The sequence below is a fragment of the Macrococcus sp. 19Msa1099 genome (assembly GCA_019357535.2).
Classification (GTDB): domain Bacteria; phylum Bacillota; class Bacilli; order Staphylococcales; family Staphylococcaceae; genus Macrococcoides; species Macrococcoides psychrotolerans.
Genome location: CP079955.1, coordinates 1,842,105 through 1,899,775, shown reverse-complemented (window position 1 = coordinate 1,899,775; position 57,671 = coordinate 1,842,105). Strand labels below are relative to the sequence as shown.

Sequence of the window (57,671 nt, the reverse complement as noted above, 5' to 3'; positions counted from 1 at the left end):
GGAGGATATTATCCATGCCATTAGTTTCAATGAAAGAAATGTTAATTAAAGCTAAAGAAGGTGGTTATGCAGTTGGTCAATACAACCTTAACAACCTTGAGTTCACTCAAGCAATTCTAGGGGCTTCACAAGAAGAGAATGCACCAGTTATCTTAGGTGTATCTGAAGGTGCAGCAAAATACATGGGTGGTTTCTATACGGTAGTTAAGATGGTTGAAGGATTAATGCACGATATGAACATCACTGTTCCAGTTGCAATTCATTTAGACCACGGTTCAAGCTTTGAAAACTGTAAAGCAGCAATCGATGCTGGATTCACTTCAGTAATGATCGATGCTTCTCATCATTCTTTCGAAGAGAACGTTGAAATCACTAAGAAAGTTGTAGAATATGCGCATTCTAAAGGTGTATCTGTTGAAGCGGAATTAGGTCGTGTTGGCGGTCAGGAAGACGATGTCGTATCTGATGGTGTTGTATATGCTGATGCTAAAGAATGTCAGGAATTAGTTGAGAAAACTGGTATTGATTGCCTAGCTCCTGCATTAGGTTCAGTTCACGGACCTTACAAAGGTGAACCGAATTTAGGATTTAAAGAAATGGAAGAAATAGGTAATGCTACTGGTTTACCATTAGTATTACACGGTGGTACTGGTATCCCAACGAAAGATATCGAGCGTTCAATTTCGTTAGGAACTGCTAAGATTAACGTAAATACTGAAAACCAAATTGCTTCAGCGAAAGCAGTTCGTGATACATTAAACAATGACCCAGATGTATATGACCCTCGTAAATATTTAGGGCCAGCACGTGAAGCAATTAAAGCAACTGTGATTGGTAAAATTAAAGAATTTGGAACTTCTAATAAAGCATAGTTATATATGTTGATAGAAAGAGCACTCTGAAATTTCGGAGTGCTCTTTTTCTTGACTTTACTTTGTAATCTATCTTATATTAAATTTCTATGGCTTTGCTTTGCATAGAAATGTTAAATTAGTTTATAATAATATAAAATATTGAAATAAGTTAAAGATAAATAATTTGTGATTACAATTAAAGGAGTCCCGAATATGTCACAGGAAGTAATTAAAATCAGAGGCGGTAAACCGTTAAATGGCTCTGTTCAGATAAGTGGTGCAAAAAATAGTGCAGTTGCACTTATTCCAGCTACATTAATGGCGAATGATATTGTGAAATTAGAAGGATTACCTGAAATTTCAGATGTTGTTACATTGATGAGCTTACTAGAAGATCTAAATATAAAGACGGATTTAGATGGAGATACTTTAACGATTGATCCTTCAGAAGCGATTAATATGCCTTTACCGAACCATAAAGTACAGTCTTTACGTGCGTCTTATTATATGATGGGTGCAATGTTAGGGAAATTTAAGAAGTGCATCATTGGACTGCCAGGTGGATGTCCTTTAGGGCCACGTCCTATTGACCAGCATATTAAAGGATTTGAAGCGCTAGGTGCTAAGATTACGAATCAAGCAGGTGGCATGTATCTTGAAGCTGACGAGTTGAAGGGTGCTAAAATTTTCATGGATGTAGTATCGGTAGGTGCTACAATAAATATTATGCTAGCAGCTTCAATGGCAAAGGGTAAAACAGTGATTGAAAATGCTGCAAAAGAGCCTGAAATTGTAGATGTTGCGACGCTCCTTAATAATATGGGTGCTAAAATTCGTGGCGCGGGAACGGATACATTGAAAATTGAAGGTGTTGAAGCGCTTAATGGTACAACACATACGATCATCCCGGATAGAATAGAAGCAGGTACATATATGTGTGCAGCTGCTATGATGGGTGAGGATGTACTTGTAGAAAATATCATTCCACTACATATGGAGCCTTTAACTGCTAAGTTGAGGGAGATGGGCATTACCGTAGAAATTGGTGAAGATTCCGCGCGTATTAAGAAACCAGATACGTACAAACCGGTAACGATTACTACAAATGTGTATCCTGGATTTGCTACGGATCTACAGCAGCCATTTACGCCGTTATTATTTAGAGCGGATGGTCAAAGTATTGTTACTGATACGATATATCCAGCACGCTTTAAACATGTTGAAGAATTAATGAGAATGAATGGCAATATTAAAGAATCTGACGGGACAGCCGCTGTACAAAAATCAAAACTTTCTGGAGCTGAGGTTGCAGCGAGTGATTTACGTGCTGGCGCATGCCTTGTAATCGCAGGCTTATATGCTGATGGTGTAACTACAGTATATAATGTTCGCCATATTGATAGAGGCTATAGTGGTATTGTAGAAAAACTGAAAAAATTAGGTGCGGATATCTGGAGAGAATCTATTGAAGATTAAGACGGTCAGCTGACCGTCTTTATTGTACATTATTGATATAAAAAATATACCTTGGTATAAAATTGTACTTTTTATACTAGATATATTTTTTATATCGTGTTATAATCGAGAGATAAAGAGGTGATATTATGGAAGTTTGTCCATATTTAGAAGAGACGTTTAAAATCCTCGGCAGAAGTTGGAATGGATTATTAATCAATTATTTATCGCGTTCTGAGAATAATGCAGCACATTTCTCGGATATTAAACGTGATTTAAAAACCATTACACCGAGAGCGTTGAGTTTGAAACTTACAGAACTATCTGAGTGGGGCCTTGTAGAGAAGAAAGTCATTTCAACAACGCCTTTATCTATTAAATACGTTTTAACTGACAAAGGTATCTCGTTGTCTGAAGCAATGCATCCTATAGAATCCTGGGCGCAGGAACATCTGGAATTAGAAATTCCGAAAAAAGGCGAGGCTTAAGCCTCGCTTTTTTTGTTGGACTTATCACCTGTATATAATTACAAACTAATAGTATGTAAAATGACGAATTATGTTATACTAATTAAGAAAATTATTGGTGATAGGAGAATGATGATGGAACGTAGTTTATCGATGGAATTAGTCAGAGTAACTGAAGCGGCAGCTTTGAAGAGTGCGAAATGGGTAGGTAAGGGCCTTAAGAATGAAGCGGATGATGCAGCAACAACGGCAATGCGAGAAGTATTTGATACAATTCCGATGGACGGAGTTGTAGTAATCGGGGAAGGTGAAATGGATGAAGCGCCGATGCTTTACATCGGGGAAGAGCTAGGAACAAAAGAAGGGCCGGCGATTGATATTGCGGTAGATCCTTTAGAAGGTACTACTTTAGTAGCTGAAGGTAGCTGGAATGCGATGACGGTACTTGCTGTAGGTGATCGTGGTACATTACTGCATGCTCCTGATATGTATATGGAGAAGATTGCGGTTGGACCCGAGTGTAAAGGTGTTGTTGATATCTCTAAATCAGTAACAGAAAACTTACAGGCGGTAGCAAAAGCTAAAGGCAAAGATGTCTCAGAAGTTACAGCGACATTATTGAATCGTAAGCGTCATGAAGATATTATTAAAGAAATTCGTGAAGCTGGTGCGCGTATTAAATTAATCGAACACGGTGATGTAGCTGGCGCAATCAATACAGCATTTGACTTTACAGGTGTGGATGTATTGTTCGGTTCTGGTGGTGCGCCAGAAGGTGTTATCGCTGCTGTAGGGATTAAAGCGTTAGGCGGGGATTTCCAAGGAATATTATTACCGGAAGACGAAGAACAAGAAGCGCGTTGTCGTGCGATGGGTATCGAACCGAATACTGTACTGAAGCTTGATGATATGGTTAAAGGTGACGATGCAATCTTTGCAGCAACTGCTGTGACGGACGGTGAACTGATGAAGGGAGTACAATTTAAAGGTGGGTTTGCTGAAACATACTCACTTGTTATGCGTGCGAAATCAGGAACGGTCCGCTTTATTCAAGGACGACACAGCTTAGAGAAGAAACCGGGATTAGTAATTAAAGATAGCGATAGAATATAATAGAATGACAGAAGTCAAGTAAAGCCCGAATATTGCAGGAGAAGTTTTTCGTTTTCTGTGATATTCGGGTTTTTACATTCTTTACTGTATATGAGTTGTTATATAACAATAAGTAATATTTCTTTGTGATAAACAGAAATCGTGTTAAAATTAATTTGTTTGCCCCTATAAACTCCTTCAATTCCGCTAAATAAATTCTTATAAATATATAAAACAATTTTTAATAGAAATGGGTGTCATTATGCCAGAAAAAATTAGAACAAGTCCGCAATATGAATCTTTTCATGAACTCTACAAAAATCAGACAACGAAAGCTCTAACACAACGTGCAAAAGAATTAGGTCTTGTAAATTACAGTAAACTTAATAAAAAGGAACTCGTGCTTGCCATTATGGAAAAACAGATGGAAAAAGACGGCAATTATTATATGGAAGGTATTCTTGATGATATTCAGCCTGACGGATATGGTTTCTTAAGAACCGTCAATTATTCTAAGGGTGAAAAGGATATTTATATCAGCGCAAGTCAGATTCGTCGTTTTGAAATAAAAAAAGGGGATAAAGTTACTGGAAAAGTGCGTAGACCTAAGGAAAATGAGAAGTATTATGGTTTGCTGCAGGTAGACTTTGTTAATGACCAAAACGCTGAAGAGGTTAAGAAACGTCCGCATTTCCAGGCGTTAACACCACTCTATCCCGATGAGCGCATTCGCCTGGAGACAACGAAAACGGCTTATTCTACGCGTATAATGGACTTAGTTACACCTATTGGGTTCGGCCAGCGTGGAATGATTGTAGCGCCACCTAAAGCAGGTAAGACATCGCTACTTAAAGAAATTGCGAATGCTATTTCAGTTAACCATCCAGATGCAAAACTTTTTATACTATTAATTGGGGAACGTCCTGAAGAAGTTACAGACCTCGAACGTTCAGTTGAAGCTGCCGAAGTAGTGCACTCAACGTTTGACGAGCCTCCTGAACATCATGTGAAAGTTGCTGAGTTACTCCTTGAACGTGCAAAGCGCCTTGTTGAGATTGGTGAAAATGTTATTATTCTTATGGACTCTATAACGCGTCTTGCGCGTGCGTACAACCTTGTTATCCCACCGAGCGGTAGAACGTTGTCAGGTGGTCTTGATCCTGCGAGCCTTCATAAACCAAAAGCATTCTTCGGCGCGGCGCGTAATATCGAAGCTGGGGGAAGTTTGACAATATTATCAACAGCGCTTGTAGAAACAGGGAGCCGCATGGATGATATGATCTATGAAGAATTTAAAGGAACTGGTAACATGGAGTTGATGCTTGATAGAAAGCTAGCTGAAAAACGTGTATATCCAGCGATTGATATTCGACGCAGTTCAACACGTAAGGAAGAGTTGTTACTCGATAAAAATGAGCTTGATATGATATGGCAACTCCGTAATTTGTTTACTGAGAGTCCGGACTTCACCGAACGTTTCTTAAGACGCCTAAAACAAAGTGAATCTAATGAAGATTTCTTTAAGCAATTGGGAGAACGTATGGTTGAAAGTGCGAAGACAGGTAAGCCGATTATATAAATTTATAGTTGCATTCTACACACAATCCATATATAATATGTAAGTATTGACGTGAAAATTATTCACGAATAAACTCTGTTCCGGATGGTTCAGGGCAAAGGAGCTGAAAAATAATGAAACAAGGAATTCATCCTGATTATCACAAAGTAATTTTCTTAGATTCTACTACAGATTTTAAATTCTTAAGTGGGTCTACACGTACTTCAAGTGAAACAATGACATGGGAAGATGGAAACGAATATCCAGTTATCCGTTTAGATATCTCATCTGATTCACACCCATTCTACACAGGACGTCAAAAATTCGCATCTGCGGATGGTCGTGTGGAACGTTTCAACAAAAAGTTCGGATTCAAATCAAGCAACCAATAATTCAAATGATCCCATGGCCAGTTTTGGTTGTGGGATTTTTTATTTTTTATAAACAATTTATGATATAATTAATCGATTATTGTTTATAAAGGTGGCATTTAAATGTATGAGCATTACCATTCAGGTTGGATAGAATGTGTTACAGGAAGTATGTTTAGTGGGAAAAGTGAAGAGTTAATTCGCCGCGTGCGACGTGGACTTTTCGCAAAACAAAAAGTGATTGTATTTAAACCGTCTATAGACGATAGATATAGTGAACTGGAAGTTGTATCACACAACGGCAATAAAGTAGAAGCTGTAAATGTGCATCATTCATCAGAAATATTAGAACATGTAAAAGAGACGCATGATATTATAGCGATAGATGAAGTGCAGTTCTTTGATAATGATATCGTAGGTGTTGCAACACAGCTTGCAGAAGAAGGATATAGAGTGATTGTTGCCGGACTAGATATGGACTTTAGGGGTGTTCCGTTTGAGCCGGTGCCAGAACTCATGGCGGTTAGCGAACATGTGACGAAACTTCAGGCTGTTTGCAGTGTATGTGGAGCACCTAGCTCCCGTACGCAGCGATTAATAGATGGTGTGCCCGCCAAGTTCGATGATCCGATTATACTTGTTGGTGCAAAGGAAAGTTATGAACCAAGATGTAGGGAACATCATGTTGTACCTAAATAAAATTTAAAGGAGAATGTTATGTTTGATCAGTTAGAAATTGTAGAACAGCGTTACGAACAATTAAATGAATTATTAAGTGATCCAGATATCGTAAGTGATACCGATAAATTAAGAGAATACTCAAAAGAACAGGCTGACCTTCAGGAAACGGTTGAAGTGTATAGAGGATACAAAGAAGTAAAACAGCAACTTGAAGAAGCATTAGAAATGATGGGTGAAGCCAGTGATGCTGATGAGCAAGAAATGATTAAAGAGGAAATCAATACGTTAAAACCTCAAATTCCTGAACTAGAAGAAAGGATGAAACTATTATTAATCCCTAAAGACCCGATGGATGACAAAAACGTGGTTATGGAGATTCGTGGTGCAGCTGGTGGGGATGAAGCAAATATCTTTGCTGGAGACTTATTCCGTATGTATTCAAGATTTTCAGAAGAACAGGGCTGGAAGATTGAAGTGATGGAAACGAATGAAGCTGATCATGGTGGGTTTAAAGAAATCAGTTTCACAATCATCGGTAAAGGTGCATACAGTAAGTTGAAATTCGAAAATGGAGCACACCGTGTACAACGTATTCCAACAACTGAAAGTGGTGGACGAATACATACGTCTACAGCAACGGTTGCTGTATTACCTGAAGTAGAAGATGTGGAAATTGAGATTCGTCAAGAAGATTTACGTATTGAAACGTACCGTTCATCAGGTTCTGGCGGTCAGCACGTAAATACGACTGACTCAGCAGTACGTATTACGCATATTCCAACAGGGATTGTGGCGACATCTTCTGAGAAATCTCAAATTAAAAACCGTGAAAAAGCATTGAAATTACTTAAAACACGTGTATTTGATGCGAAATTACAAGAAGAACAAGCGAAGTATTCTGAACAACGTAAATCAGCGGTAGGAACAGGTGATCGCTCTGAACGTATTAGAACATATAACTATCCTCAAAATCGTGTAACTGATCATCGTATCGGTTTGACGATTCAAAAATTAGATCAAATTGTTGAGGGTAAATTAGGAGAAATCATCGATGCATTAACAATTGCAGAACAAACGTCTAAGTTAGAAGCATTAAATGATGGCGTACTCTAATTTAAGAAATCTTATTAAAGAAGGAGAAGTAGCGCTTATTAATGCACAAGAGCCAGCTATTGGAGCGACTTTTCTAATGATGGATCTGTTTGCTCTCTCGAGAACAGATATTATGCTAGGTGAACGTCAGTTGAGTGATGAAGAATGTGCGCAATATAAAGAGGGGATTGCGCGGCTTGTTCGGCATGAGCCGCTTGCTCATATTACTGGTTTTCAGATGTTTTATGACCGCAAATTTATGGTGGATGAACGCGTACTCGTTCCTAGACCTGAAACAGAAGAGCTTGTAGCGCTTGCTTTAGCGCATGTATCTCAATCAGACGTTGTTGCAGATATAGGAACTGGAAGTGGTGCGATTGCAGCAACGGTTCAACTAGAAAGTGGATGTACGATGTATGCTTCAGATATTAGTCGGAAAGCGTTGCAAGTAGCGCTGCATAATATTGCGCTCTTAGATGCACGAGTGACATGTTTTGAAGGTGATCTACTTCAACCTATTATTGAAAGAGGGATAAAGCTAGATGCACTGCTATCCAATCCCCCTTATATTAGTAGAGATGAAGTGACAGAGATGAACTTGACCGCGCTCTTTGATCCTGAACTTGCGCTATTTGCAGAAGATGCAGGGCTTGTACTTTATAAACGTATGATTAAAAGTCTCCCGGAAGTTATGAATCAAGGTGCCTTTATTGCGTTTGAAATCGGGTACCGTCAGGCGGATGCACTCACACATTATATTCACGAACATTTTAGTCATTTACACGTCAATATACATAAAGATATTAATGGTAATGATCGAGTGCTATGGTTTAAATGGTGTTAATAAGTTATGCACAATTCTAAAAAGTTATCCACATTTTGTGCATAACTTTTTATTTTTACATGAAAGACCTTTAAATAAAGGAGTGAACGAAGTGAGAACAAATGTTTGGGATGTGTGTAACTATGTGGAAGATTTGTCCACATATCCACACGTACAGGAAATCATTACAGGTTTCAAAGCAGGAGAAACAATCGCAATTCCCACTGAAACAGTATATGGTTTAGCAGCTGATGCTACAAATAGAGAGGCAGTAGCAGCGATATTCAAAGCGAAAGGCAGACCACAAGATAATCCGTTAATTGTACATATTCATCATCTGTCACAGCTTGAATGGTTTACTCATGATATTCATGCGGCGGCTTATAAGTTGATGGATTATTTCTGGCCAGGGCCTATATCATTTATCGTTCCAGTAAAACAAGGTATCCTTGCGGAAAGTGTTACTGCGGGACTAAATACGGTGGCAGTACGTATGCCTGCACATAAGGTTGCGCATCAACTCATCGAGATGACTGATTTGTTGCTCGCTGCACCGTCCGCTAATACGAGCGGCAAACCGTCACCTACAAAAGCAGAACACGTGATTCATGATATGGAAGGGAAGATATTTGGCATTGTTCAAAGCGAACAAGTAGAGGTCGGAATAGAAAGCACGGTTGTTGATTGTAGTCAGTATCCATTTAGAATTGCAAGGCCAGGAGCGATTACACACAATGACCTGGAAATGGTGGTGCCTGGATGTATGAGCGATGAACGTATTGAGGGAGACAAACCAATTGCTCCAGGTATGAAATATCGACATTATGCGCCGAACAGCCCATTAGAATTAGTGGAGCGATTTGAAAGTTTGGAACTGGCTGCAAATGAAGCGATTATTGCACCACTAAGTGAAAAGGATAAAGTGAATGGTGGATGGTTCTTTAAACTTGGTGCTACGTTTGAAGATAGTGGGGGTGCAATGTATGATTTATATGATGCGCTGCGCAGTGCAGATGATATAGAGGAAATTGAAAAGATATATATTACTGACTTTACGTCTTATAATGGTAGTGATGCGTTAATGAATCGTATCAATAAAGCAGTTACAAGAAAGTAGGTGGCATATGGAAATCGTATTCGTTTGTACAGGGAATACTTGTCGTAGTCCAATGGCAGAAAGTATCGCAAAATCACTTAATTCTAACCATTTATTTTCTTCAGCTGGGCTGTATGCACAAGAAGGACAGCCTATTTCAAAGCATGCAGCATCAATCATTGAGCAGGAAAACTTGGTGCCTGTAACAGAGAGTCATCAGTTCGATGCTATAGATAGTGAAAAGGATTTAATATTGACGATGACAAATAGTCATAAAATGCAAATTAAGTTAATGTATCCAGGAAGTAATGTATATACTTTAAAAGAGTATGCGATGGATGAGAAGGGAGATATATCAGACCCTTACGGAGGGGATTTCTCAGTGTATTTAGATACTTATAACGAACTCTCCTATTATATTCGTGAAATGCTTCGAAAGCTCGACCGATAATTGATTTACTCATACATGAAATACGGTATAATATAGAGTGATATAGATTTAAGGGAGGTTGTTTATTTGAAAATTGCAATCGCAAGTGATCATGGTGGATTTCAGTATAAAGAGAAAATCATTGAATTATTACAGTCCCAAAATATTGAATATGTTGATTTTGGCCCACCAGATGAAACATCTGTTGATTATCCTGATTATGCTAAGCCAGTTGCTAAGAATGTAGTGAATGGAGAATGTGACCGTGGAATCTTGATTTGTGGCACAGGTATTGGAATGAGCATCGCAGCGAATAAAGTGCCAGGTATTCGCTGTGCATTAGTGCACGATGTATTTACAGCGCAAGTGACGCGTGAGCATAACAACTCTAATATATTAGCAATGGGACAACGTGTGATAGGCGAAGGGCTAATGCTGTTAATTGTTCAGACATGGCTGGACGCTGAATTTGAAGGGGGTCGCCACCAGAAGAGGATTGATAAATTAGCAGCGCTGGAGTCTTGCAATGAATAGTCTTAAACAGTTGATGACAGAGCTAGAAGCAAAAGATTTCTTTAAAGAGGGCCAATTATGTGTAATCGGCTGTTCTACATCTGAGGTCATCGGTGAAAAAATCGGAACACATAGTTCTGATGAAGTTGCTGCACAGTTTATTGAAATATTTGATGATGTTCATAATAGAACGGGTGTGGATTTTTGTTTTCAAGGATGTGAACATATTAACCGAGCATTAACGATGGAACGAGAAGTTATGCTCAACTATCAGCTAAATGAAGTTACGGTTGTTCCTGCAAAACAAGCAGGGGGCAGTATGTCAGCAGCAGCTTATCGTCACTTTAAGGATCCTGTCGTAGTTGAACATGTCCAGGCAGACTGTGGTATTGATATTGGTCAGACGCTTATAGGAATGCATATTAAGCATGTACAGATTCCGGTAAGAACCACAACGAAAAAAGTGGGCGGGGCAGTAGTCACGATAGCAACACATCGTCCGAAATTAATTGGTGGGCCACGCGCTCAATATAAATAGGAGGGTATTATGTCAGAAATTAAACAGCAAGATAATCAAGTATTTGAAGCAATCACGAAAGAATTTGAGAGACAAGACCATCATATTGAATTAATTGCGTCTGAGAATTTTGTATCAAAAGCCGTGATGGAAGCACAAGGATCGGTTCTGACAAATAAATACGCTGAAGGCTACCCGCATCGTCGTTATTATGGTGGGTGTGAGTTTGTAGATATCGTTGAGGATTTAGCACGCAATCGTATTAAAGAGCTCTTTGGAGCGGAACATGTCAATGTACAACCGCATTCAGGTTCGCAGGCTAATATGGCCGTTTACCGTGTCGCTTTAAAACCTGGAGACACAGTTCTAGGAATGAATTTAAGCCATGGAGGTCACCTCACGCATGGTTCGCCAGTGAACTTTAGTGGTGTAGATTATAATTTTGTTGCTTATGGTGTAGATGAGAAAACAGAAAGAATTGATTATGATGTTGTTCGCGAACTTGCACGAGAACATAAACCTGCACTTATCGTTGCAGGCACATCAGCATATTCACGAACTATTGATTTTGAAGCGTTTAAAATGATTGCAGATGAAGTCGGTGCAAAACTGATGGTCGACATGGCACATATCGCAGGGCTTGTAGCTGCTGGTCTTCATCCGAATCCAGTATCTCATGCAGACTTTGTTACGACGACGACACATAAGACATTACGTGGACCTCGTGGTGGTATGATCATTTGTAAGGAAGAGTATGCAAAAGCGATCGATAAGATGATATTTCCTGGAATTCAAGGCGGACCATTGATGCATGTTATCGCAGCCAAAGCTGTCGCATTTGGTGAAGCGTTGACAGAAGACTTTAAAGCATATCAACAGCAAGTGGTACTTAATGCGAAGACATTAGCGGATGCTTTAACTGAAAAAGGATTACGCATTGTTTCTGGCGGCACAGACAATCACTTGATGAGTATAGATGTAACGAGCTGTAACATTACGGGTAAAGTCGCAGAGCGTGCACTTGACGATGTCGGCATTACTACAAATAAAAATACGATTCCATTTGATAAAGAAAGTCCATTCGTTACAAGTGGTATTAGAATTGGGACACCGGCTGTGACAACACGTGGATTTAATGAAGAAGACATGAAAGATATTGCATCGATTATTGCGGACGTGCTCGCTCATACAGAAGATGAAACAGTGAAGCATAATGCAAAGGCGCGTGTACGTGCAATAACAGAAAAATATCCATTATATAAATAATTATTAGGAAAGAGGTATAGTATGGCGAAAGTCCATGTATTTGATCACCCCCTTATTCAACACAAATTAAGTTATATTCGAGAGGAGTCAACGGGTACGAAAGAGTTTCGTGAGCTTGTTGATGAAGTTGGTATGTTAATGGCATACGAAGTAACACGTGACCTTGAGCTAGATGACGTACAGATTAAGACACCAGTTACTGAGATGACAGCAAAACGCCTGTCAGGAAAAAAGATTGCAGTTGTCCCAATATTACGTGCCGGACTAGGCATGACTGAAGGTGTGCTGAAGATGATTCCTGCAGCGCGTGTCGGTCATATTGGTCTATATCGTGATCCTGAGACGCTTCAACCTGTAGAATATTTTGCAAAGATGCCACAAGACATTGAAGAGCGCGACTTTATTGTAGTGGATCCAATGCTTGCAACAGGTGGATCGGCAATAGAAGCAATTAACTCATTGAAGAAACGCGGTGCTGTAAAGATTAGATTTATGTGTCTCGTTGCTGCTCCAGAAGGTGTAGAAGCATTACAAAAAGAACATCCAGATGTAGATATTTATATTGCAGGACTAGATGAAAAACTCAATGATCATGGCTACATTGTTCCAGGATTGGGTGATGCAGGCGATCGATTGTTCGGGACTAAATAATTAGGAGAATTGATATGAAGAAGATAATGACAATCTTTGGTACACGACCAGAAGCAATTAAGATGGCTCCCCTTGTATTGGCTTTAAAGAATGATCCAGAATTAGAACCGATCGTTGTTGTGACTGCACAACATCGTGAAATGCTGGATCAAGTACTTGAGATATTTGGAATTACTCCGGATTATGATTTGAACATTATGAAGGCAGGTCAAACACTGTCTGAAGTGACAAGCCGTGTTATCTTAGGATTAGAAGAAGTCATCAAAGAAGCGCGCCCTGATATGATTCTTGTACATGGAGACACAACAACGACATTTGCTGGAAGTCTTGCTGCTTTTTATAATGAAGTAGCGATTGGACATGTTGAAGCGGGGCTTAGAACTTGGCAGAAATACTCTCCATTCCCAGAAGAAATGAATAGACAAATGACAGGCACATTGGCAGACCTTCATTTTGCACCGACTGATGATGCAGCACAGAATCTTCGTAATGAAAATAAGCCTGAAGATAGAATTGTTATCACAGGTAATACTGCGATTGACGCTTTAAAGACGACGGTAAAGTCGGATTATCGTTCTGATATCTTAGACAGTGCAGGTGAGCGTAGAGTGATTCTATTAACTGCACATCGAAGAGAAAATATTGGTCAGCCAATGCATAATATCTTCAGTGCAATCAGAAGAATCGTGGACGAGTTTGAAGATGTTGAAATTGTCTACCCGATGCATAAAAATCCAAAAGTGCGTGAAATTGCTGCAGAACATTTAAATAATCATGACCGTATTCAATTGATTGAACCTTTAGATGTTATCGACTTCCATAATTTCGCAAGTCGCAGTCATTTTATTCTTACAGATTCGGGTGGCGTGCAAGAAGAAGCACCATCGTTAGGTAAGCCAGTGCTTGTGCTACGTGACACAACCGAACGTCCTGAAGGTGTTAAAGCTGGGACATTAAAGTTAGCGGGCGTTGAAGAAGAAGATATTTATCAATTAACAAAATCTTTGTTAACTGATGAGACATTATATCAATCCATGTCTAAAGCGAGCAATCCTTATGGCGATGGTGAAACTTCACAACGTATTTGTGAACATATTAAATATTATTTCAGCTTGACAGAAGAAAAACCTGCGCCATTTAAAGTTGGAAGCAAGTAATTACGTTTGCAATTATCAGACTTTTTATTAAACGCTTAAATGTGTCTAATTTGTGAACATTTAGTGAAACTTTAATTTTTAAGTTTTTCACATAGCATTGACACATATTTTGCCCTATATTATCATAAATTAGGAATGAAACTGTTTTCATTCATGTGAAAACTTTTTCTAAGGAGTTTATCCTGATATGTCAGAATTTAAGACATTTTTCAACTTGTATCTAAAGTATTTTTTGTGCTTGATAATTCTACTTGCTATTATTTATATTTTCTATAGAAATAGCTTCATATTAGGATTGATCATTGGTACAATTGCTTCGGCAATCAGTAGTTTTGTCTGGCATCACAATTTATTGCGAGCAATCAATAGTGATGTGCTCTATGTTTCGAGTGGTATGGGGATTCGCTTTTTAATAGCGGTCATGGCATGCCTCTTCTGGGTAAGATTTCCGCAAAGCATTAATTTGCTTGGAATCGCACTCGGCCTGATGTTAACGTATGTTATGATTATCGTACATTCTGTTAACAGTTTGAAAAAATAATACATATATGGAAGAGGTGAAGTAATGGGACACGTATCACCCCTCTATAGTCTTGATTTATTCGGTCATGAAATGATATTTGATCTTTCATCGATGTTGATGCTTACGGTGACAGCAGCAATCGTTTTTTTAATAGCGATGTTCTTTACACGAAATTTAAGTGTAAGACCTCACGGTAAACAGAACTTTATTGAATGGATTTTTGACTTTACAAGAGGAATTATCAACAGTAACATGGCGTGGAATAAAGGTGGGCGTTTTCATTTCCTGGCTGTAACATTGTTATTATTTATCTTTGTTGCAAATATGCTGGGGTTACCATTTGCAATTATTAATGGTCACACATTATGGTGGAAATCTCCAACAGCAGACCCGACAGTTACATTAACACTTTCTACACTGATGGTGCTATTAACACATTTCTATGGTGTTAAGATGCGCGGTACTGGTAATTACTTAAAGAGTTTTGCTCAACCAGTATGGTTTATGGTGCCATTTAAAATCATCGAAGAATTTTCATCAACTTTAACGCTTGGTCTGCGTCTTTATGGTAACATTTTCGCAGGTGAAGTATTGCTCGGATTACTTGCAACGCTAGGTACAGCTGGAGCAGCTGGCATGCTAGGTGCAGCAATTCCAACTCTTATCTGGCAAGGTTTCTCAATTTTTGTAGGTTCAATTCAAGCCTATATCTTTGTAATGTTATCAATGGTTTATATGTCACATAAAGTGTCAGACGACCATTAATATAAAAATTTAAAAAACTATCATATTTCTTTAGGAGGAAATTATTAATGAATTTATTAGCAGCAGCAATCGCAATTGGTTTAGCAGCATTAGGAGCAGGTATTGGTAACGGATTAATCGTATCTCGTACAGTTGAAGGTGTAGCACGTCAACCAGAAGCACGTGGTCCATTAATGACTATCATGTTCATCGGTGTAGGTTTAGTTGAGGCCCTTCCTATCATCGCAGTAGTAGTAGCATTCATGGTAATGAACCGTTAATTATAAAATATAACTCGTTAAAGGCGAAGTCGTTCTGATTTCGCCATTCATTTATGAAAAGTGCGATGAAAGGAGCGTTATACTTGGATTTCTTATTATTAGGTCAAGCAGCTGAGCACACTGGCGTACAGTGGGGAACAGCGGCATATACATTAGTATTATTTGCACTATTGCTATTCTTATTAAGCAAATTCGCATGGGGACCATTAAAGAACATTATGGACGAACGTCAAGCAGGGATTACAGCTGACCTTGACAATGCGAAACGTCAAAACGAAGAAGCTAAGCATTACGCTGAAGAAAATAAAGCGTTATTAGCTAAAACACAACAAGAAGTATCTGTCATTATGGAAGATGCTAAGAAACAAGCGAAAACACAGCAAGAAGAAATTGTTCATGAAGCAAATATGCGTGCAAACAAAATTGTTAGCGATGCACAAGTAGAAATTGAAAACGAAAAACAACGTGCGATTGCAGACATCAATGATCGTGTTGCTGAATTATCAGTACTAATTGCTCAAAAAGTGATTAACAAAGAAATCAATGAACAAGATCAAAAACAATTAGTAAGAGAGTTTATCGAAGAGGCAGGCGATAAATAATGGCTATCGTCCAGGATAAATATGCACAAAGTCTTTTTGAAGTAGCACAAGCACAAGGTGTACATGAAAGTGTACGTCAAGATCTTGGTGAAATTAAAAAAGCTGTAACAGGAAGCAAAGCATTCTTTTTATTTGCTGAAGATCCTAAAGTATCAAGTGAGAAGAGAAATGCATTCGTAGAGGCAACATTTAAAGGTGTGGACAAGCCATTACAAAACTTATTAAGCATTCTTGCAGATAAGCAGCAGCTTGCACTATTACCTGAAATTGCAGATTATTACACAGAACACTATAACAAGTTTAATAATCAGCAATACATGAAAGTTGAATCAGTATATGCATTATCAAGTGAAGAGCTTGATAAAATCGGAAAAGCGTTCATTAAACGTACAGGCTACAAAAAGTTATTAATTGAAAACGTAGTAAACAGCACTCTAATCGGTGGTATACGTGCAACAATTGGTACGACTGTTTATGATGGCTCTGTTGCAAATGAACTAACACAACTTGAAAAATCGTTTCACAAACAATAATTTCTTAAGAGGAGTGACATAAATGGCCATCAAAGCTGAAGAAATCAGTGCGTTACTTAAATCACAGATTGAAAATTACGAGTCTGGTATGACAGTAACGGATGTAGGTACAGTTATCCAGGTCGGTGACGGTATCGCATTAGTACATGGTTTAAACAACGTTATGGCTGGAGAACTTGTTGAGTTCCATAACGGTGTATTAGGTCTTGCACAAAATTTAGAAGAGAACAACGTAGGGGTCGTAATTTTAGGACCTTTCACAGATATTAAAGAAGGCGACGAAGTTAAACGTACAGGTCGTATCATGGAAGTACCTGTAGGTGAAGAATTAATCGGTCGCGTTGTAAACCCATTAGGTCAACCAATCGATGGTCGCGGACCACTTAACACAACAAAAACACGTCCAATTGAATCACCAGCAACTGGTGTAATGGATCGTAAATCAGTAGATGAACCTTTACAAACAGGTATTAAAGCGATTGATGCATTAGTACCAATCGGTCGTGGTCAACGTGAGTTAATTATCGGTGACCGTCAAACAGGTAAAACTACAGTAGCAATCGATACAATCCTTAACCAAAAGGACGAAGATATGATCTGTGTGTACGTTGCAATTGGTCAAAAAGAATCTACAGTACGTACTGCTGTTGAAACATTACGTGCACATGGTGCATTAGATTATACAATCGTTGTATCTGCATCTGCATCACAACCAGCACCATTATTATACATCTCACCATATGCGGGTGTAGCAATGGCTGAAGAATTTATGTTTAACGGTAAACACGTATTAATCGTATATGATGATTTAACGAAACAAGCAGCAGCTTACCGTGAATTATCTTTATTATTACGTCGTCCGCCAGGTCGTGAAGCATATCCAGGGGATGTATTCTACTTACATAGCCGTCTGTTAGAGCGTGCTGCGAAATTAAACGATAGTTTAGGTGGCGGTTCTATTACTGCATTACCATTCGTTGAAACACAAGCAGGGGATATCTCAGCCTACGTACCAACAAACGTAATCTCAATCACTGACGGACAAATCTTCTTACAATCAGATTTATTCTTCTCAGGTGTTCGTCCTGCAATCAATGCTGGACTTTCAGTTTCACGTGTTGGTGGATCAGCACAAATTAAAGCGATGAAGAAAGTAGCGGGGACACTACGTCTTGACTTAGCTTCTTACCGTGAACTAGAGTCATTCGCACAATTTGGTTCTGACTTAGACCCAGCAACGAAAGCGAAATTAGAACGTGGTAAACGTACGGTTGAAGTTTTAAAACAAGACCAGAACAAACCATTAACAGTAGATAAGCAAGTTACGATTCTGTATGCATTAACTAAAGGTCACTTAGATGATATTCCGGTTCAGGATATTACACGCTTTGAAGATGAATTCCTAGGCTGGGTGGGTTCAAACGCACCACATATTTACCAGGAAATTCGCGAAACGAAAGGCTTACCGGCTGATGAAGTATTCGTAGAGGCAATTAATGCATTCAAGAAAATCTTCAACAAGTCTGAAGTATAGAACGGGAAATTAATCATAAGGTGGTGACAAAATGGCTTCATTAAGAGACATAAAAGGCCGTATTAATTCGACTAAGAAAACAAGTCAAATCACTAAGGCAATGCACATGGTTTCAAACTCTAAATTACGTCGCGCTGAAGAGAATGCAAAAAGCTTCTATCCATATATGGAGAAGATGCAGGATGCAGTTACCTCTATTGGCGGAAGTAACTCAGATGCAAACCATCCAATGCTTCAAAAACGTCCGGTGAAAAAGACAGGTTACTTAGTCATAACTTGTGATAAAGGCCTTGCAGGTCCATACAATGCAAACATTTTAAAAAGTGTAACGCAAAAAATTCAGGAACGTCATAATAATAATCCAGCTGAATACGGCATATTAGTTATCGGCCGAGTAGGGTATGATTTCTTACGTGCTAGAGACTATAACGTTGAAGGCCAAATTATTGGATTATCAGATCAACCATCTTTCAAATCTATTAAAGATATTACTCACACAGCAGTATCTCGTTTTGAAACTGGAGAATATGACGAACTTTATATGCATTATAGTCATTTTATCAGCGTACTTGAGCAAGAAGTTCATGAACGTAAGATCTTACCAATATCTAAGGAAGAGGTTTCAGGAGAATCGAAACTCTCTAACTATGAATTTGAACCAGACAAAGATGCAATTTTAGAAGTCATTCTTCCACAATATGCAGAAAGTCTGATTTACGGTGCTATCTTAGACGGTAAAGCAAGTGAACATGCTTCACGTATGACTGCAATGAAGAATGCAACAGATAACGCAAAAGAACTAATCGATGATTTATCATTACAATATAACCGTGCGAGACAAGCCGCGATTACTCAGCAAATTACTGAAATTGTTGGTGGAGCAGCCGCATTAGAATAACACTTAGGAGGAATAAACATGGCAGTAGGTCACGTAATCCAAGTTATGGGTCCGGTTATTGACGTTCGCTTTGAACATGGTCAATTACCAGCGTTAAACAATGCCTTAACTTTAGATATCGAACGTGGAGAAGGTAACACTACAAAGTTAACATTAGAAGTTGCCCTTCATTTAGGTGATGATGCAGTACGTACAATCGCAATGAGCTCTACTGACGGTGTACAACGTGGAGCGCAAGTCACTGATACTGGCGCACCGATTTCTGTACCAGTTGGTGACGCAACATTAGGTCGCGTATTTAACGTATTAGGAGAAAAGATTGACTTAGAACCTGAATTAGATGGTACTGTACGTCGTGATCCAATTCATAGACAAGCACCTAAATTCGAAGAGTTATCAACGAAAGTTGAAATTTTGGAAACTGGTATTAAAGTAGTAGACTTATTAGCACCATATATCAAAGGTGGTAAAATCGGTCTATTCGGTGGTGCCGGTGTAGGTAAAACAGTATTAATTCAAGAATTAATCAACAACATCGCTCAGGAACACGGTGGTATTTCAGTATTCGCTGGAGTTGGTGAGAGAACACGTGAAGGGAACGACTTATTCCACGAAATGAGCGATTCAGGTGTTATTAAGAAAACAGCCATGGTATTCGGACAAATGAACGAGCCACCAGGTGCACGTATGCGTGTAGCATTATCTGGTTTAACAATGGCTGAATATTTCCGTGACGAACAAGGTCAGGACGTATTATTATTCATCGATAACATTTTCCGTTTTACGCAAGCAGGTTCAGAGGTATCTGCCCTTTTAGGACGTATGCCATCAGCCGTTGGATACCAACCAACACTTGCAACTGAAATGGGACAATTACAAGAGCGTATCACTTCAACAAACGTAGGATCAGTTACATCGATTCAAGCGGTATTCGTACCAGCCGATGACTATACTGACCCGGCGCCAGCGACTGCATTCGCTCACTTAGATGCAACAACGAACTTAGAACGTAAATTAACTGAGATGGGTATCTACCCAGCGGTTGACCCATTAGCGTCAACATCTCGTGCATTAACGCCTGCCGTTGTTGGTGAAGAGCATTACGAAGTTGCACGTCAAGTACAAGCAACATTACAGAAGTATCGTGAGCTACAAGATATCATTGCAATCTTAGGTATGGATGAATTATCTGACGAAGATAAAAAGACTGTTTCACGTGCACGTCGTATACAGTTCTTCTTATCACAAAACTTCCACGTTGCTGAACAGTTTACAGGTCAAAAAGGATCTTACGTACCAGTTAAACAAACGGTTCAGGACTTCAAAGCAATTCTAGAAGGTAAATATGACCATATTCCTGAAGATGCTTTCCGTTTAGTAGGTGGCATTGAAGCAGTTTTAGAGCAAGCTAAAGGCATGGGTGTAGAAGTATAAACATAGGAGGAAGAAACTATGAATAAATTAGCAATTGAAATAGTCACTCCTAATGGATCAATATACTCAGAAACTGAAGCTGAATTAATTGTTCTACAGACTGAGTCAGGTGAAATGGGTGTGATGGCTGGACATATTCCTACAGTCGCACCACTTAAGATTGGTGCTGTTCGTGTGACGAAGTCAGGCAATGATAAAGACTACATTGCTGTAACTGAAGGATTTGCTGAAATTCGTCCACAACAAGTATCGGTGTTAGTACAAGCTGCAGAACAAGCAGAGGGAATTGATATTGAGCGTGCAAAGGAATCATTAAAGCGTGCAGAAGCACGTCTTAATGAAGATAAAGCAGCACATGTTGATTTCCATCGTGCAGAACGTGCATTGCACCGCGCGATTAACCGTATTGAAGTCGCGAAGTTTAGATAATAAATAAAGGAGTGAGACAATTGTCTTGCTCCTTTTTTACATAGGAGTAGCTTATGAATGTTTATGCTTTAACATATATAGTACTTTATATTGGGATTACGGGAGTTGTATTTAATAGTTTGCAGGCAGTAAGAACAGAGCAGTGGTTTAAAGAGAACCGTACTAAAGAGATTCAGATGCTCTTTATCGGTTTAAGTATGTCTTTAGGTTATCTTATCACTAATTTTCTCATTGACTTGATTAAATATACAAATCAGATATTTATATTATTTTAATGTATAAATGATGTAATTGTAGGGTAAATGGTATAAAATACTTGTATAGATAAGTTAAGAAATTCGGAGGAAATAATGGATACAATTATAGTAAAAGGCGGACACAGATTATCAGGGCGCGTAAAAGTCGAAGGAGCAAAAAATGCTGTATTGCCTATCATGACAGCATCATTGTTAGCGTCTGAAGGCGTTAGTGAATTTATGAATGTACCTGCTTTGTCTGATGTAGATACAATCTCAGCAGTATTAGAAGGGTTAAATGCAAAAGTAGAAAAAAATATTGAACAAAATAAAGTAGTAGTTGATGCACGTGGTGAACTTTCAACACAAGCTGCATATGAATTTGTAAGTAAGATGCGTGCCAGTGTACTTGTACTTGGACCATTGCTTGCAAGGTTTGGGTATGCGGAAGTTGCGATGCCTGGAGGATGTGCGATTGGTTCAAGACCTATTGAGTTACATCTTAAAGGGTTAGAAGCATTAGGAGCAATTATTGAGCAGAAAAATGGTTATTTAGTTGGTACTGTTAAAGACAGACTGAAAGGTGCCGATATTTACCTGGATTTTCCGAGTGTCGGAGCGACGCAAAATATCTTAATGGCTGCTGTTTTAGCAGAAGGAAAGACTGTTATTGGTAATGTCGCGCGTGAACCAGAGATTGTAGATCTCGCAAACTATTTAAATCAGATGGGTGCTAACGTTCAAGGTGCTGGTACAGATACGATTACCGTATATGGTGTAGAGACATTGACGGGAGCGAAGCATGAGATTATTCCTGACCGCATTGAGGCGGGAACTTTCCTAGTAGCTGCAGCAATCACACGTGGTGATGTGTATGTTGAAGGTGCAATATATGAGCATATGCATGCACTTATTGCAAAGCTGAAAGAAGCTGGATGCCATATTGAGATTGATACGAGAGGAATTCATCTGTCTGTAGAACAGAATCTTAAAGAAATTGATATCAAGACAATGCCGCACCCTGGCTTTCCCACGGATATGCAGGCTCAGATGATGGCGCTCATGTTATCACTAGAAGGTAATAGTAGTGTTAACGAGACTGTGTTTGAAAATCGCTTTATGCATGCGACAGAGTTCCAGAAAATGAATGCTCAAATTAAAGTGGATAAGCGAATTGCTTATATTAGCAATAGTACATTACAAGGAGCCGATGTTGCTGCTACGGATTTACGAAGTGGCGCCGCACTTGTTCTTGCAGGTCTTATTGCAAAAGGCTATACTAAAGTAACTGCACTGCATCACCTGGACCGAGGCTATGTTGATTTCCATAAGAAGCTTCGCAATCTTGGCGCAGAAATCGAACGCACAGGTGATACAAAACAATTAATCAAAGCCTAGGAGCGTATGCATTATGAAGTTTAAACAGCCTATTTATAAACAAAAGGTCAGTAAAATCGGAGAAACAGAAGTTGTTCACCGTACTGTTCCAATTTATATTACACTATCCATTATATTTGCATTAATGATTGTACTATTTATAGTTGGAATGATGATTGGATATGGCATTCTCCACTCACCGATTGATATATTTAAACCTTCTACATGGCAACATCTTAAAGAACTTACTGGGAGTGACAGCTAATGGAAACTTTATTGTCTTTTGATGAAATTAAGAAGATTATTCCACATCGTTATCCATTTTTATTAATCGATCGTATTACCGAACTGGAAGAGGGTAAACGTTGTACGGGAATTAAACAAGTAAGCGGTAATGAACCTTTCTTTCAAGGACATTTTCCTGAATACGCAGTAATGCCTGGTGTTCTTATAGTAGAAGCACTGGCACAAGTCGGTGCAGTTGCAATGTTGAAACTAGAAGAGAATCAAGGAAAACTTGCAATGTTTACAGGGATTGATAAGTGTCGTTTTAAATCTCAAGTCACGCCTGGAGATACGTTAACGTTATCCGTTGAGATGACACGTGTTAAAGGTCCTATTGGTAAAGGTACCGCTACGGCGAAAGTCGGAGATAAGCTCGCTTGTAGCTGTGAAATCAGCTTTGCGATTATCGACAAGTAGGTTAGTTAGAACAGTAAAATAAAAACACCCGAGCGATGGTATTTCTGTATCGTTCGGGTGTTTATTTATTATTCATTTTCATCTTTTAATTTTGGTTTTGACTGCATCTTTCTATTAAATGCTTTAATTAGAGCCTGGCCAGATAAACCTTCGTTTACCAATTGCTCTAATAGCTTTTCTGCATATGTCTGTCTCAACGTGTAAATATGGCATTCGAAAATTACAGAAATCTTATCATTCAACTTCTGAATGTCCTTAATTGTAGATTCAAACATTGCAGGGTCATTGGAGGCACGGGTAATAACTATACGTGTATCAAGAATAGTTTCGTTGTGCATATAGGTTTCCATCGTCTCCAGATGAATTTCATCGATCAATATTTCAAGTAGCCAACCTGTCCCGCTATTTTCTTTGTTTATTATTACCCCATCATACAACGTGTATTCCTTAATCGCTTCATCTTCAACGAGCTGAAATCGAATTGCTTTGAACGTTTTCATGTATATCCCTCCATTATCTATTATAATTCTTTGAATAAATTTTTCAAATTACAATATTTAAAAAATTAAGTTAATTTTAAGATGTTTTTTAATATATTTGCTCAGTTTTTAAAAAATTATATAGATTTCTATACAATTTTTAAATTACTGCAGTTTTTAAAAGTTTAATTTTTGCTCTATAGTTTATGGGAAAGGAGGTGAAGATGTGATAAACAAAGCGATTGTAGCTGGACGCTTAGTAAAGGATCCATCGTTACGACAAGTAGCAAATAATACGACTATCGCTACTTTTTCTTTAGCAGTTGATCGAGGAGTTTCTAAAAATGGTGAGCGTTCGACGGATTTTTTGATGTGCAAAGCATTTAACAAGACCGCTGTAAATATAGGAAGATATTGTAGTAAAGGAAGTTTTGTTTGTATAACAGGTCAATTCCATAGCAATCGTTACGAGAAAGAAGGAAAGACGCATTATTCTACTGAAATTTTAGTTGAAAATATTAAGTTTCTACCAAATATCGGAGCAAATAAAGCAGAGAAGAATGAATCAAGGTCGGATGCTGTATGGAACAGCTTACCGGATGAAATTAAAGATAAAGTAGCTCAGAATCTTATTGTGAAAGGTACAGAGCAGCTTATTCAGTCTACTGCAGAAGAACGATGGAATAGTAAACTTTTTGGTATAGAAGGTGGAGAAGAAAAGACACCGAGTGAGTATGCTGCTCAGGCAGATGAGATTATTAAAGTTGCAACAAACAATGAAGATCAAAAAGATGTGTCAGCTGAAAGTGAAGAAGAGCTTCAAGAAGACGGCAATCAAACAGAAAATACATCTGTATCAGATGTGACAGACTCCAGTACACCATTTTAACACCATTTCATTACTCACATTTAACCCTCATTCAAATACACCCCATACCCCCCAGTAGCGCTGTGCTGAATGCTACTGGGGGGTTCGATGTTAAATTGATATGCTTTTGTAATATATTTGTAATTATAAATCATCTTCCTGTAACCAAAGAAATATCAATACGTGTTAAATTTATATCATTCAATAAAAGACAAATATAATTATTAATATAAATTAAGAAAATTATCGGAGGCAACACTCACAATGAAAAAAATTACTGCACTTACAGGAATGGCAATTTTAGCTACAGGAATTTCAGCACAGGCAGATGCAAAAGAACATACAGTAACTTATGGGGAGTCACTTTGGTCAATCGCAGATAAATATGACACTACAGTTGAAAGAATTAAAAAAATTAACAAAATAGAATCAGATATCATCTTACCGAATCAAAAATTAGAAGTGTTAGTTAAAGGTAAATATGAAGTCCAAAAAGGAGACACTTTAGAGAAGATCGCTAAAAAGTTTGATACTAAAGTTGCAGATTTAAAGAGATGGAACAATATTGAAACAAATAAAAATCTTAAAGTAGGGAAACTGATTGTTGTTGATAAAGAGGAAAAAAGACAAATCGTTACGCAAACAGCTGCTCAGCAAGCACCAGTAACTGTACAACAACCAGTGGCGTATCAAGCACCGGTCGTCAAAGCCCCAGAGCAAACAGCTAAACCAGCAGCACAACAACCAGTCCAACAAGTAGCACAAAAACCAGTAGCACAAAAACCAGTAGCGCAAGTAGAGAAACCAGTGGCACAACAACCAGTGCAACAAGCACCAGTAGAGCAACCAGTGCAACAAGCAGCACAAAAGCCAGTACAGCAAGCAGCTCCTGCTGGAAACTCATCAATGGATGCACATTTACGCGTTATCGCACAACGTGAATCAGGTGGCAACCCTAATGCTGTTAATGCATCTGGATACTACGGATTATTCCAATTTTCACCATCAACATGGGCATCTGTAGGTGGAACAGGAAATCCTGCAAATGCTTCAGTTGAAGAACAATGGAAACGTGCAAGAATATTATATCAAACTGCTGGAGCTTCTCAGTGGTCAACGGCGTATTAATTACTCAGAAATTTAACATAACACTTAATCTTTTATATTGTTGTAACCTATGAAATATGAAATTTTAATGTAGTTAACGTATTAAAAATTGTAGATAATCTTTAGGAGGACTTTTCCAGATGAAAAAACTTTTAGCGGTAACGACAGTATTTGCAGTAGGTGGAACATTCGCAGCGACTCAAGCGGATGCAGCACAATATAGAGTAAAAAGTGGGGATTCTTTATGGAAAATCTCTCAAATCTATGGGACGTCAGTTCAAGCATTAAAGAATGAGAATGGATTGAGATCTAACTTAATTCATGTGAATCAAGTATTAAATATTAATGAGAATACAACAAAACGAAATACTTATAAATCAACATATAAATCTGCATACACAGCACCTGTAACTACAGGTTCATATTACCGCATCGTTCCTGGAGATACTCTGGGCAAGGTTGCATCACGTTACGGTGTATCTGTTGCGCAGCTTAAAGCATGGAATGGTTTGCATTCAGATTTAATTATTGCTGGACGTACATTGAAGGTTAATGGACCGGCTGTAGCAGCTGCACCCGTTACAAGAACAGCATATCAAGCACCAGTTAAACGTGCTGTTGCTAAGTCAGCATACCAAGCACCAGTAAGACAGACTGTTTATAAAGCATCGACGATAAAGCGTGTGACTACGACAAGGACACAAGCACCGGCTGTTCGTGTGAACAACGGATTAAACTGGGCAGCATTAGCAAGATGTGAATCTGGTGGCAATCCATCAATTAATACAGGAAATGGATACTATGGAATGTATCAGTTCAATTTACAGACATGGCGTGGTGTCGGTGGAAGTGGTTATCCACACCAAGCTTCTGCAGCAGAGCAAACGAAACGTGCTCAAATTTTATACAATATGCGCGGTGCGCAGCCATGGCCAGTATGTGGGGCACGTTTATAGTAACGATATTAGAACTCTAAGGTGTATTCACTTTAAAGTTCTTTTTTTGCATTAATCCATTAACTTCGTTACACTAATATTAATATACACACTAGGGGTGCCTTGCGCTGAGACGGCTTTTGCCGAACCCTTTACCTGATCCGGATAATGCCGGCGTAGGAAAGTCGTGCTAAGTACCCGTTATGTGTATTTAACCTATTTCCTATCAGGAGATAGGTTTTTATTTTTAGGAGGGATAACGTGTTTACGAGACAGTTGAAAAAAGAAGTAGAACCGATTATTGAATCGATTTATAATGATCCTTTTATTCAAGGTATTATTCATGGGGATCTAAAGAAAGAAGCAGTAAAACATTACTTAAAGGCAGATAGTTTATATTTAAACGAGTTTGCAAAGATATATAGCCTACTTATTCCGAAACTTAATGATAGAGAAGGAATTCAGTTCTTACTCGGCCAAATCGATTTTGTTATGAATGGTGAAGTGGATGCGCACTATACATTAGCAGACTATGCAGGTGTTGATTATAAGACAGTGATTGAAGAAGGAGAATGGTATCCATCAAGTGATCATTATATTAAGCATATGTATTACAATGCCTACCGCTATAGTGATGCGAGCTTTACGATATGTGCGATGGCACCTTGTCCATATGTCTATCAGCAGCTGGCACTAAAGATTGCTGAACGTAATGACCTGGAAGGTAATCCGCTAAAACCTTGGGTCGACTTTTATTGTACAAATATGGATGAGCTTATCGGTCATTTAGATCGCTGGGTAGATGAGTTCAGTGAAACAGCTTCTGATGAAGAACTAAATATATTAAGAAAGAACTTTGTTGAAAGCTGTATTCATGAGAAGCGCTTCTTTAATATGTCCTATAACATTGAAACATGGGAGGGTTATTGATGAAAACAGCATTATCGATTGCCGGAACCGATCCTACAGGAGGTGCTGGGACGACAGTCGACTTGAAAGTCTTTCAGTCACGCGGCGTATACGGGATGAGTGTAGTAACAAGTCTTGTTGCACAGAATACATTAGGTGTGCAGGATGTCTTTAACCAGCCTGTGGACATTATACAGAAACAACTTGAAAGTGTATATTCAGACATTGTTCCGGATGCAGTAAAGACAGGGATGTTAGCAACAAGTGCAGTGATGGACGTGGTGAGACCGTATATAGAACGTTATAACGTCCCGTATGTCATCGATCCTGTGATGGTGGCTAAAAGTGGAGATTTGTTGCTCGATGAGAACGGACAGAACGCCGTACGCACGAAGTTACTGGATATTGCGACGGTGGTGACACCAAATATACCTGAGCTAGAGAAAATTGTTGAAATGAAGGTGGAATCGGAAGAAGATATCTTACGTGCAGGAAAAATATTTATCGATGAAATTGGTTCTCGAAGCGTGCTTATCAAAGGTGGACACTTAAAGGGAGATGCGACTGACTATCTCTTCACAAAGACGGGATTAATTACTTTGCCTGGAGAACGTTATAATACGAAGCACACACATGGCACGGGCTGTACTTATTCAGCTGTCATCACAGCAGAATTTGCCAAAGGGAAGAGTATAGAAGATGCTGTGCGATTAGCGAAGCGCTATATGGATATGGCCATTAAGTACACTCCTGGAATTGGTCATGGCCAGGGCCCAGTAAATCACTTTAAGTTTCAGGAGGTTGAATAATGACAAAACTCACTCAACTTCGTAAAGACAACCCGTTGATCATCTGTATTACGAATGATGTCGTCAAAAACTTTACAGCGAACGGTCTGCTCGCACTTGGTGCAAGCCCTGCGATGGCGACAGAACGTCAAGAAATGGATGAGTTTTTAGCGTATGCTGGTGCGTTACTGATCAATATAGGGTCAATTGAAGAAGGGGATAAGGAAAACATGTTACAAGCGGCTGCATTTGCAAATAAACATCATGTACCTATCGTACTTGATCCTGTCGCTTGTGGTGCATCTAAGTTTCGTAAAGACTTCTGCTTAAAATTGCTGAACGAGCATCATATTAGTGTCATTCGTGGGAATGCGTCAGAGCTTGCAGCATTAACAGAAGATGCCACAATGAAAGGGACAGATGCAGATCAATCGCTATCGACTGAAAGCGTTGCGCGAAGAGCATATGATAAGTTCAATACTGCGATTATCGTAACCGGTGCGGTTGATGCAATCTGTCAGGATGGACAAATCGCTTTAGTGGAAAATGGGACACCGCTCCTGACGAAAGTCACAGGAGGAGGATGTTTATTAGGAGCAGTTGTTGCAAGTTTCATATATAATGAAACTAAACCTTCATTAGCATTATTAACAGAAGCAATTGCGACTTATACGATTGCGGCAGAACGTGCTGAGCACAGTGCTAATGGGACCTTGCCAGGACATTTTGCTGTGAATTTAATAGATCAGCTCTATTTAATTCAACAAGATGATATAGCAAAGGAATCACGTGTGAAAGAAGTGTAGCTTATGTTTAAAAGAGAGATGCTTCATGTATATTTCATTGCAGGGACTTCTGACGTTCCTGACGGTGACTTAGAACGTGTGCTAAAGGAAGCGCTTGAAGCAGGAATTACAATGTTTCAGTTTAGAGAGAAAGGTCCGAAAGCAAAGATGGGGCAAGAGAAACAACTACTTGCTGAACGTTTATTTAAGCTATGTAAAGACTATAAAGTTTCATTTATCGTCAATGACGATGTTGCACTTGCTAAAGCAATTGATGCAGACGGTATTCATCTTGGACAGGGTGATGAAAAGATAGAAAATATCATCGATGACTTCCACGGAAAAATCATAGGATTGTCTGTCGGTAATTTTGAAGAGTATGATCAGTCAGATTTAACACATGTGGACTATATAGGTGTCGGTCCTGTATATGAAACAAGTAGTAAGAGTGATGCGAAAAAGCCCGGTGGTATTGAACTGATACGTAAGATGCGTCTACATGATGAAGACATTCCAATTGTAGCAATTGGTGGAATAACAAGTAGCAACTGTGAAATGATTATCGCTTCAGGAGCAGATGGTATCTCTACCATTTCATCTATTACAAGAAGCAGTGATATTAAGCAAGTTGTTACAGATTACTTACAGTATTATAAGTAAAAAGTAAAATATCATGGTTTTTGTTTATGTATACCTAGATTTATGATAAAATAACCTCTATGTGAATAATATTATGAGGTGAAAAAATGAAAAAGAAGTCGATATGGCTCCTAGTATTTACTGCAGCGATAATTTTATCTGGCTGTGACTATTCAAAAGAATCAAACCGTAATGGATTTTTCTATGATACATTTGTGCATCCTTTAGACCAGTTAATTCACTGGTTAGGGGCGCATATGGGACATAACTACGGACTTGCGATTATTGCGATTACATTAATCGTACGTTTAGCGCTCTTCCCATTTATGATGAAAACATATAAGAACCAAAGCGTTATGCGTGAGAAAATGGCTTTAATCAAGCCGCAGATGACAGAGATTCAAGAACGAGTAAAGCGTGCGCGCACGCAAGAAGAGAAGATGGAAGCAAACCAGGAAATGATGGCATTATACAAAGAAAATGGTATTAACCCATTAAACATGGGATGTTTACCATTATTAATTCAATTGCCAATCGTCACTGGATTATTCTATGTATTGAAGTATCCAACTGAAGGTGGCATCACACAGTATCCGAATTTCTTATGGTTTGAGTTAACGAAGACGGATATCGCGATGACAGTTATCGCAGGTATTGTATACGCATTACAAGCTTACGTTTCTATGCAGAACATACCAGAAGAACAAAAAGCACAGATGCGTATGATGATGTTTATCTCGCCAATTATGATTGTCTGGATGTCAGCCATTTCTCCTGCAGCATTACCATTATATTGGGCTGTAGGTGGAGCATTCTTAGTGTTACAGACTTGGTTAGGAAACAAGTTCTACAAGAAGAAAGTGCACGAAGAAATTGCACCATTAATCGAAGCGCACGAAGAGAATGAGCGTACGAAACAACCAAAGAATACACAAGTTGTATCTTCAAAAAAGAAGAAAAGAAGATAATGTAATATAACTTAAATAAAAATACCGGACCGTACTGATTATCAGTATTGTCCGGTATTTCTTTATAATTTCTCTCCGTACCATTCCTGTAAAAATATATCGATAAACTGCTGCATGTAATCATTACGTGACTGTGCAATCTGCCTTCCAGTTTCAGTATTCATAAGATGGATGAGTTTAAAAAGTTTTTCATAAAAATGATTGATGGCAGTACCAGGTGTTCTATAATTGCTTAAATCTTCACGTGGCTTAGTCTCTGGATCATACATTGCTTCTCCAAATTTACCTGCAAACATAAATGTGCGTGCGATACCGATTGCACCGAGTGCATCAATACGGTCAGCATCCTGTACGACAAATCCTTCAAGTGACTTCAGTTTACCTTCATTAGCGCCACCTTTAAAACTCATATAGCACAAAATATGATTGATTTGTGCTATATGTGCATCACTCAATCCAATTGTTGTATAAAAGTGATCAAGTCTTTCCCAGGAAGATTGTTCATTGAACAGTTTCTCGTCAACGGTATCATGCAAAAGTGCAGCCATTTCTACGATAAATAGATCTGCGCCTTCTCGCTTTCCAATATACAGTGCAAGCTTTCTTACACGATTGATATGCGCGAAGTCATGGCCTGATGAATCATGTTTGTGTATACCTTTCACAAATTCTTCGGTAATTTCAATTATATTGCTTTTCATATTGTGAAAAATCCTTTCTTTTTTGTAAGCGGGTGCAGCAGATGGGAATTAGATGCCATTTTGAACTTACGAGACAACAGACACATACTGTTTCAATCGATCTTGTTGTACATAGCTTATTCTTTGCAAAGATTACTCTAGATTTTATGTTATGCAAGTTTGGATTTATATAATAGATGTGGGACTTGAACTGCCCCCTATAATATTGGAGAAAGCAGTCGCGCAATTGCTTCTTTCACACGAATAAGGAGGACACGCTGATCATAAATTTCTTTGGTGAGTTGCGAAGAAACGTGTACATCGTCTTCAAATGATTTTCGCAATTCTTTGGCTACGATATCATCGTATATAAAGGCATTCACTTCAAAATTTAATTCAAAGCTTCTAAAGTCCATGTTGGCAGTTCCGACGCTTGCAACTTCGTCATCGATGAGGAGCATCTTTGTGTGAATAAAGCCATTCTCATAAATGAAGATATTACAACCGACATTGAGAAGTTCACCGACGTTTGAATATGTAGCCCAATATACAAACGGATGGTCAGGTTTATTTGGAATCATGATATTAACTTCTACACCAGTCATTGCAGCAATTTTTAATGCATCGAGTAATGACGTATCAGGGATGAAGTAGGGAGACTGAATATATATGGATTTTTTTGCGGATGTAATCATTTTAAGATATCCGTTTTTTATATGTTGAGCAGAGGAATCCGGTCCGCTTGATACAATCTGAATGCCGATATCACCTTTGCTTGTTACATCTGGAAAGTACTTCTTGTCATAAGACATGAAGTCACGGGTAATCTGTGAATTCCAGTCCATCATAAAACGGAGCTGTAAGGCATTTACTGCATCGCCTTCTACTCTGAGATGCGTATCACGCCAGTAACCAAATTTCTTATCCAGACCCAGGTATTCATCACCGACATTAAACCCGCCGATATAGCCTATTTTACCGTCGATTACGACAATCTTACGGTGATTTCGATTATTCATTCTAAAGTTAATAAGCGGTAATTTAGAAGGAAAGAAGGATTCTACTTGCCCACCCAGTTTTTTGAACTGCTTGAATCTGGAGAGAGACAAAGTTCTTGAACCGATATCATCATAGAGCATCTTCACTTCTACACCTTCTTCAAGCTTCTTCATCAGTGCATTGAGGATTTCTAGACCGATACCATCCTTTTTGAAGATATAGTACTGAATATGAATATGATCTGTTGCGTTATGAATATCATTTAATAAAGCATCAAATTTCTTTCTGCCATCTGTTAAGATTTCCACCTTATTATCAGTGGTTAGAAAAGAGGCATAGTTGTGCAGCAACATTCTGATGATATGACTATGTTTAATAATTTCTCCAGAACGCACTTCTATATTACCATTGTCTATAGCTGTACGCTGAGCACTGACAATACGTTCTAGATCTAACCGGTCTTCATCATTTAAAGTGAATATGGTCTGATGGTTGATTTGACGACCGAACAATAGATAAAGGATGAATCCGATGATAGGTAAGAAAAATAGTACGAGTAGCCATGCCCACGTAGAGCCGGCTTGTCTTCGTTCAAAAAAGATGATGACGAAAGCTAAAAAGATGTTAAAGATGAATCCTACAAAAAATAAAATTGAGAAAATTTGTGAGTAATCAATTTGTGATAACTGCTCCAATATAACCCCTCCTAATTAAATCTATTATACATGAATAGACAGAAGCATGGTACGTAGAGTGCCATTGTAATATTTAACAAATAATTCATAAAGTTATCGATAAATTAACATAAATAAGACTATAGGCCTATGGTCAGCGATAATGATTTCGGTTACACTAGTATTAACAAATGGATTGGAGTGATTTTTATGAAACAATCGCAAGAAAAGATTAAAAGTGTTGTCACTCTGCTTTCTTCACTAGGTGTAAATATCTCAAAGACTAAGTCCCGTTTTGAGGTAATGCGTACATTACCAAATGTTGCACCTGCAAAGTTGAAATAGTACATAATAGAATAAAAACAAGCGTTCAATTCTGAACGCTTGTTTTTATTTTGATTTTAACTTCTTCAGTTGTTCGGGGTTAGAGTGGTAATAAATAGCTAATGTAACGCCAATGCCACACATGAGTGCCCATAAAGAACTTCCCCCATAACTGATAAATGGTAATGGGATTCCTGTTATCGGTACAACTTGTATCGTCATGCCGACGTTCTGGAATACGTGAAAGGCAATCATACTGATAAATCCAACAAGGAATATTGATGAAAATGGTGAGACTGTAATTTGAGCTAAGCGTACGAGATGTGTAAACAGTGCTAAAAACAATATTAAAACTATAATGGAACCGATAAACCCAAACTCTTCTCCGATAATTGAGAAAATGAAGTCCGTATGATTTTCGGGGATATACACTTCTCCGCCTTTATAACCTTTACCAAACAATCCACCAGAACCTATCGCTTTCAAGGATTCCATTAGGTGAAATCCTTCCCCGTCACTATACTGAGCAGGATTTAACCATGAGTTGATTCGGCCGAGCTGATACGTCTGTATACCAAGAATTTTCTCGATAAGTGATGGTTTATAGATAATCATCATAATAATAGAGACACCGAGCAATGAAACCGTAATAAGAAAAGGTGCGAGTATTTTCCAAGTCACACCAGAAACGATGATGATACCAAGTATGATAGCGAGCAACACAAGCATTGTTCCAAGGTCGTTCTGTAATAATATAAGTATCATTGGAATCATTGCGGTTAATCCTATTTTAAGAAGTAATATGAGGTCCGTCTGAAATGACTTGTAATATGTAAATCGATTATGATCATATACTACTTTGCTTAATGTCAGCATGAGTATGATCTTCATAAATTCAGAAGGCTGTAAGCTAAGCTTATCAAAAAATACATACCAGCTTTTTGCACCATTGATCACAGGGGTAAATGAAGATTCTGGTAGAATCAGCAGGCCTAATAAAGCGATATTTCCTAGTAAATAAATAAAGAAAGTCCACTTCTTTATTGTTTTTGGATGTATAAACATGATTGAGAGTGCGAGGGCAAATCCTAATGAATAATAAAAGACTTGTCTAAGTGCAAAGTTTGTCCCATACTGCTGACCTGTCATAGCAGAAGAGATAATTACCAGGCTGACTGTAAAGAAACCCAATATTAATATAATAAGCCACCAATCAATTCTTTCAATCCACGAACGTTTTGGTTTATTGCGAGTCTTATTTGTTGGCATGCGATTACTCCTTACCATAAATAATTATAAATTTTATTATACATAAATCATCTGAAAGTATATATAGATAAGTTACCCGAGTTTAAGGTAATTTTGTGTCACATGAAATAATGTGCATGTATCATTATATCATGATAATATTATGTTATTAACAGTTTGGAGGAATACATATGGCAAAAGAACATATTTGCATCATCTATGGAGGGAAAAGTGCGGAGCATGATGTGTCATTATTAACTGCACAATCTGTGATCAATGCGATGGATAAGGACAAATATTCAATAGATACAATATATATCACAAATGATGGTGAATGGTTAAAAGGACCTGAAATCTCTGAAACAATAGAGGATAGTGAGCGTTTAAGGTTATCTCATGTAGAGCGTTTGTCAATTTCAGAAATGTTGAATATTTCATCAACAGGAAAAGCATATGACGCAGTCTTTCCTTTATTGCACGGACCAAACGGTGAAGATGGGACAATTCAAGGATTATTTGAAGTGCTGGACATCCCTTATGTTGGTAATGGCGTTCTTGCCGCTTCAAGTTCTATGGATAAACTTGTGATGAAACAACTGTTCGCAACACGAGGGTTACCACAGTTACCTTATGTGAGTTTCTTAAAGAGTGAGTACGAGGCGCATAAGGATAATATTATTTCACTAGTAGAAGGAAAGTTAACTTATCCTGTATTCGTGAAACCTGCAAATCTAGGTTCTTCTGTCGGTATATCTAAATGTACAGATAGTAAAACATTGATTCAAGGTATCGAAGAAGCGTTGCAATTTGATAGAAAGCTAGTAATTGAACAAGGCGTTAACGCGCGTGAAGTAGAAGTTGCGGTCCTGGGGAATGATATACCAGAGACAACATTACCTGGAGAAGTTGTCAAAGATGTAGACTTCTATGATTATAAGTCGAAATATAAAGATGGCAAAGTAAAGCTTCAAATTCCGGCTGATATCTCAGAAGAGATTCAATCAGCACTAAGAAATATGGCGGTTGAAGCATTCAAAGCAACGGACTGCTCGGGGCTCGTACGTGCAGACTTCTTCCTTACTGAGGATGACAAGATTTATATTAATGAAACGAATGCGATGCCAGGATTCACGAAGTTCAGCATGTATCCGCTGCTTTGGGAGAATATGGGTAAGAGCTATAGTGAATTAATCACCGACTTAATCAATCTTGCGAAAGAAAGATATAACGACAAGAAAAATATTAAATATAAAATGGACTGATAATTATGATAAATCGATCGTTAAATTGGATAAAAACGCATACTACAGGTACGTTAGATGCGATGTATCAAGAAGTAATGATCTCTGGAGTGTCAATCGACTCTAGAAATATTGATCAAGGTGTACTGTTTATTCCTTTTAAAGGAGAACATGTGGATGGACATAAATATGTAGCAGACGCTATCGACAAAGGGGCTCATGCCGCATTATGGCAGCGTGATGCAGGAGAAATACCAAGAGACCTTCCGGTAATTGTGGTGGAAGATACACTGACTGCACTTCAGCAATTATCGAAAGCTTACTTAAAGGAAGTTGGTCCTAAAGTTATTGCAGTAACAGGTAGTAATGGTAAGACGACGACTAAGGATATGATTGAAGCGGTCTTGACACCTCACTTCAAAGTGAAGAAGACACAAGGCAATTATAATAATGAGATTGGATTACCATTAACGTTATGCCAGCTCGATGAAGATACAGAGATTTCTATTTTGGAAATGGGAATGTCTGGATTCGGAGAAATTTCATTGCTATCTCATATTGCAGAGCCACATATTGCCGCAATAACTAATATCGGCGAAAGTCATATGAGGGATCTTGGTTCAAGAGAGGGCATTGCCAAGGCAAAGTATGAAATAACGGATGGATTGAAAGGGCCATTATTCTATGATGGTGATGAAGTGCTCTTAAAACCATTAGTAAAAGATAATAAAGATGCACACCGCATAGGATTTAATGAAGACAATGAATATTATATCCATGAAATGATAATGCAAGATAAGCATGTACAATTTAAAGTAAATGATGATACATACATTGTTCCGACTTTAGGAAGCCATAATGCGCGTAATGCAACAATAGCCATTGCAATCGGCAGTTATCTAGGGTTGTCCTCAGAACAAATCAATCATAGTTTACAGCAGCTGGAGCTTACAGGAATGCGCATGGAACAACTTGAGGGCAGAGACGGTGCGTTGCTTATCAACGATGCATACAATGCGAGCCCAACGAGTATGAAAGCCGCAATTGATACGGTATCACAGATGGATAGTGAAGTGAAGATCATCGTGTTCGGTGATGTACTCGAGCTTGGAGAAGATGAAGTCATGTATCATGAACAAGTTGGTGCATATTTACAAGGTAAACAAATCGACTATGTGTTTACGACAGGTAATGCTGCACGCCATATTTCAAAAGTGGCAGAGACCTTTACGACAGTTCAGCACTTCGATACGAAAGAGGCACTTACAAATCATCTAAAAGGTATGCTCAATGCGCATACGACTGTATTATTTAAAGCGAGCAGAGGGATGAAACTTGAAACAATAATTAACGAATTATTATAACGAAAAAATAAATTTATAAACAAATGAATGAGTTAATAAAGTGAGTGGTTGTAATGAATTACAGCCATTTTATTGTGAATAATATGTGACAGAGTACGATTAAAATATTTGTAATAATTTTCATATGATGCTAATATAGAGAAGTTGAATAAGTAGGGTAGTGAAAAATTACCCGATATTAGAACATTGCGTAACATACGCAGTAATTTAAGGAAGACAAAAGGAGAAATCATATTGCAAAAATTTAGAGACCTAGGTATCAGCGAACCTACCATAAATGCGCTGGAGAAGTTGGGATTTACAGAACCTACACCGATTCAAACGGATAGTATCCCACATACGATGGCTGGCCGTGACGTACTAGGCCAAGCGCAAACTGGTACTGGTAAAACTGGTGCATTCGGTATACCTTTAATTGAAAAGGTTAAAGACCGTGAAGGGATCCAAAGTTTAATCCTGGCTCCAACACGTGAGTTAGCTGTACAGGTTGCAGAGCAGTTGAAAGCTTTCAGTCGTGGACAAGGAATCCAAGTTACAACTGTATTCGGTGGTATGCCGATTGACCGTCAGATTAGAGAACTTAAGAAGAAACCTCAAATCGTTGTAGGGACACCGGGTCGTGTCATCGACCATTTAAATCGTCGCACTTTAAAGACTGAAGATATCAATACTTTAATCTTAGACGAAGCTGACGAAATGATGAACATGGGATTCATCGATGATATGCGTTTTATCATGGATAAATTACCGAAAGAAAATCGTCAGACGATGCTTTTCTCAGCAACAATGCCTAAAGCAATTCAAGAACTTGTTCAAAAGTTCATGAAAAACCCAGTTATCGTAAAAACGATGACAAACAACGATTCAGATCCTTCAATTGAAGAGTTCTACACAATCGTTAAAGAATTAGAGAAATTTGATACATTTACAAACTTCTTAGATGTACACCAACCAGAACTTGCAATCGTATTCGGACGTACAAAACGTCGTGTAGACGAATTGACAAGTGCATTAATTTCTAAAGGTTACCGTGCTGAAGGACTACACGGTGATATTACTCAGGCGAAACGTCTTGAAGTATTAAAGAAATTTAAAAATGACCAAATTGATATTCTTGTTGCAACTGACGTAGCAGCACGTGGATTAGATATTTCAGGTGTAACGCATGTTTACAACTTTGATATTCCTCAGGATGTTGAAAGTTATACACACCGTATCGGACGTACAGGACGTGCAGGTAAGCATGGTATGGCGATTTCATTCGTTAATCCAGTTGAAATGGATTATATCCGTCAAATTGAAAAAGCGAAAAATCGTCAAATGCAGGCATTACGTCCACCAACACCAGGTGAGGTTATGAAAGCACGTGAACAAGATGTTAAATCTAAAGTAAAAGCTTGGGTTGAAGCAAATACTGAAGCACGTATCGAATCAATCGCGAAAGAATTAATCGAAGAGTACGGTGATGTGAAATTAGTAGCATCATTGTTACAAGAGTTAATTCAATCAAATAACGATGTTGATGTTCAATTAACATTCGAAAAACCACTTGGACGTAAAGGTGGCGGTAAGTCATTCCGTGGTGGCCGTTCAGGTAACCGCTCAGGTGGCGGTAACCGTAACCGTAAAGATGGCAAAGATAACCGTCGTAAAGCGTTCGATCGTGGAAGTAAAGCACCTAAAGCGAAAAAAACATTTAAAGGCAGAACCTTCGCAGATCACAAAAAATAAAGCTGTCTTGGGAGCGTTAAGCCACAAGTCAAGCCAGGACAGATGTCCTGGCTTTTTTTTGTTTGTAGGTCTTTCTATATCTTTGGTATAATTTTGAAGAATGGAGGTTGCTCATGTACGAGATTGATTTAAATAATTTTCAACCACAAGCTGCTGTTAAATATATGTATGTAAAAGCGATAATGCTATTTATATTATTCACTGTCATTTCCGGGGTAATATATTTTGTGATGCATAAATACTTGACGATTAAATATGATTTTTTAATTTTTATATTATTGCTCTATCCGTTGTACAAGCTTATTATTGGTGTCAGACTTCGCCAAAAATATACGAAGTATCAATTGAATCGAGTAACGCTTGAACTATCCAGTGGGGCATATTTTACGGAACGTATGGTATTACCTGTCGATATTATGCAGTCTGTTTGTATTAAACGTGGCTGGTTAATGCAGAAATATCGATTAGCACAAGTTACAGTATATACTCGCGGAGATAGTAATGTGATGCCGTTGATGTATGCTGATGATGCAGAGCTAATTGCATCACAAATTATAGAGAGAATAAAGGAGATTCATTATGAACAGTAAACATACCCTCCATTATTCGACGTACTTATCAAACGCATTAAAGGCGATAAAGGAGAATTTATTTCTAATTGGGATTGGTTTATTCTGGATTGTTCGTGATGGATTTACGCTAGATGCGATTCAGAATAATATGTTTGCTGTATTTATGCTGATTATTACATTGATTAATATCATACTCCGTATTATTGAAGCACGTATAACGAAATACTGGATCGAAGATGATAAATTATTGCTGGAAACAGGAATCATAAGTAAGAAGATTAAAGAGATCTATATTGGAAAGATACAGACGATTGATACGAATGCTGGTCTTGCTAATCAAATTCTTGGCGGAGTTATTATGCAGGTGCGTACAGCAGGTGATGGTATTGAACTAAACAGTATTTCTAAAAGTGAGGCTGTGCGTCTGAGTAATTTCTTAACCGAGCGTAAACGTCAATTGAGAAGTGATGCGGTAGAGGATGATGAGTCTGTTATGTCAGAGTCAGCTGCAGTTGACCATCAATTGAACGGGGATAATCGATTTGAAGTGATATATCGATTGGCGTTTAAAGACTTGCTCTTTATGAGTGTGACGAGTAGCGGCATGTTTACGGTCATTGCAATTATACTCGGTCTGTATTCACAAATCGATGAAATTATTCCGCTGGATGGTTTCTTAAATCCTGTTAAAATGTTAATTGGTGAAGGTTATGGGTATGTTATAGGTCTTTCTATAGTATTGCTAGTGATAAGCTATATTATCGGCATCTTCGTTACAGCTATAAAGTATCACCGATACACAGTGCGTTACGATGGTGAAGTGATCAACGTAAACTATGGATTGTTTGAACGTATCGATAAGTATATCGTTTTGAAAAATATTCAAAGTGTCAAAGAAACACAAAGTTATTTCAGAAAGTTGTTTAATAAGACAAAGTTTACTGTGGTTACTACAAGTGAGATGAAGAGTGAAGAAGAAATCGGTAATGACGAAATAGAGTTATTGCCATTTATTTCATATGATAAAGGGTATGAGATTGTCTGCCGACTCCTGCCTTATAACTTTAATGCTGTGAATCATGTGATTCCAAAGCGTAGTATACGCAGGTACTTTCAAGTTTCCTGGTTGTTTATTATTATCATTATGAGTGTGATTCAGTATTATTGGTTTGATTATGCCTGGATTATTGGTGCAGTACTTCTTGTATTAACATTTATTACTGCGATCATTAAGTACAAAAATTCAGGTTATGCGATTATAGATGACGAACTTTCGATCAGTAACGGTGGTTTATTATCAATGACAACAACATATATCAAAGAGCGTAATATAATAAGTTTAAGTGTCAAGAGTACACCGTTTATGAATAAAGCAGATTTACGTAATATTGAAGTTGATGTGGCTGCAGGGATGCTAGGGAGTACGACTGCTCTTGACTTTATAGAACGAGATGATGCGGCGCATATATATGAATGGTTTATGGCGAAGGAGCGTAGTGAATATGAAGCAGATGCATAAAAGTAGTATAAAGGTCATGCGCATAGGTGCATTCATTCAAGTAATGATATTTGCGTTTATAATTGCAATATTTTATTGCGTTACGTGGTACTTTGCCCTGCCAATTTCAAACATTGTATTTATCGTATTGGCAGCGCTGCTGTTACTCGACATCGTGTGGTATATAGTGTCAAAGCCAATCTTAGTTTATCGTGCAAATCACTATGACATTGGGGATGATGAGATTGTGTTATTAACAGGGATTTGGAATAAGGAGGAATTGATCGTACCATATGTTAAGATTCAAAATGTTGAAACTGAGCAAGGACCAGTAATGAAAAGATATCATTTAAAATCATTGACTGTGCATACAGCTGAGAACGGTCTTTCGATACAGCTTATTCATGAAGATGAAGCATCTATACTTAAAACATTGATCAATCAAAAAATGAGAGAAGTGGAGAACGATGATAAAGGGGATAGGGACAGATATATTAGAAATCAGCAGGATGAGTCAATATATTGATAATGACAAGTTTTTAACGCGTATATTACATCCTGATGAACGCGAACGATTTGATACGTTCCAATCTGAAAAAAGAAAAGCTGAGTATCTAGCTGGCCGTTTCTGTGTGAAAGAAGCGTATGCTAAAGCACTTGGAACAGGAATTGGCAAACTTTCTTTTCATGATATATGTTGCTTAAATGATGCGGCAGGAAAACCATATATAAAAGGTAATACGAATGCGCATGTCAGTATTGCACATACAGATACAATTGCCACAGCCTATGTTATTGTGACAAATGGAAATGTGATACTATAGATGTATTATAAATAGAGGTGAGCATATGAGTGATAGGTATTATCGTCCGACATTTGTAAACGTCAATCTAGACGCAATCCGCAGTAATTTTAAGGATATAGAAAAGCTGCATCCAAATAAGACAGTAATTGCGGTAATTAAAGCGAATGGTTATGGATTAGGTTCAGTTAATATTGCAAAGTATTTGATGGCATCAGGAACTGAGTTTTTTGCAGTTGCTACACTTGATGAAGCGATAGAACTCCGAATGCATGGTATTAAAGCAAAGATTTTAGTGCTTGGCGTAGTAGACCCCAAACATATTAGGCAGGCTTCCAGACATCGATTAGCTCTTACTGCACCAGATGCAAAGTGGGTTGAAGATGCAAGTCGTTATATAGAGGCGGAAGATAAGCCGGTCTGGCTGCATATAAAAGTGGACAGTGGAATGGGGAGAATTGGTGTGCAGACAAAGCAGGCATATGATGCGGCTGTCGATAAAGTGGCTGCAGTTGAGCAATTTATCTTCGAAGGTGTGTTTACACATTTTAGTTCTGCAGATGAGGATAATACGCTTACGGAATGTGCGTATGATAAGTTCCTCGGCATTATTAATGACAATAAGCCACAATATATTCATTGTCAGAACAGCGCAGCAACATTGCGCTATGACTGTTCAGAATGTAATGCTGTAAGATTAGGTATTAGTCTTTATGGTTATTATCCGTCCGAATTTATTAGAGCTGTCAGTAACGTGAAGCTACAACCAGCAGTGCAGCTGGTCTCTACTGCTTGTTTCATTAAACATATCAAGTCGGGTGATACGGTAAGCTATGGCGCTACTTACACTGCGCAAAGCAACCAAGTTGTTGCAACGTTCCCGATTGGGTATGCTGATGGTCTGCCTCGTGCGATGCAAGGTTATAATATAAATTTAGAAGGTACTGAAGTTCCGATTATCGGTCGCGTATGTATGGATCAGATGATGGCACGCGTACCAGACGATACACCATTAGGTGCACAATGTATCATAATTGATGATAACGCTGATAGCAATCAGTCATTAGAGCGTGTTGCACAACAACTCGGGACAATTACTTATGAAGTGCTTACATCTTTAAGTCGCAGGCTGCCGAAACGATACTATATCGCAGATGATGTAGAAGTATATAATGAACTTATGAAATAACTGTTGTCATTTAATCGCTTTTTGATAAAATGTAAGTAATCGGACGATGGAGGTAAAGATATGAGCCAGAAGCTAGAACAAATGCTGATAGAAGGTTATCAATCAATGGCAGAGATAAATTTATCGATAGCATCAGAACATTATGTATTAGAATGTGAAGTTACTGATAACTATCAGACATATACCTTTGATGGTGAATAGATGAAACGCGGAGATGTTTATTTAGCTGATCTGTCACCAGTGAAGGGGTCTGAACAAGGCGGTAAACGCCCCGTCGTTATTATTCAGAATAATATTGGGAATAAACATAGTCCTACAGTGATTGTAGCAGCAATTACTGCAAAGATTAATAAGGCGAAAATCCCCACCCATGTTGAAATTGGCAAGACAACGCATCGCTTAGAAAAGGATTCGGTAATACTGCTGGAACAAATTAGAACCATTGATAAGAATAGGTTGATTGATCATTTAACTGTGCTTGATAAGGCGAAGATGAAAGAAGTGGATACTGCACTTATAATTAGTTTGGGTTTATCAATCGATAGTGAATAGACTTTAGGAAATACCTAAAGTCTTTTTTTGTGAAAGGGAGGGAATGGGATGCGTCAAATTGAAAAGATAGTTTCAAGATATATTGATATATTGGAGACATATATTACGACACGTGATGAAAAAGATCTAGAACCATTACAAGCATTGAGCTTTGAGGCAATCGAACTCGATATCTCTCCAGAAGAAATTGTGATGCTTCATAAAGATTTAATTAATGAGAAATCATATAGTGCAATCGAACAACAATATGGTATGGATGTTCTTACAGAAATGATTATAGGGTTCGGATTTACGTATCGAGATTATAAGGCGCTCGTTAAAGTGATGGAAGCACACGACAAAGAGATGGATGTAGCGGCAAGTCTTCAATCAACAATGTTGAAGACCCAGATACCACATCTGGATAAGATTGAAATTGGTGCAATCAGTGTCCCGGCTCACCGAGTTAACGGGGACTATTTTAATTTAATCGACCATAAAGATGGGACGATGAGTTTCGCAGTAGCTGATGTTATCGGTAAAGGGATTCCTGCTGCACTTGCCATGAGTATGATTAAATTTGGAATGGATTCGTATGGTCATTCCCAGTTGCCAAGTGATGGCTTAAAGCGACTGAATCGCGTAGTCGAGAAGAATATAAACCAGAACATGTTTGTGACGATGTTTTATGGATTGTACGAAGAAGTGAATAATAAATTTTATTATGCATCTGCAGGTCATGAGCCGGGTCATATATATCGAAGTAAGACTGATAGTTTTGAAGAGTTGTCTGCACGAGGTCTTGTACTTGGCATACATCCTTCTACACGCTATGACCAAGAAGAAATCGATATCGAAATTGGAGATATGGTCATTGTATTCACGGATGGTGTTTCTGAAATACGTAAGTTAGATGGAGGGTTTATTAATACGAGTGAATTATTAAGTCTAATTGGTAAGTATAAGGACTTGCATCCACAAGATATCGTGCAAATTGTATATGAGGAGCTTCTGAAGATTGGAGATCCTAAGAAAAAAGATGATTTAACGATATTAATCATAAAAAGAATAAAATAACGGTTTATAATTTTTAGTTTTGGGTATTTCTAACAGAGAATATACAAAAAATAATATCTCATAAAGTAGGGAGAAAAGCTATGAATTTAAAGATAGATACAACAGAGCACGACGCTTATTATGAAATTAATGTAGCGGGTGAACTGGATGTTGCGACTGTACCAGAATTGCAAGAAGTTTTAATTCCAATCAGACAGCAAGGGACACATGATATTCATCTACGTATTGATGAAGTAACTTATATGGATAGTACAGGACTAGGTTTATTTGTTGGAACGTTGAAAGAACTTAATAAAAATAATAAAGAGTTATATGTATTAGGTGTGAACAAACGTATAGAAAGATTATTTGACATCACTGGTTTAAAAGATTTAATGCATGTAAATCAACCGGTGGAGGGGTAATTTTATGGAAAGATATGATTATGTTGAAATGAGATTTCCTGCAACTGCAGAATACGTAGGGCTTGTCCGTCTGACATTATCAGGGATATTAAACCGTGCGGGTGCAAACTATGACGAGATAGAAGATACAAAGATTGCAGTAAGTGAAGCGGTAACAAATGCTGTTAAACATGCTTATAAAGATGATGTTCAAGGAGATGTGCTCGTTGGTTATGTTATCTTTGATGATAAAGTAGAGGTTATTGTATCTGATTCAGGTACAAGCTTTGATTATGAACGTACGAAATCAGAACTTGGACCATATGAAGAAAATGAGAATATTGACTTTATACGCGAAGGTGGCCTCGGCTTGTTTTTAATCGAGTCATTAATGGACGAGGTAAACGTAAAGAAAGACAGTGGTGTCACAATTAGTATGACGAAGTATATAACGGAGGAGCAGGTGTAGCCTGATGGGTAGTGAGAATTATAATGATGTAACACCAGAAGAGATCAATGCATGGATTAAGTTATATCAAGATACCCAGGATGAATTTGCACAGCAAGAGCTCGTGCTGCACTATCAAAAACTAGTTGAGTCGTTAGCATATCGGTACTCCAAAGGACAAAGTCATCATGAAGACCTTGTTCAAGTAGGTATGGTAGGATTGCTTGGTGCAATAAATAGGTTTGATGTTACCTTTGAAAGAAAGTTTGAAGCTTTTTTAGTACCTACAGTAATCGGAGAGATTAAACGCTATTTACGAGATAAGACATGGAGTGTCCATGTGCCACGTCGCATTAAAGAGATTGGACCGAAGATTAAACGTGCTACAGATGAATTAACGAATGAACTTGGTCGGTCGCCTAAGATTATCGAAATCGCGCAGCGCATAGAAGCAACCGAAGAAGAAGTACTTGAAGCGATGGAGATGGGTCAGAGTTATAATGCGTTAAGTGTGGATCATTCGATTGAAGCGGATAAGGATGGCTCAACAGTTACATTGCTTGATGTAATGGGCAATACTGAAGAAGGTTATGACTTGACCGAGAAACGTATGATTCTTGAGAAAGTATTACCGATTCTGTCAGATAGAGAAAGAGAAATCATTCAATGCACATTTCTTGATGGCCTAAGCCAAAAAGAAACGGGTGAGAAGATAGGCTTAAGTCAGATGCATGTCTCACGTCTACAACGTACTGCGATTAAGAAACTACGTGATGCGGTACAAAACAGCTAATATATAACAAGCTGGAACGCACTGTTCCAGCTTATTTTTTATGTTAAAATTAATATATTATTTCGAGGAGGCTATTATGGAACAGCATGTTATTAATTTAATTCTAGAAAAACTACCTTATAAGAAAGAGCAGATTACTTCTGTATTGAAGTTACTGGAAGAGAAAAATACTGTACCGTTTATTGCGAGATATCGTAAAGAAGTAACAGGTGGACTAGATGAAGTGGAAATAAAAGACATTGAAACAGAATACCGCTATATGGAAAACATGCAGAAGCGAAAAGAAGATGTTGTGCGTTCGATTGAAGAGCAAGGGATGCTTACAGATGAATTAAAGAAAGAGATAATGGAACAGACGAAACTGCAGCGTGTGGAAGATCTATACCGCCCGTTTAAACAGAAGAAAAAGACACGTGCCACAGAAGCGAAGCGTAAAGGATTAGAACCTTTAGCGAAATTAATGCTTAATTATGAAGAGGTTGATAAAAAAGCTAAAGATTTTATTACAGAAGAAGTCACTACTGTTGAAGAAGCGATGAATGGTGCGATTGATATTATTGCAGAGATGATTTCTGATGAACCGAAATACCGTGCATTTATTTTAGGTTATGTTGAAAAAAACGGTGAAATTACAACTTCAAAGAAGAAAAAGGCAGAGGATGAAAAAGGCGTATTCGAAATGTATTACGAATATAGTGAACGTATCAATAAAATTGTGCCGCATAGAATACTTGCCATAAATCGCGGTGAAAAAGAGGATGTACTTAAAGTAGATATCTCGGTTGATGAAACGGCGATTGTTCGCTACTTAAGAAAACAGATGATGGAGCGAGAAAGTATATACATAGCCCGTGCAATTGAAGAAAGTTTAAAGCGATTAATCCTACCTTCTATTTATCGAGAAGTTCGAAATGAATTAACGGAGAAAGCTGAATCACAAGCGATTGAAATCTTTTCGGTAAATTTAGAGAATTTATTATTGCAGGCACCATTAAAAGGTAAGATGATTCTTGGGTTAGATCCAGCATATCGTACGGGGTGTAAGTTGGCGGTCATTAATCCATTCGGTACATTTGTTGAGAAGAGCGTAGTATATCCGCACCCTCCGGTTAGTGAGAAAGACAAAGCGAAGAAAATCGTATTGAATTTAATAAAAAAGCATAATGTTGAGCTGATTGCAATCGGTAACGGCACGGCAAGCAGAGAGTCAGAGCAATTTATCGCTGAGATTATAAAAGAAAATAATTTAGAGACGAAGTATATCATTGTAAACGAAGCAGGGGCATCTGTATATTCGGCAAGTGATCTGGCACGAGCTGAATTTCCGGACTTCCAGGTAGAAGAGCGAAGTGCTGTATCCATTGGTCGTCGTGTACAAGATCCGTTGTCAGAACTTGTAAAGATTGATCCGAAGTCAATTGGGGTGGGTCAATATCAGCATGATGTCAATCAGAAATCGTTAAATGAAGCACTGACATTCGTAGTAGAAACTGCGGTAAATAAAGTCGGAGTTAATGTGAATACAGCATCGGCACCATTATTACAGTATGTATCAGGTTTATCTAAAAGCGTAGCAGAAAACATCATCAACTATAGAATCGAGAATGGACCAATAAAACATCATAAAGAAATTGCGAAGATTAAAAGACTCGGCAAGAAGACGTTTGAACAAAGTATCGGCTTTATGCGTATACCTGATGGAGAAGAGCCGCTTGATAACACAGGTATTCACCCTGAGAGTTATAAAGCGACTTACGCATTGTTAAAGAAATTATCTTTGACTGCAGATGATCTAGGAAGCGATAAATTAAAAGGAAGTATTATTAAAATAGATGTACACAGTACAGCGGATGAGCTTGGTATCGGTGCGCCGACGCTGGAAGATATCATTACTGCGTTGATGGCGCCAGGAAGAGATCCACGTGAAGACTTTGAGACACCACTACTTAAATCTGATGTGCTTTCTATAGAAGATTTAAGAAAAGGAATGAAATTATCAGGTACAGTCCGTAACGTTGTTGACTTTGGAGCGTTCGTTGACATCGGTGTGAAGCAGGACGGCCTTGTACATATTTCTAAGCTCTCTGACCGTTTCGTAAAGCATCCGACAGATGTAGTATCTGTTGGTGATATTGTTGAAGTATGGATAGAAGATATTATGCATGATAAAGGTAAGGTTGCACTTACAATGATAAATCCTGATGGAAAATAAAGCACTGCAATCACTTGTACAGGGTATTTCTCTTGAATACTTTAATAAACCATTTCTGCATCAAGCAGTATTTAATAACAGACTACGTACGACAGGCGGGCGCTATATGCTTCAAAATCATAATATAGAAATTAGTATGAAGCAGTTTGAAGCGTATGGTGAGGAAGCAATCATTGACATTATTAAACATGAACTTGTACATTATCATCTTCATATAGAAGGAAAGGGTTACAAACATCGTGATAGAGACTTTAAACAGCTAGCGCAACAAGTGGGAGCACCTCGTTTTTGTAATCCTTTGCCGGATGCACATTTTAAATACCTTTATAGGTGTAAAAGATGCAATAATGAATTCCCCAGAAAGAGGCGGATGTCGATTCATAAATATCGCTGCAAGTGTGGTGGGCAGTTGAAAGAAATATTAAATTGAAAGATTATAAAGCAAGAAAGGTCTAATTTTGAGTAGATATTACTCGAAATTAGACCTTTTTCTATCTTGAGAGAGGTAAAATTTACACTTTGGCATTTTATTATAAAATAGTGTTGACTTTATTAATAAAACGTTATAAGATTAATATCGTTGTTGAAACAAGGCCCCTTGGTCAAGCGGTTAAGACACCGCCCTTTCACGGCGGTAACACGGGTTCGAATCCCGTAGGGGTCACTTTTAATAATTAACACTCTTAATAACAAATTAATAAAGTTAAAAAAACTTTTAAAAAGTTGTTGACTTATTAATGAATACGAGATATAATAAATCTTGTCGTTAAAAGAGATAAGCAAGTGAAACATGCCAACGCGCGATCGTGGCGGAACGGCAGACGCGCTAGGTTGAGGGCCTAGTAGGAGTATTCCTGTGGAGGTTCAAATCCTCTCGGTCGCACTTACTTTTAACCAATTATATATGCGGGTGTAGTTTAGTGGTAAAACCTCAGCCTTCCAAGCTGATGTTGTCGGTTCGATTCCGATCACCCGCTCCATTTACTTTTATGAATGAGAAATGAACATTGAAAACTGAATGACAATATGTCAACGTTAATTCCAATAATTTGAGTGATTAAGTTCACTCCCAAGAGTGATTGCCTCAAGCAATCAAAGAGCTTTATCAAGCAATCTATTATGGAGAGTTTGATCCTGGCTCAGGATGAACGCTGGCGGCGTGCCTAATACATGCAAGTCGAGCGAACGGACGAGAGTGCTTGCACTCTCTGACGTTAGCGGCGGACGGGTGAGTAACACGTGGGTAACCTACCTATAAGACTGGGATAACTTCGGGAAACCGGAGCTAATACCGGATAATATTTAGCTTCGCATGAAGCGATAGTGAAAGACGGTTCTGCTGTCACTTATAGATGGACCCGCGGTGTATTAGCTAGTTGGTGAGGTAACGGCTCACCAAGGCAACGATACATAGCCGACCTGAGAGGGTGATCGGCCACACTGGGACTGAGACACGGCCCAGACTCCTACGGGAGGCAGCAGTAGGGAATCTTCCGCAATGGACGAAAGTCTGACGGAGCAACGCCGCGTGAGTGAAGAAGGTTTTCGGATCGTAAAACTCTGTTGTAAGGGAAGAACAAGTACGTTAGTAACTGAACGTACCTTGACGGTACCTTACCAGAAAGCCACGGCTAACTACGTGCCAGCAGCCGCGGTAATACGTAGGTGGCAAGCGTTATCCGGAATTATTGGGCGTAAAGCGCGCGTAGGCGGTCTCTTAAGTCTGATGTGAAAGCCCCCGGCTCAACCGGGGAGGGTCATTGGAAACTGGGAGACTTGAGTGCAGAAGAGGAGAGTGGAATTCCATGTGTAGCGGTGAAATGCGCAGAGATATGGAGGAACACCAGTGGCGAAGGCGGCTCTCTGGTCTGTAACTGACGCTGAGGTGCGAAAGCGTGGGGATCAAACAGGATTAGATACCCTGGTAGTCCACGCCGTAAACGATGAGTGCTAAGTGTTGGGGGGTTTCCGCCCCTCAGTGCTGCAGCTAACGCATTAAGCACTCCGCCTGGGGAGTACGGTCGCAAGACTGAAACTCAAAGGAATTGACGGGGACCCGCACAAGCGGTGGAGCATGTGGTTTAATTCGAAGCAACGCGAAGAACCTTACCAAATCTTGACATCCTTTGACAACTCTAGAGATAGAGCTTTCCCCTTCGGGGGACAAAGTGACAGGTGGTGCATGGTTGTCGTCAGCTCGTGTCGTGAGATGTTGGGTTAAGTCCCGCAACGAGCGCAACCCTTATCTTTAGTTGCCATCATTAAGTTGGGCACTCTAGAGAGACTGCCGGTGACAAACCGGAGGAAGGTGGGGATGACGTCAAATCATCATGCCCCTTATGATTTGGGCTACACACGTGCTACAATGGATGGTACAAAGGGCAGCAAAACCGCGAGGTCAAGCAAATCCCATAAAACCATTCTCAGTTCGGATTGTAGTCTGCAACTCGACTACATGAAGCTGGAATCGCTAGTAATCGTAGATCAGCATGCTACGGTGAATACGTTCCCGGGTCTTGTACACACCGCCCGTCACACCACGAGAGTTTGTAACACCCGAAGCCGGTGGAGTAACCTTTTAGGAGCTAGCCGTCGAAGGTGGGACAGATGATTGGGGTGAAGTCGTAACAAGGTAGCCGTATCGGAAGGTGCGGCTGGATCACCTCCTTTCTAAGGATAATTACGGAAACAGACCATCAGGTCTGTAGGAATTGACATTGACATATTGTATTCAGTTTTGAATGTTTATACATTCAGATTGTACTTTGAAAACTAGATAAAGTAAGAAGATATAAAGATTTTACCAAGCAAAACCGAGTGAGTTCATATTTGAATTCTTGAAAAAATCGCGCGTCTGCATTTATGCAGACATCACAATATTAATAACAGATTAAGTTATTAAGGGCGCACGGTGGATGCCTTGGCACTAGAAGCCGAAGAAGGACGTTACTAACGACGATATGCTCTGGGGAGCTGTAAGTAAGCTTTGATCCAGAGATTTCCGAATGGGGAAACCCAGCATGAGTTATGTCATGTTATCCATATGTGAATACATAGCATATGAGAAGGCACACCCGGAGAACTGAAACATCTAAGTACCCGGAGGAAGAGAAAGAAAATTCGATTCCCTTAGTAGCGGCGAGCGAAACGGGAAGAGCCCAAACCAGAGTGCTTGCACTCTGGGGTTGTAGGACACTCAACACGGAGTTACAAAGGAATAGTTTAGACGAATGACTTTGGAAAAGTCAGCCATAGAAGGTAAAGGCCCTGTAGTCGAAAAGTTATTCTCTCCTGAGTGGATCCTGAGTACGGCGGAACACGTGGAATTCCGTCGGAATCCGGGAGGACCATCTCCCAAGGCTAAATACTCTCTAGTGACCGATAGTGAACCAGTACCGTGAGGGAAAGGTGAAAAGCACCCCGGAAGGGGAGTGAAATAGAACCTGAAACCGTGTGCTTACAAGTAGTCAGAGCCCGTTAATGGGTGATGGCGTGCCTTTTGTAGAATGAACCGGCGAGTTACGATTTGATGCAAGGTTAAGCAGTATATGTGGAGCCGTAGCGAAAGCGAGTCTGAATAGGGCGAATGAGTATCAGGTCGTAGACCCGAAACCAGGTGATCTACCCATGTCCAGGTTGAAGTTCAGGTAACACTGAATGGAGGACCGAACCGACTTACGTTGAAAAGTGAGCGGATGAGGTGTGGGTAGCGGAGAAATTCCAATCGAACCTGGAGATAGCTGGTTCTCTCCGAAATAGCTTTAGGGCTAGCCTCGCATGATGATTACTGGAGGTAGAGCACTGTTTGGACTAGGGGCCCCCCTCGGGTTACCGAATTCAGACAAACTCCGAATGCCAGATAATTTAATGCGGGAGTCAGACTGCGGGTGATAAGGTCCGTAGTCGAGAGGGAAACAGCCCAGACCACCAGCTAAGGTCCCAAAATATATGTTAAGTGGAAAAGGATGTGGCGTTGCCCAGACAACTAGGATGTTGGCTTAGAAGCAGCCATCATTTAAAGAGTGCGTAATAGCTCACTAGTCGAGTGACGCTGCGCCGAAAATGTACCGGGGCTAAACATATTACCGAAGCTGTGGATTGTCCGTAGGACAATGGTAGGAGAGCGTTCTAAGGGCGTCGAAGCATGATCGTAAGGACATGTGGAGCGCTTAGAAGTGAGAATGCCGGTGTGAGTAGCGAAAGACGGGTGAGAATCCCGTCCACCGATTGACTAAGGTTTCCAGAGGAAGGCTCGTCCGCTCTGGGTTAGTCGGGACCTAAGCCGAGGCCGAATGGCGTAGGCGATGGACAACAGGTAGATATTCCTGTACCACCTAAGATTGTTTGAACGATGGGGGGACGCAGTAGGATAGGCGAAGCGTACTGTTGGTTATGTACGTCCAAGCACTGAGATTGAGTATCAGGCAAATCCGGTACTCACCAAGATCAAGGTGTGATGGGGAGCGAAATTATAGTAGCGAAGTCGTTGATTTCACACTGCCAAGAAAAGCCTCTAGTTAGAAATTAGGTGCCCGTACCGCAAACCGACACAGGTAGTCAAGATGAGAATTCTAAGGTGAGCGAGCGAACTCTCGTTAAGGAACTCGGCAAAATGACCCCGTAACTTCGGGAGAAGGGGTGCTTTTTAGGGTGCAAGCCTTGAAGAGCCGCAGTGAATAGGCCCAAGCGACTGTTTATCAAAAACACAGGTCTCTGCAAAACCGTAAGGTGAAGTATAGGGGCTGACGCCTGCCCGGTGCTGGAAGGTTAAAAGGAGTGGTTAGCGTATGCGAAGCTACGAATTGAAGCCCCAGTAAACGGCGGCCGTAACTATAACGGTCCTAAGGTAGCGAAATTCCTTGTCGGGTAAGTTCCGACCCGCACGAAAGGCGTAACGATTTGGGCACTGTCTCAACGAGAGACTCGGTGAAATCATAGTACCTGTGAAGATGCAGGTTACCCGCGACAGGACGGAAAGACCCCGTGGAGCTTTACTGCAGCCTGATATTGAAATTCGGCACAGCTTGTACAGGATAGGTAGGAGCCTTTGAAGCGTGAGCGTCAGCTTACGTGGAGGCGCTGGTGGGATACTACCCTGGCTGTGTTGACTTTCTAACCCGCGCCACTTATCGTGGCGGGAGACAGTGTCAGGCGGGCAGTTTGACTGGGGCGGTCGCCTCCTAAAGAGTAACGGAGGCGCTCAAAGGTTCCCTCAGAATGGTTGGAAATCATTCGCAGAGTGTAAAGGCACAAGGGAGCTTGACTGCGAGACCTACAAGTCGAGCAGGGTCGAAAGACGGACTTAGTGATCCGGTGGTTCCGCATGGAAGGGCCATCGCTCAACGGATAAAAGCTACCCCGGGGATAACAGGCTTATCTCCCCCAAGAGTTCACATCGACGGGGAGGTTTGGCACCTCGATGTCGGCTCATCGCATCCTGGGGCTGTAGTCGGTCCCAAGGGTTGGGCTGTTCGCCCATTAAAGCGGTACGCGAGCTGGGTTCAGAACGTCGTGAGACAGTTCGGTCCCTATCCGTCGTGGGCGTAGGAAATTTGAGAGGAGCTGTCCTTAGTACGAGAGGACCGGGATGGACATACCTCTGGTGTACCAGTTGTCGCGCCAGCGGCATAGCTGGGTAGCTATGTATGGACGGGATAAGTGCTGAAAGCATCTAAGCATGAAGCCCCCCTCAAGATGAGATTTCCCAACTTCGGTTATAAGATCCCTCAAAGATGATGAGGTTAATAGGTTCGAGGTGGAAGTACAGTGATGTATGGAGCTGACGAATACTAATCGATCGAAGACTTAATCAATTTTATAGATTTTTTATTCGGGATTGCCGGGTAGAATCTAATATATCTTACTTACTTTATCTAGTTTTGAAAGTATAAACTATTTATTCTTTCATTTGTCTGGTGACGATGGCAGAGAGGTCACACCTGTTCCCATACCGAACACAGAAGTTAAGCTCTCTAGCGCCGATGGTAGTTGGTCTTACGATCCGCGAGAGTAGGACGTTGCCGGGCAATATATAAATGGATGCGATGAGCCGCACATTGGGGACCTGTTAGGTCTCTTTTTTTTTATGTCTTAATTTAAGTAAATTAAATGTGTTACAATAATAGATATTTAAAATAAATTGAAGTGAGTGTGTTACATGAAAATAACGATAAATTCAATTGAAGATACAGAGCGTCTCGCACAAACAATTGCGACGCTTGTTACGCGTGGGGATGTGTTGTTGCTCCATGGTGATCTAGGGGCTGGTAAGACGACTTTCAGCCAATTTTTTGGGAAAGCACTTGGTATAGAACAGAAGATTACTTCTCCTACATTTAATATTATAAAATCGTACGAAGGTAAGCTTCCGTTTCACCATATGGACTGCTATCGTCTTGAAGGTGCGGAAGATGATCTTGGATTTGATGAATATTTCTACGGAGATGGTGTCACAATTGTTGAATGGCCTGAGATGATTGAAGAATTCCTTCCAGAAGATTATATTGAGCTTAATCTTAAGTATATTGAAGATTCAAAACGTGAAATAGAGATTCAGGCGATGGGTTCTAGAGGAAATCGCTTAAAGGAGCAGATTATTGATGAAGTTACTGCATATTGATACGAGTAATCAGCCTTTATCCGTGAGTATTACTGATGGTGATAGTGTACTTGCTGAATTTAACAGTGGTATGCGTATTAATCATTCTATTACATTAATGAGTCAGATCGAGCGTTTATTGAAGTATACACAGTTAACGATGAAAGATATTGAAGGCATCGTCGTTGCTTCAGGACCAGGATCTTATACTGGTCTCCGTATCGGTGTGACAGCTGCTAAGACGTTGGCGTATACTTTGAATGTCCCTTTATATTCAGTTTCTAGCTTAGCTGCGTTAGCGGCAACTGTAAGGATGCATGAATTCCTGTTAATTCCTATATTTGATGCGCGTAGAAATCATGTGTATACAGGAATGTATCGTTATAAAGGTGTTAGATTAGAACGTGTTGAAGAGGATTGTTATATTTCTATAGATGAATTAAATGCTAAATTAAAGGCCCAGCACTTACCTTATATATTCTTAGGGATGGATGCTGTGAAACTTGAAGATACGTTAAAGGGTCCTGTATTTTATTGTATTCCTAGAAGTGCTGAAATGCGTCGTTTAATTGATATAGATCATCCAGTGAATGTTCACACATTTGAACCGACATATTTAAGGATATCGGAGGCAGAACGTAATTGGCTGAACAAACAGGATTAGTTATTAGAAAGATGGAACCGGGAGATGTCCCGTCAGTATATGATATTGAGCAAAAGGCCTTTCCGAGTGGATCGTGGACATTGGATGCTTTCTATCATGAACTGGAGAAAAATGAATTTGCGCACTACTTTGTACTTGTTCTGGATGGAGTAGTGATTGGCTATCTAGGCATGTGGATTGTGGTAGATCAGGCGCAAATTACGACTGTTGCAGTGAATGAACAGTTTAGAGGATTTGGTTATGGAAAGCTATTACTAGAGTATGTAATGAACTATGCACGAATAACATGTGAAATGATGAGTTTAGAAGTAAGAGTAGAGAATAATGCAGCACGAGGACTGTATGAAAGTCTTGGCTTTACCTATGGAGGCATTAGACGCGACTATTATGGTCCTGGTGAGGATGCGAAAGTGATGTGGGTGAAATTACGATGAATAGTGAGAAAGATATAACGATTTTGGCAATAGAAACAAGCTGTGATGAGACTGCAGCAAGTGTTGTACGTAATGGCTATGAAGTATTAAGTAACGTCGTCAATTCTCAAATTGAATCACATAAGCGATTTGGTGGTGTCGTACCTGAAGTAGCGAGTAGACATCACGTTGAGAATATTACGATGGTTATTGAAGAAGCACTTGTTGAAGCGCATATGACTTGGGATGACATTGAGGCTGTAGCTGTGACTGAAGGACCAGGGTTAATTGGTGCATTGCTTGTCGGTATAAATGCGGCGAAGGCATTGGCACTCGCACACAGTAAACCTCTGATACCAGTACATCATATTGCAGGACACGTCTATGCGAATCATATTGAAGAACGATTGACATTCCCGATGCTTGCACTTGTCATTTCCGGAGGACATACAGAACTTGTGCTCATGAAAGATCATATGGCTTTTGAAGTGATTGGCGAAACTCGAGATGATGCAGTTGGCGAAGCATATGATAAAGTAGCAAGAACGATAGACTTACCTTATCCAGGCGGGCCTCATGTCGATAGACTTGCTGCAAGTGGAGAAGATGTACTAGAATTTCCACGTCCGATTATGGATGATTATGATTTTAGCTTCAGTGGACTTAAAAGTGCAGTCATTAATAAACTGCACAATTTAAATCAAAAAGGGATCAGCTACAACAAAGAAGATGTTGCTGCAAGTTTTCAAGCAAGTGTTATTGATGTATTAACTACACAGACGTTTAAAGCGCTAAAAGATTATGATATTAAACAGTTACTTATATGTGGAGGTGTGGCGGCAAACCGTGGCATCCGTACACGTATGGAAACGATGTGTGATAGCAATGATGTTAAACTATTAATACCACCGTTAAATCTATGCACAGATAACGCGGCAATGATTGGAGCAGCAGCTTATTATCAATATATTGCAGGCAAGCTTGGAACGATGGACTTAAATGGACGTTCAAATATCGATCTATAGTTACAAAGTTGATAGTAAAGTAGCTGTCACAATAAAAAGGAAGTCATCGTAATGGATGACTTCCTTTTTATTGTAAAATCATAGCATAGAAATCTAATAATTTAGAAAGAATAATGCTTCCCATACATGCACGCTATGCCTAATTTATTATAAATTAACCGATAGAATATATATTGATTAAAAAACACGAACATACGTACTTGTACACAAGTTGTTAACAAAATGTGCATAACTATATGTCAATAGTACTTTTTACACATTAAAAGCGATATGTTTTTGCTGCAAATCTGTGGGTAAGTCTAATAACTTTGTGGATTACTTATAATATAACATTTTTATTGTGTATAACTGTGTGAATATCTGTTTTCAGAAAATAGCGTGTATTAATGAAAAATTATCCTTCTAATGCC

General features: G+C 39.1%; 63 protein-coding genes, 3 tRNA genes, 3 rRNA genes and 1 riboswitch (1 of these 70 only partly in view). Of the genes, 64 read left to right on the top strand and 5 right to left on the bottom strand.

All coding sequences use genetic code 11. The features are described from left to right. Positions 1-14 precede the first annotated feature (14 nt). From fdaB to fabZ, 29 genes are all read left to right on the top strand, one after another. Entirely contained in the window at positions 15-872 is an 858-nt protein-coding gene (gene fdaB / locus KYI10_10150; GenBank protein QYA32680.1) for a class IIb fructose-bisphosphate aldolase FdaB, read from the top strand. A gap of 195 nt (positions 873-1,067) precedes the next feature. After that, the gene (locus KYI10_10145; GenBank protein ID QYA32679.1) at positions 1,068-2,330 is read left to right on the top strand and encodes a UDP-N-acetylglucosamine 1-carboxyvinyltransferase; all 1,263 of its coding nucleotides are present in this window, start codon (positions 1,068-1,070) and stop codon (positions 2,328-2,330) included. A 128-nt stretch (positions 2,331-2,458) separates the two neighbouring features. Further along, positions 2,459-2,797 carry a helix-turn-helix domain-containing protein gene (locus KYI10_10140; protein QYA32678.1) on the top strand — a complete coding sequence of 113 codons (339 nt, stop codon included), beginning with the start codon at positions 2,459-2,461 and terminating at the stop codon, positions 2,795-2,797. A 114-nt stretch (positions 2,798-2,911) separates the two neighbouring features. Further along, complete coding sequence (gene glpX, locus KYI10_10135) at positions 2,912-3,889, top strand: class II fructose-bisphosphatase (protein ID QYA32677.1); 978 nt, start codon at positions 2,912-2,914, stop codon at positions 3,887-3,889. Between the two features lie 241 nt (positions 3,890-4,130). Beyond that, the gene (rho, locus tag KYI10_10130; GenBank protein QYA32676.1) at positions 4,131-5,447 is read left to right on the top strand and encodes a transcription termination factor Rho; all 1,317 of its coding nucleotides are present in this window, start codon (positions 4,131-4,133) and stop codon (positions 5,445-5,447) included. 113 nt (positions 5,448-5,560) lie between these two features. Then, positions 5,561-5,818, top strand: a complete 258-nt coding sequence (locus tag KYI10_10125) for a type B 50S ribosomal protein L31 (GenBank protein QYA32675.1) — start codon at positions 5,561-5,563, stop codon at positions 5,816-5,818. A 102-nt stretch (positions 5,819-5,920) separates the two neighbouring features. After that, complete coding sequence (locus tag KYI10_10120) at positions 5,921-6,496, top strand: thymidine kinase (GenBank protein QYA32674.1); 576 nt, start codon at positions 5,921-5,923, stop codon at positions 6,494-6,496. Between the two features lie 18 nt (positions 6,497-6,514). Further along, a complete protein-coding gene (gene prfA, locus KYI10_10115) occupies positions 6,515-7,591 on the top strand; it encodes a peptide chain release factor 1 (protein QYA32673.1) in 1,077 nt (358 codons plus the stop codon). Further along, positions 7,575-8,414, top strand: a complete 840-nt coding sequence (gene prmC / locus KYI10_10110) for a peptide chain release factor N(5)-glutamine methyltransferase (protein QYA32672.1) — start codon at positions 7,575-7,577, stop codon at positions 8,412-8,414. Before prfA ends, prmC begins: the two co-directional genes overlap by 17 nt. A 91-nt stretch (positions 8,415-8,505) precedes the next feature. Beyond that, a complete protein-coding gene (locus KYI10_10105; protein QYA32671.1) occupies positions 8,506-9,510 on the top strand; it encodes an L-threonylcarbamoyladenylate synthase in 1,005 nt (334 codons plus the stop codon). 7 nt (positions 9,511-9,517) lie between these two features. Beyond that, positions 9,518-9,940: a low molecular weight protein arginine phosphatase gene (locus KYI10_10100; GenBank protein ID QYA32670.1), complete on the top strand. Its 423-nt coding sequence runs from the start codon at positions 9,518-9,520 to the stop codon at positions 9,938-9,940. A 66-nt stretch (positions 9,941-10,006) separates the two neighbouring features. After that, a complete protein-coding gene (gene rpiB / locus KYI10_10095; protein ID QYA32669.1) occupies positions 10,007-10,453 on the top strand; it encodes a ribose 5-phosphate isomerase B in 447 nt (148 codons plus the stop codon). Beyond that, positions 10,446-10,970, top strand: a complete 525-nt coding sequence (locus KYI10_10090; GenBank protein ID QYA32668.1) for a TIGR01440 family protein — start codon at positions 10,446-10,448, stop codon at positions 10,968-10,970. Before rpiB ends, KYI10_10090 begins: the two co-directional genes overlap by 8 nt. A 9-nt stretch (positions 10,971-10,979) precedes the next feature. Further along, positions 10,980-12,215 (top strand): serine hydroxymethyltransferase, encoded by a 1,236-nt coding sequence (gene glyA / locus KYI10_10085; GenBank protein ID QYA32667.1) that lies wholly within the window; start codon positions 10,980-10,982, stop codon positions 12,213-12,215. A 21-nt stretch (positions 12,216-12,236) separates the two neighbouring features. After that, the gene (gene upp / locus KYI10_10080; protein QYA32666.1) at positions 12,237-12,866 is read left to right on the top strand and encodes a uracil phosphoribosyltransferase; all 630 of its coding nucleotides are present in this window, start codon (positions 12,237-12,239) and stop codon (positions 12,864-12,866) included. Positions 12,867-12,880: 14 nt separating this feature from the next. Then, on the top strand, positions 12,881-14,023 hold the full coding sequence (wecB, locus tag KYI10_10075; GenBank protein ID QYA32665.1) for a UDP-N-acetylglucosamine 2-epimerase (non-hydrolyzing): 1,143 nt from the start codon (positions 12,881-12,883) through the stop codon (positions 14,021-14,023). Positions 14,024-14,210: 187 nt separating this feature from the next. Continuing rightward, positions 14,211-14,564 (top strand): ATP synthase subunit I, encoded by a 354-nt coding sequence (locus KYI10_10070; GenBank protein ID QYA32664.1) that lies wholly within the window; start codon positions 14,211-14,213, stop codon positions 14,562-14,564. 24 nt (positions 14,565-14,588) lie between these two features. Further along, positions 14,589-15,311 (top strand): F0F1 ATP synthase subunit A, encoded by a 723-nt coding sequence (atpB, locus tag KYI10_10065; protein ID QYA32663.1) that lies wholly within the window; start codon positions 14,589-14,591, stop codon positions 15,309-15,311. A 47-nt stretch (positions 15,312-15,358) separates the two neighbouring features. After that, positions 15,359-15,571: a F0F1 ATP synthase subunit C gene (gene atpE, locus KYI10_10060; protein QYA32662.1), complete on the top strand. Its 213-nt coding sequence runs from the start codon at positions 15,359-15,361 to the stop codon at positions 15,569-15,571. Positions 15,572-15,636: 65 nt separating this feature from the next. Beyond that, positions 15,637-16,173, top strand: a complete 537-nt coding sequence (locus KYI10_10055; protein QYA33968.1) for a F0F1 ATP synthase subunit B — start codon at positions 15,637-15,639, stop codon at positions 16,171-16,173. After that, entirely contained in the window at positions 16,173-16,706 is a 534-nt protein-coding gene (gene atpH / locus KYI10_10050; GenBank protein ID QYA32661.1) for an ATP synthase F1 subunit delta, read from the top strand. Before KYI10_10055 ends, atpH begins: the two co-directional genes overlap by 1 nt. A gap of 22 nt (positions 16,707-16,728) precedes the next feature. Then, on the top strand, positions 16,729-18,240 hold the full coding sequence (gene atpA, locus KYI10_10045) for a F0F1 ATP synthase subunit alpha (GenBank protein ID QYA32660.1): 1,512 nt from the start codon (positions 16,729-16,731) through the stop codon (positions 18,238-18,240). Between the two features lie 31 nt (positions 18,241-18,271). Then, a complete protein-coding gene (gene atpG / locus KYI10_10040; protein QYA32659.1) occupies positions 18,272-19,138 on the top strand; it encodes an ATP synthase F1 subunit gamma in 867 nt (288 codons plus the stop codon). 18 nt (positions 19,139-19,156) lie between these two features. After that, a complete protein-coding gene (gene atpD / locus KYI10_10035) occupies positions 19,157-20,572 on the top strand; it encodes a F0F1 ATP synthase subunit beta (GenBank protein QYA32658.1) in 1,416 nt (471 codons plus the stop codon). A gap of 18 nt (positions 20,573-20,590) precedes the next feature. After that, the gene (locus tag KYI10_10030; protein ID QYA32657.1) at positions 20,591-21,001 is read left to right on the top strand and encodes a F0F1 ATP synthase subunit epsilon; all 411 of its coding nucleotides are present in this window, start codon (positions 20,591-20,593) and stop codon (positions 20,999-21,001) included. Between the two features lie 53 nt (positions 21,002-21,054). Further along, positions 21,055-21,276, top strand: a complete 222-nt coding sequence (locus KYI10_10025) for a DUF1146 family protein (protein ID QYA32656.1) — start codon at positions 21,055-21,057, stop codon at positions 21,274-21,276. Positions 21,277-21,351: 75 nt separating this feature from the next. Further along, positions 21,352-22,635, top strand: coding sequence for a UDP-N-acetylglucosamine 1-carboxyvinyltransferase (murA, locus tag KYI10_10020; protein QYA32655.1), 1,284 nt, complete (start codon positions 21,352-21,354; stop codon positions 22,633-22,635). A 13-nt stretch (positions 22,636-22,648) separates the two neighbouring features. Next, on the top strand, positions 22,649-22,879 hold the full coding sequence (locus KYI10_10015; GenBank protein ID QYA32654.1) for a DNA-directed RNA polymerase subunit beta: 231 nt from the start codon (positions 22,649-22,651) through the stop codon (positions 22,877-22,879). Next, positions 22,879-23,316 carry a 3-hydroxyacyl-ACP dehydratase FabZ gene (gene fabZ, locus KYI10_10010; GenBank protein ID QYA32653.1) on the top strand — a complete coding sequence of 146 codons (438 nt, stop codon included), beginning with the start codon at positions 22,879-22,881 and terminating at the stop codon, positions 23,314-23,316. Before KYI10_10015 ends, fabZ begins: the two co-directional genes overlap by 1 nt. A 68-nt stretch (positions 23,317-23,384) precedes the next feature. On the opposite strand, the gene KYI10_10005 is transcribed toward fabZ, so the two are convergent. Further along, positions 23,385-23,816 (bottom strand): YwpF-like family protein, encoded by a 432-nt coding sequence (locus tag KYI10_10005; protein QYA32652.1) that lies wholly within the window; start codon positions 23,814-23,816, stop codon positions 23,385-23,387. A gap of 205 nt (positions 23,817-24,021) precedes the next feature. Here KYI10_10005 and KYI10_10000 point away from each other — a divergent pair, with 205 nt between their 5' ends. The 8 genes from KYI10_10000 to yidC all read left to right on the top strand — a co-directional run bounded on the left by KYI10_10000 (position 24,022) and on the right by yidC (position 30,794). Beyond that, positions 24,022-24,684: a single-stranded DNA-binding protein gene (locus KYI10_10000; protein QYA32651.1), complete on the top strand. Its 663-nt coding sequence runs from the start codon at positions 24,022-24,024 to the stop codon at positions 24,682-24,684. Between the two features lie 243 nt (positions 24,685-24,927). After that, on the top strand, positions 24,928-25,791 hold the full coding sequence (locus KYI10_09995) for a LysM peptidoglycan-binding domain-containing protein (protein QYA32650.1): 864 nt from the start codon (positions 24,928-24,930) through the stop codon (positions 25,789-25,791). 119 nt (positions 25,792-25,910) lie between these two features. Further along, the gene (locus tag KYI10_09990) at positions 25,911-26,726 is read left to right on the top strand and encodes a LysM peptidoglycan-binding domain-containing protein (GenBank protein ID QYA32649.1); all 816 of its coding nucleotides are present in this window, start codon (positions 25,911-25,913) and stop codon (positions 26,724-26,726) included. 83 nt (positions 26,727-26,809) lie between these two features. Beyond that, a riboswitch (TPP riboswitch) is annotated at positions 26,810-26,905 on the top strand. A 61-nt stretch (positions 26,906-26,966) separates the two neighbouring features. Then, the gene (gene tenA, locus KYI10_09985; protein QYA32648.1) at positions 26,967-27,635 is read left to right on the top strand and encodes a thiaminase II; all 669 of its coding nucleotides are present in this window, start codon (positions 26,967-26,969) and stop codon (positions 27,633-27,635) included. Further along, positions 27,635-28,423 carry a bifunctional hydroxymethylpyrimidine kinase/phosphomethylpyrimidine kinase gene (gene thiD / locus KYI10_09980; GenBank protein ID QYA32647.1) on the top strand — a complete coding sequence of 263 codons (789 nt, stop codon included), beginning with the start codon at positions 27,635-27,637 and terminating at the stop codon, positions 28,421-28,423. The genes tenA and thiD overlap by 1 nt, the downstream gene beginning before the upstream one ends. Beyond that, a complete protein-coding gene (gene thiM / locus KYI10_09975) occupies positions 28,423-29,208 on the top strand; it encodes a hydroxyethylthiazole kinase (GenBank protein ID QYA32646.1) in 786 nt (261 codons plus the stop codon). Before thiD ends, thiM begins: the two co-directional genes overlap by 1 nt. A 3-nt stretch (positions 29,209-29,211) precedes the next feature. Continuing rightward, positions 29,212-29,847 carry a thiamine phosphate synthase gene (thiE, locus tag KYI10_09970; protein ID QYA32645.1) on the top strand — a complete coding sequence of 212 codons (636 nt, stop codon included), beginning with the start codon at positions 29,212-29,214 and terminating at the stop codon, positions 29,845-29,847. An 86-nt stretch (positions 29,848-29,933) separates the two neighbouring features. Then, positions 29,934-30,794, top strand: a complete 861-nt coding sequence (yidC, locus tag KYI10_09965) for a membrane protein insertase YidC (GenBank protein ID QYA32644.1) — start codon at positions 29,934-29,936, stop codon at positions 30,792-30,794. 62 nt (positions 30,795-30,856) lie between these two features. Here yidC and KYI10_09960 read toward each other — a convergent pair whose 3' ends face one another. Further along, the gene (locus KYI10_09960; protein QYA32643.1) at positions 30,857-31,495 is read right to left on the bottom strand and encodes an HD domain-containing protein; all 639 of its coding nucleotides are present in this window, start codon (positions 31,493-31,495) and stop codon (positions 30,857-30,859) included. A gap of 197 nt (positions 31,496-31,692) precedes the next feature. After that, positions 31,693-33,168 carry a cardiolipin synthase gene (gene cls / locus KYI10_09955; protein ID QYA33967.2) on the bottom strand — a complete coding sequence of 492 codons (1,476 nt, stop codon included), beginning with the start codon at positions 33,166-33,168 and terminating at the stop codon, positions 31,693-31,695. A gap of 189 nt (positions 33,169-33,357) precedes the next feature. On the opposite strand from cls, the gene KYI10_12665 reads away from it, so the two are divergent. Further along, a complete protein-coding gene (locus KYI10_12665; GenBank protein ID XBW67566.1) occupies positions 33,358-33,492 on the top strand; it encodes an Lmo0850 family protein in 135 nt (44 codons plus the stop codon). A 45-nt stretch (positions 33,493-33,537) separates the two neighbouring features. Here KYI10_12665 and KYI10_09950 read toward each other — a convergent pair whose 3' ends face one another. Then, positions 33,538-34,740, bottom strand: coding sequence for an FtsW/RodA/SpoVE family cell cycle protein (locus tag KYI10_09950; protein ID QYA32642.1), 1,203 nt, complete (start codon positions 34,738-34,740; stop codon positions 33,538-33,540). Between the two features lie 170 nt (positions 34,741-34,910). Between KYI10_09950 and KYI10_09945 the strand changes: the two genes are divergently transcribed. The 26 genes from KYI10_09945 to tsaD all read left to right on the top strand — a co-directional run bounded on the left by KYI10_09945 (position 34,911) and on the right by tsaD (position 57,261). After that, positions 34,911-35,981 carry a D-alanine--D-alanine ligase gene (locus tag KYI10_09945; GenBank protein ID QYA32641.1) on the top strand — a complete coding sequence of 357 codons (1,071 nt, stop codon included), beginning with the start codon at positions 34,911-34,913 and terminating at the stop codon, positions 35,979-35,981. A gap of 5 nt (positions 35,982-35,986) precedes the next feature. Continuing rightward, a complete protein-coding gene (gene murF, locus KYI10_09940; GenBank protein ID QYA32640.1) occupies positions 35,987-37,324 on the top strand; it encodes a UDP-N-acetylmuramoyl-tripeptide--D-alanyl-D-alanine ligase in 1,338 nt (445 codons plus the stop codon). Between the two features lie 234 nt (positions 37,325-37,558). Further along, positions 37,559-39,055, top strand: coding sequence for a DEAD/DEAH box helicase (locus tag KYI10_09935; GenBank protein QYA32639.1), 1,497 nt, complete (start codon positions 37,559-37,561; stop codon positions 39,053-39,055). 113 nt (positions 39,056-39,168) lie between these two features. Then, the gene (locus KYI10_09930; GenBank protein ID QYA32638.1) at positions 39,169-39,645 is read left to right on the top strand and encodes a PH domain-containing protein; all 477 of its coding nucleotides are present in this window, start codon (positions 39,169-39,171) and stop codon (positions 39,643-39,645) included. Continuing rightward, positions 39,635-41,146, top strand: coding sequence for a PH domain-containing protein (locus KYI10_09925; GenBank protein ID QYA32637.1), 1,512 nt, complete (start codon positions 39,635-39,637; stop codon positions 41,144-41,146). The genes KYI10_09930 and KYI10_09925 overlap by 11 nt, the downstream gene beginning before the upstream one ends. After that, positions 41,130-41,651, top strand: a complete 522-nt coding sequence (locus KYI10_09920; GenBank protein QYA32636.1) for a PH domain-containing protein — start codon at positions 41,130-41,132, stop codon at positions 41,649-41,651. Before KYI10_09925 ends, KYI10_09920 begins: the two co-directional genes overlap by 17 nt. Further along, the gene (acpS, locus tag KYI10_09915; GenBank protein ID QYA32635.1) at positions 41,593-41,949 is read left to right on the top strand and encodes a holo-ACP synthase; all 357 of its coding nucleotides are present in this window, start codon (positions 41,593-41,595) and stop codon (positions 41,947-41,949) included. The genes KYI10_09920 and acpS overlap by 59 nt, the downstream gene beginning before the upstream one ends. Positions 41,950-41,974: 25 nt before the next feature. Then, complete coding sequence (gene alr, locus KYI10_09910; GenBank protein QYA32634.1) at positions 41,975-43,117, top strand: alanine racemase; 1,143 nt, start codon at positions 41,975-41,977, stop codon at positions 43,115-43,117. Positions 43,118-43,177: 60 nt separating this feature from the next. Then, positions 43,178-43,318 carry an antitoxin MazE gene (locus KYI10_09905; GenBank protein QYA32633.1) on the top strand — a complete coding sequence of 47 codons (141 nt, stop codon included), beginning with the start codon at positions 43,178-43,180 and terminating at the stop codon, positions 43,316-43,318. Then, a complete protein-coding gene (locus KYI10_09900) occupies positions 43,319-43,669 on the top strand; it encodes a type II toxin-antitoxin system PemK/MazF family toxin (GenBank protein ID QYA32632.1) in 351 nt (116 codons plus the stop codon). Between the two features lie 48 nt (positions 43,670-43,717). Further along, the gene (locus KYI10_09895; GenBank protein QYA32631.1) at positions 43,718-44,725 is read left to right on the top strand and encodes a PP2C family protein-serine/threonine phosphatase; all 1,008 of its coding nucleotides are present in this window, start codon (positions 43,718-43,720) and stop codon (positions 44,723-44,725) included. Between the two features lie 80 nt (positions 44,726-44,805). Continuing rightward, positions 44,806-45,129: an anti-sigma factor antagonist gene (locus tag KYI10_09890; protein ID QYA32630.1), complete on the top strand. Its 324-nt coding sequence runs from the start codon at positions 44,806-44,808 to the stop codon at positions 45,127-45,129. 4 nt (positions 45,130-45,133) lie between these two features. Next, positions 45,134-45,577, top strand: coding sequence for an anti-sigma B factor RsbW (gene rsbW / locus KYI10_09885; GenBank protein ID QYA32629.1), 444 nt, complete (start codon positions 45,134-45,136; stop codon positions 45,575-45,577). Positions 45,578-45,581: 4 nt separating this feature from the next. Then, positions 45,582-46,349, top strand: a complete 768-nt coding sequence (gene sigB / locus KYI10_09880; GenBank protein ID QYA32628.1) for an RNA polymerase sigma factor SigB — start codon at positions 45,582-45,584, stop codon at positions 46,347-46,349. A 76-nt stretch (positions 46,350-46,425) separates the two neighbouring features. Then, entirely contained in the window at positions 46,426-48,561 is a 2,136-nt protein-coding gene (locus tag KYI10_09875) for a Tex family protein (protein ID QYA32627.1), read from the top strand. Next, complete coding sequence (locus KYI10_09870; GenBank protein ID QYA32626.1) at positions 48,551-48,991, top strand: SprT family protein; 441 nt, start codon at positions 48,551-48,553, stop codon at positions 48,989-48,991. The genes KYI10_09875 and KYI10_09870 overlap by 11 nt, the downstream gene beginning before the upstream one ends. Before the next feature lie 162 nt (positions 48,992-49,153). Then, positions 49,154-49,225: transfer RNA gene (locus tag KYI10_09865), tRNA-Glu, on the top strand. 136 nt (positions 49,226-49,361) lie between these two features. After that, positions 49,362-49,444 (top strand) — tRNA-Leu (locus KYI10_09860). A gap of 23 nt (positions 49,445-49,467) precedes the next feature. Further along, positions 49,468-49,541 (top strand) — tRNA-Gly (locus KYI10_09855). A gap of 136 nt (positions 49,542-49,677) precedes the next feature. Next, a 16S ribosomal RNA gene (locus KYI10_09850) occupies positions 49,678-51,231 on the top strand. A gap of 218 nt (positions 51,232-51,449) precedes the next feature. Continuing rightward, positions 51,450-54,374, top strand: a 23S ribosomal RNA gene (locus KYI10_09845). Between the two features lie 98 nt (positions 54,375-54,472). Beyond that, positions 54,473-54,587 (top strand): 5S ribosomal RNA (gene rrf / locus KYI10_09840). The 16S, 23S and 5S rRNA genes sit together here with 3 tRNA genes alongside, the layout of an rRNA operon. A 131-nt stretch (positions 54,588-54,718) precedes the next feature. Next, the gene (tsaE, locus tag KYI10_09835; protein QYA32625.1) at positions 54,719-55,180 is read left to right on the top strand and encodes a tRNA (adenosine(37)-N6)-threonylcarbamoyltransferase complex ATPase subunit type 1 TsaE; all 462 of its coding nucleotides are present in this window, start codon (positions 54,719-54,721) and stop codon (positions 55,178-55,180) included. Then, a complete protein-coding gene (gene tsaB / locus KYI10_09830; GenBank protein QYA33966.1) occupies positions 55,161-55,823 on the top strand; it encodes a tRNA (adenosine(37)-N6)-threonylcarbamoyltransferase complex dimerization subunit type 1 TsaB in 663 nt (220 codons plus the stop codon). The genes tsaE and tsaB overlap by 20 nt, the downstream gene beginning before the upstream one ends. Before the next feature lie 11 nt (positions 55,824-55,834). Beyond that, the gene (rimI, locus tag KYI10_09825; protein ID QYA33965.1) at positions 55,835-56,257 is read left to right on the top strand and encodes a ribosomal protein S18-alanine N-acetyltransferase; all 423 of its coding nucleotides are present in this window, start codon (positions 55,835-55,837) and stop codon (positions 56,255-56,257) included. Further along, positions 56,254-57,261, top strand: coding sequence for a tRNA (adenosine(37)-N6)-threonylcarbamoyltransferase complex transferase subunit TsaD (gene tsaD, locus KYI10_09820; GenBank protein QYA32624.1), 1,008 nt, complete (start codon positions 56,254-56,256; stop codon positions 57,259-57,261). The genes rimI and tsaD overlap by 4 nt, the downstream gene beginning before the upstream one ends. A 394-nt stretch (positions 57,262-57,655) precedes the next feature. Here tsaD and KYI10_09815 read toward each other — a convergent pair whose 3' ends face one another. After that, positions 57,656-57,671 carry the 3' portion of an ABC-F family ATP-binding cassette domain-containing protein gene (locus KYI10_09815; GenBank protein ID QYA33964.1) on the bottom strand. Its footprint extends 1,904 nt past the window's final position, so the window shows 16 of its 1,920 coding nt (coding positions 1,905-1,920); its start codon lies off the right edge, out of view; it ends in the stop codon at positions 57,656-57,658.

Bases quoted from the DNA above. Each gene is read 5' to 3' on its own strand.
- fdaB (QYA32680.1), top strand. From the start codon at position 15: ATGCCATTAGTTTCAATGAAAGAAATGTTAATTAAAGCTAAAGAAGGT.
- KYI10_10145 (QYA32679.1), top strand. From the start codon at position 1,068: ATGTCACAGGAAGTAATTAAAATCAGAGGCGGTAAACCGTTAAATGGC.
- KYI10_10140 (QYA32678.1), top strand. From the start codon at position 2,459: ATGGAAGTTTGTCCATATTTAGAAGAGACGTTTAAAATCCTCGGCAGA.
- glpX (QYA32677.1), top strand. From the start codon at position 2,912: ATGGAACGTAGTTTATCGATGGAATTAGTCAGAGTAACTGAAGCGGCA.
- rho (QYA32676.1), top strand. From the start codon at position 4,131: ATGCCAGAAAAAATTAGAACAAGTCCGCAATATGAATCTTTTCATGAA.
- KYI10_10125 (QYA32675.1), top strand. From the start codon at position 5,561: ATGAAACAAGGAATTCATCCTGATTATCACAAAGTAATTTTCTTAGAT.
- KYI10_10120 (QYA32674.1), top strand. From the start codon at position 5,921: ATGTATGAGCATTACCATTCAGGTTGGATAGAATGTGTTACAGGAAGT.
- prfA (QYA32673.1), top strand. From the start codon at position 6,515: ATGTTTGATCAGTTAGAAATTGTAGAACAGCGTTACGAACAATTAAAT.
- prmC (QYA32672.1), top strand. From the start codon at position 7,575: ATGATGGCGTACTCTAATTTAAGAAATCTTATTAAAGAAGGAGAAGTA.
- KYI10_10100 (QYA32670.1), top strand. From the start codon at position 9,518: ATGGAAATCGTATTCGTTTGTACAGGGAATACTTGTCGTAGTCCAATG.
- KYI10_10090 (QYA32668.1), top strand. From the start codon at position 10,446: ATGAATAGTCTTAAACAGTTGATGACAGAGCTAGAAGCAAAAGATTTC.
- glyA (QYA32667.1), top strand. From the start codon at position 10,980: ATGTCAGAAATTAAACAGCAAGATAATCAAGTATTTGAAGCAATCACG.
- upp (QYA32666.1), top strand. From the start codon at position 12,237: ATGGCGAAAGTCCATGTATTTGATCACCCCCTTATTCAACACAAATTA.
- wecB (QYA32665.1), top strand. From the start codon at position 12,881: ATGAAGAAGATAATGACAATCTTTGGTACACGACCAGAAGCAATTAAG.
- KYI10_10070 (QYA32664.1), top strand. From the start codon at position 14,211: ATGTCAGAATTTAAGACATTTTTCAACTTGTATCTAAAGTATTTTTTG.
- atpB (QYA32663.1), top strand. From the start codon at position 14,589: ATGGGACACGTATCACCCCTCTATAGTCTTGATTTATTCGGTCATGAA.
- atpE (QYA32662.1), top strand. From the start codon at position 15,359: ATGAATTTATTAGCAGCAGCAATCGCAATTGGTTTAGCAGCATTAGGA.
- KYI10_10055 (QYA33968.1), top strand. From the start codon at position 15,637: ATGAAAGGAGCGTTATACTTGGATTTCTTATTATTAGGTCAAGCAGCT.
- atpH (QYA32661.1), top strand. From the start codon at position 16,173: ATGGCTATCGTCCAGGATAAATATGCACAAAGTCTTTTTGAAGTAGCA.
- atpA (QYA32660.1), top strand. From the start codon at position 16,729: ATGGCCATCAAAGCTGAAGAAATCAGTGCGTTACTTAAATCACAGATT.
- atpG (QYA32659.1), top strand. From the start codon at position 18,272: ATGGCTTCATTAAGAGACATAAAAGGCCGTATTAATTCGACTAAGAAA.
- atpD (QYA32658.1), top strand. From the start codon at position 19,157: ATGGCAGTAGGTCACGTAATCCAAGTTATGGGTCCGGTTATTGACGTT.
- KYI10_10030 (QYA32657.1), top strand. From the start codon at position 20,591: ATGAATAAATTAGCAATTGAAATAGTCACTCCTAATGGATCAATATAC.
- KYI10_10025 (QYA32656.1), top strand. From the start codon at position 21,055: ATGAATGTTTATGCTTTAACATATATAGTACTTTATATTGGGATTACG.
- murA (QYA32655.1), top strand. From the start codon at position 21,352: ATGGATACAATTATAGTAAAAGGCGGACACAGATTATCAGGGCGCGTA.
- KYI10_10015 (QYA32654.1), top strand. From the start codon at position 22,649: ATGAAGTTTAAACAGCCTATTTATAAACAAAAGGTCAGTAAAATCGGA.
- fabZ (QYA32653.1), top strand. From the start codon at position 22,879: ATGGAAACTTTATTGTCTTTTGATGAAATTAAGAAGATTATTCCACAT.
- KYI10_10005 (QYA32652.1), bottom strand. From the start codon at position 23,816: ATGAAAACGTTCAAAGCAATTCGATTTCAGCTCGTTGAAGATGAAGCG.
- KYI10_09995 (QYA32650.1), top strand. From the start codon at position 24,928: ATGAAAAAAATTACTGCACTTACAGGAATGGCAATTTTAGCTACAGGA.
- KYI10_09990 (QYA32649.1), top strand. From the start codon at position 25,911: ATGAAAAAACTTTTAGCGGTAACGACAGTATTTGCAGTAGGTGGAACA.
- thiD (QYA32647.1), top strand. From the start codon at position 27,635: ATGAAAACAGCATTATCGATTGCCGGAACCGATCCTACAGGAGGTGCT.
- thiM (QYA32646.1), top strand. From the start codon at position 28,423: ATGACAAAACTCACTCAACTTCGTAAAGACAACCCGTTGATCATCTGT.
- thiE (QYA32645.1), top strand. From the start codon at position 29,212: ATGTTTAAAAGAGAGATGCTTCATGTATATTTCATTGCAGGGACTTCT.
- yidC (QYA32644.1), top strand. From the start codon at position 29,934: ATGAAAAAGAAGTCGATATGGCTCCTAGTATTTACTGCAGCGATAATT.
- KYI10_09960 (QYA32643.1), bottom strand. From the start codon at position 31,495: ATGAAAAGCAATATAATTGAAATTACCGAAGAATTTGTGAAAGGTATA.
- KYI10_12665 (XBW67566.1), top strand. From the start codon at position 33,358: ATGAAACAATCGCAAGAAAAGATTAAAAGTGTTGTCACTCTGCTTTCT.
- KYI10_09950 (QYA32642.1), bottom strand. From the start codon at position 34,740: ATGCCAACAAATAAGACTCGCAATAAACCAAAACGTTCGTGGATTGAA.
- KYI10_09945 (QYA32641.1), top strand. From the start codon at position 34,911: ATGGCAAAAGAACATATTTGCATCATCTATGGAGGGAAAAGTGCGGAG.
- murF (QYA32640.1), top strand. From the start codon at position 35,987: ATGATAAATCGATCGTTAAATTGGATAAAAACGCATACTACAGGTACG.
- KYI10_09930 (QYA32638.1), top strand. From the start codon at position 39,169: ATGTACGAGATTGATTTAAATAATTTTCAACCACAAGCTGCTGTTAAA.
- KYI10_09925 (QYA32637.1), top strand. From the start codon at position 39,635: ATGAACAGTAAACATACCCTCCATTATTCGACGTACTTATCAAACGCA.
- KYI10_09920 (QYA32636.1), top strand. From the start codon at position 41,130: ATGAAGCAGATGCATAAAAGTAGTATAAAGGTCATGCGCATAGGTGCA.
- acpS (QYA32635.1), top strand. From the start codon at position 41,593: ATGATAAAGGGGATAGGGACAGATATATTAGAAATCAGCAGGATGAGT.
- alr (QYA32634.1), top strand. From the start codon at position 41,975: ATGAGTGATAGGTATTATCGTCCGACATTTGTAAACGTCAATCTAGAC.
- KYI10_09905 (QYA32633.1), top strand. From the start codon at position 43,178: ATGAGCCAGAAGCTAGAACAAATGCTGATAGAAGGTTATCAATCAATG.
- KYI10_09900 (QYA32632.1), top strand. From the start codon at position 43,319: ATGAAACGCGGAGATGTTTATTTAGCTGATCTGTCACCAGTGAAGGGG.
- KYI10_09895 (QYA32631.1), top strand. From the start codon at position 43,718: ATGCGTCAAATTGAAAAGATAGTTTCAAGATATATTGATATATTGGAG.
- KYI10_09890 (QYA32630.1), top strand. From the start codon at position 44,806: ATGAATTTAAAGATAGATACAACAGAGCACGACGCTTATTATGAAATT.
- rsbW (QYA32629.1), top strand. From the start codon at position 45,134: ATGGAAAGATATGATTATGTTGAAATGAGATTTCCTGCAACTGCAGAA.
- sigB (QYA32628.1), top strand. From the start codon at position 45,582: ATGGGTAGTGAGAATTATAATGATGTAACACCAGAAGAGATCAATGCA.
- KYI10_09875 (QYA32627.1), top strand. From the start codon at position 46,426: ATGGAACAGCATGTTATTAATTTAATTCTAGAAAAACTACCTTATAAG.
- KYI10_09870 (QYA32626.1), top strand. From the start codon at position 48,551: ATGGAAAATAAAGCACTGCAATCACTTGTACAGGGTATTTCTCTTGAA.
- tsaE (QYA32625.1), top strand. From the start codon at position 54,719: ATGAAAATAACGATAAATTCAATTGAAGATACAGAGCGTCTCGCACAA.
- tsaB (QYA33966.1), top strand. From the start codon at position 55,161: ATGAAGTTACTGCATATTGATACGAGTAATCAGCCTTTATCCGTGAGT.
- rimI (QYA33965.1), top strand. From the start codon at position 55,835: ATGGAACCGGGAGATGTCCCGTCAGTATATGATATTGAGCAAAAGGCC.
- tsaD (QYA32624.1), top strand. From the start codon at position 56,254: ATGAATAGTGAGAAAGATATAACGATTTTGGCAATAGAAACAAGCTGT.